53 protein-coding genes (2 of these 53 only partly in view) are annotated in these 57,671 nt (G+C 33.7%); 39 read left to right on the top strand and 14 right to left on the bottom strand.

Annotated elements, in window-relative coordinates:
* The 9 genes from spoVS to mutL all read left to right on the top strand — a co-directional run.
* On the top strand, positions 1–181 hold the 3' portion of the coding sequence (gene spoVS / locus ACW0JX_RS18290; RefSeq protein WP_000404341.1) for a stage V sporulation protein SpoVS. The gene continues 80 nt to the left of window position 1, outside the view; the window shows 181 of its 261 coding nt (coding positions 81–261); its start codon lies off the left edge, out of view; its stop codon occupies positions 179–181.
* 59 nt (positions 182–240) lie between these two features.
* Positions 241–1,164 carry a dipeptidase gene (locus tag ACW0JX_RS18285; RefSeq protein ID WP_000688047.1) on the top strand — a complete coding sequence of 308 codons (924 nt, stop codon included), beginning with the start codon at positions 241–243 and terminating at the stop codon, positions 1,162–1,164.
* Between the two features lie 225 nt (positions 1,165–1,389).
* Complete coding sequence (locus ACW0JX_RS18280) at positions 1,390–3,147, top strand: 2-oxoacid:acceptor oxidoreductase subunit alpha (RefSeq protein WP_000625417.1); 1,758 nt, start codon at positions 1,390–1,392, stop codon at positions 3,145–3,147.
* On the top strand, positions 3,134–4,000 hold the full coding sequence (locus ACW0JX_RS18275) for a 2-oxoacid:ferredoxin oxidoreductase subunit beta (protein ID WP_000190155.1): 867 nt from the start codon (positions 3,134–3,136) through the stop codon (positions 3,998–4,000). Before ACW0JX_RS18280 ends, ACW0JX_RS18275 begins: the two co-directional genes overlap by 14 nt.
* A gap of 429 nt (positions 4,001–4,429) precedes the next feature.
* On the top strand, positions 4,430–5,959 hold the full coding sequence (miaB, locus tag ACW0JX_RS18270; RefSeq protein WP_001005393.1) for a tRNA (N6-isopentenyl adenosine(37)-C2)-methylthiotransferase MiaB: 1,530 nt from the start codon (positions 4,430–4,432) through the stop codon (positions 5,957–5,959).
* 3 nt (positions 5,960–5,962) lie between these two features.
* Positions 5,963–6,394, top strand: a complete 432-nt coding sequence (locus tag ACW0JX_RS18265) for a YlbF/YmcA family competence regulator (protein WP_000870460.1) — start codon at positions 5,963–5,965, stop codon at positions 6,392–6,394.
* A 126-nt stretch (positions 6,395–6,520) separates the two neighbouring features.
* Positions 6,521–7,063 carry an outer spore coat protein CotE gene (cotE, locus tag ACW0JX_RS18260; RefSeq protein ID WP_001288799.1) on the top strand — a complete coding sequence of 181 codons (543 nt, stop codon included), beginning with the start codon at positions 6,521–6,523 and terminating at the stop codon, positions 7,061–7,063.
* A gap of 180 nt (positions 7,064–7,243) precedes the next feature.
* The gene (mutS, locus tag ACW0JX_RS18255) at positions 7,244–9,934 is read left to right on the top strand and encodes a DNA mismatch repair protein MutS (protein WP_446025821.1); all 2,691 of its coding nucleotides are present in this window, start codon (positions 7,244–7,246) and stop codon (positions 9,932–9,934) included.
* An 8-nt stretch (positions 9,935–9,942) separates the two neighbouring features.
* The gene (mutL, locus tag ACW0JX_RS18250; protein ID WP_459244992.1) at positions 9,943–11,886 is read left to right on the top strand and encodes a DNA mismatch repair endonuclease MutL; all 1,944 of its coding nucleotides are present in this window, start codon (positions 9,943–9,945) and stop codon (positions 11,884–11,886) included.
* Between the two features lie 278 nt (positions 11,887–12,164).
* Here the strand turns inward: mutL and ACW0JX_RS18245 are convergent, their stop codons facing one another.
* Entirely contained in the window at positions 12,165–12,350 is a 186-nt protein-coding gene (locus tag ACW0JX_RS18245) for a hypothetical protein (RefSeq protein ID WP_000461138.1), read from the bottom strand.
* A gap of 502 nt (positions 12,351–12,852) precedes the next feature.
* Here ACW0JX_RS18245 and ACW0JX_RS18240 point away from each other — a divergent pair.
* On the top strand, positions 12,853–15,636 hold the full coding sequence (locus ACW0JX_RS18240; protein WP_095690300.1) for a dynamin family protein: 2,784 nt from the start codon (positions 12,853–12,855) through the stop codon (positions 15,634–15,636).
* A 48-nt stretch (positions 15,637–15,684) separates the two neighbouring features.
* On the opposite strand, the gene ACW0JX_RS18235 is transcribed toward ACW0JX_RS18240, so the two are convergent.
* From ACW0JX_RS18235 to ACW0JX_RS18225, 3 genes are all read right to left on the bottom strand, one after another.
* The gene (locus tag ACW0JX_RS18235) at positions 15,685–17,604 is read right to left on the bottom strand and encodes an LTA synthase family protein (RefSeq protein ID WP_459244991.1); all 1,920 of its coding nucleotides are present in this window, start codon (positions 17,602–17,604) and stop codon (positions 15,685–15,687) included.
* Positions 17,605–18,106: 502 nt separating this feature from the next.
* Positions 18,107–19,444: an NAD(P)/FAD-dependent oxidoreductase gene (locus tag ACW0JX_RS18230; protein WP_023522822.1), complete on the bottom strand. Its 1,338-nt coding sequence runs from the start codon at positions 19,442–19,444 to the stop codon at positions 18,107–18,109.
* 265 nt (positions 19,445–19,709) lie between these two features.
* Positions 19,710–20,507, bottom strand: coding sequence for a cell wall hydrolase (locus ACW0JX_RS18225; RefSeq protein WP_459244990.1), 798 nt, complete (start codon positions 20,505–20,507; stop codon positions 19,710–19,712).
* 292 nt (positions 20,508–20,799) lie between these two features.
* On the opposite strand from ACW0JX_RS18225, the gene ACW0JX_RS18220 reads away from it, so the two are divergent.
* The 9 genes from ACW0JX_RS18220 (at position 20,800) to ACW0JX_RS18180 (ending at position 29,713) form a co-directional block, all read left to right on the top strand.
* The gene (locus tag ACW0JX_RS18220) at positions 20,800–22,641 is read left to right on the top strand and encodes a S8 family peptidase (protein WP_069356110.1); all 1,842 of its coding nucleotides are present in this window, start codon (positions 20,800–20,802) and stop codon (positions 22,639–22,641) included.
* Between the two features lie 179 nt (positions 22,642–22,820).
* Entirely contained in the window at positions 22,821–23,810 is a 990-nt protein-coding gene (gene plcA / locus ACW0JX_RS18215; protein WP_000066297.1) for a phosphatidylinositol diacylglycerol-lyase, read from the top strand.
* A 192-nt stretch (positions 23,811–24,002) separates the two neighbouring features.
* Positions 24,003–25,412, top strand: coding sequence for a glycoside hydrolase family 1 protein (locus ACW0JX_RS18210; protein WP_089171649.1), 1,410 nt, complete (start codon positions 24,003–24,005; stop codon positions 25,410–25,412).
* Between the two features lie 30 nt (positions 25,413–25,442).
* A complete protein-coding gene (locus ACW0JX_RS18205; RefSeq protein ID WP_095690302.1) occupies positions 25,443–26,150 on the top strand; it encodes a GntR family transcriptional regulator in 708 nt (235 codons plus the stop codon).
* A 219-nt stretch (positions 26,151–26,369) separates the two neighbouring features.
* A complete protein-coding gene (locus ACW0JX_RS18200) occupies positions 26,370–26,561 on the top strand; it encodes a hypothetical protein (RefSeq protein ID WP_000006458.1) in 192 nt (63 codons plus the stop codon).
* Positions 26,562–26,748: 187 nt separating this feature from the next.
* Complete coding sequence (gene pdxR / locus ACW0JX_RS18195; protein ID WP_000454956.1) at positions 26,749–28,182, top strand: MocR-like pyridoxine biosynthesis transcription factor PdxR; 1,434 nt, start codon at positions 26,749–26,751, stop codon at positions 28,180–28,182.
* Between the two features lie 33 nt (positions 28,183–28,215).
* The gene (locus ACW0JX_RS18190; RefSeq protein WP_000878380.1) at positions 28,216–28,572 is read left to right on the top strand and encodes a CidA/LrgA family holin-like protein; all 357 of its coding nucleotides are present in this window, start codon (positions 28,216–28,218) and stop codon (positions 28,570–28,572) included.
* Positions 28,573–28,595: 23 nt separating this feature from the next.
* Positions 28,596–29,267 (top strand): LrgB family protein, encoded by a 672-nt coding sequence (locus ACW0JX_RS18185; protein WP_053563775.1) that lies wholly within the window; start codon positions 28,596–28,598, stop codon positions 29,265–29,267.
* 20 nt (positions 29,268–29,287) lie between these two features.
* Positions 29,288–29,713, top strand: a complete 426-nt coding sequence (locus ACW0JX_RS18180) for a YfmQ family protein (protein ID WP_000214633.1) — start codon at positions 29,288–29,290, stop codon at positions 29,711–29,713.
* A 22-nt stretch (positions 29,714–29,735) separates the two neighbouring features.
* Here the strand turns inward: ACW0JX_RS18180 and ACW0JX_RS18175 are convergent, their stop codons facing one another.
* Both ACW0JX_RS18175 and ACW0JX_RS18170 read right to left on the bottom strand, forming a co-directional pair.
* Complete coding sequence (locus ACW0JX_RS18175) at positions 29,736–30,137, bottom strand: CBO0543 family protein (RefSeq protein WP_053563776.1); 402 nt, start codon at positions 30,135–30,137, stop codon at positions 29,736–29,738.
* Positions 30,112–31,290, bottom strand: a complete 1,179-nt coding sequence (locus ACW0JX_RS18170; protein ID WP_088025026.1) for a DUF2515 domain-containing protein — start codon at positions 31,288–31,290, stop codon at positions 30,112–30,114. Before ACW0JX_RS18170 ends, ACW0JX_RS18175 begins: the two co-directional genes overlap by 26 nt.
* 302 nt (positions 31,291–31,592) lie before the next feature.
* Here ACW0JX_RS18170 and ACW0JX_RS18165 point away from each other — a divergent pair, with 302 nt between their 5' ends.
* The 4 genes from ACW0JX_RS18165 to ACW0JX_RS18150 are packed head-to-tail and all read left to right on the top strand — an operon-like array spanning position 31,593 to position 34,947.
* Complete coding sequence (locus tag ACW0JX_RS18165) at positions 31,593–32,579, top strand: UDP-N-acetylglucosamine 4,6-dehydratase family protein (RefSeq protein WP_000932612.1); 987 nt, start codon at positions 31,593–31,595, stop codon at positions 32,577–32,579.
* A complete protein-coding gene (locus ACW0JX_RS18160; protein WP_000739091.1) occupies positions 32,576–33,487 on the top strand; it encodes an NAD-dependent epimerase/dehydratase family protein in 912 nt (303 codons plus the stop codon). The genes ACW0JX_RS18165 and ACW0JX_RS18160 overlap by 4 nt, the downstream gene beginning before the upstream one ends.
* On the top strand, positions 33,484–33,834 hold the full coding sequence (locus tag ACW0JX_RS18155) for a DUF6572 domain-containing protein (RefSeq protein WP_002094117.1): 351 nt from the start codon (positions 33,484–33,486) through the stop codon (positions 33,832–33,834). Before ACW0JX_RS18160 ends, ACW0JX_RS18155 begins: the two co-directional genes overlap by 4 nt.
* 48 nt (positions 33,835–33,882) lie before the next feature.
* Positions 33,883–34,947: an undecaprenyldiphospho-muramoylpentapeptide beta-N-acetylglucosaminyltransferase gene (locus ACW0JX_RS18150; RefSeq protein ID WP_053563777.1), complete on the top strand. Its 1,065-nt coding sequence runs from the start codon at positions 33,883–33,885 to the stop codon at positions 34,945–34,947.
* A gap of 79 nt (positions 34,948–35,026) precedes the next feature.
* Here ACW0JX_RS18150 and ACW0JX_RS18145 read toward each other — a convergent pair whose 3' ends face one another.
* The gene (locus ACW0JX_RS18145) at positions 35,027–37,747 is read right to left on the bottom strand and encodes a sensor domain-containing protein (protein WP_459244989.1); all 2,721 of its coding nucleotides are present in this window, start codon (positions 37,745–37,747) and stop codon (positions 35,027–35,029) included.
* 391 nt (positions 37,748–38,138) lie between these two features.
* On the opposite strand from ACW0JX_RS18145, the gene ACW0JX_RS18140 reads away from it, so the two are divergent.
* The 3 genes from ACW0JX_RS18140 (at position 38,139) to ACW0JX_RS18130 (ending at position 40,307) form a co-directional block, all read left to right on the top strand.
* The gene (locus ACW0JX_RS18140; RefSeq protein ID WP_069356107.1) at positions 38,139–38,954 is read left to right on the top strand and encodes an alpha/beta fold hydrolase; all 816 of its coding nucleotides are present in this window, start codon (positions 38,139–38,141) and stop codon (positions 38,952–38,954) included.
* Between the two features lie 138 nt (positions 38,955–39,092).
* Positions 39,093–39,668, top strand: coding sequence for a histidine phosphatase family protein (locus ACW0JX_RS18135; RefSeq protein ID WP_053563780.1), 576 nt, complete (start codon positions 39,093–39,095; stop codon positions 39,666–39,668).
* Between the two features lie 321 nt (positions 39,669–39,989).
* Positions 39,990–40,307, top strand: coding sequence for a hypothetical protein (locus ACW0JX_RS18130; RefSeq protein WP_000809495.1), 318 nt, complete (start codon positions 39,990–39,992; stop codon positions 40,305–40,307).
* A gap of 92 nt (positions 40,308–40,399) precedes the next feature.
* On the opposite strand, the gene ACW0JX_RS18125 is transcribed toward ACW0JX_RS18130, so the two are convergent.
* A complete protein-coding gene (locus tag ACW0JX_RS18125) occupies positions 40,400–41,038 on the bottom strand; it encodes a YczE/YyaS/YitT family protein (RefSeq protein ID WP_001241256.1) in 639 nt (212 codons plus the stop codon).
* A gap of 196 nt (positions 41,039–41,234) precedes the next feature.
* Here ACW0JX_RS18125 and pepT point away from each other — a divergent pair, with 196 nt between their 5' ends.
* Positions 41,235–42,467 (top strand): peptidase T, encoded by a 1,233-nt coding sequence (gene pepT, locus ACW0JX_RS18120; RefSeq protein WP_459244988.1) that lies wholly within the window; start codon positions 41,235–41,237, stop codon positions 42,465–42,467.
* A gap of 38 nt (positions 42,468–42,505) precedes the next feature.
* On the opposite strand, the gene ACW0JX_RS18115 is transcribed toward pepT, so the two are convergent.
* From ACW0JX_RS18115 to ACW0JX_RS18105, 3 genes are read right to left on the bottom strand one after another with little or no spacing between them, the layout of a single operon-like run.
* Positions 42,506–43,417 (bottom strand): DNA glycosylase, encoded by a 912-nt coding sequence (locus ACW0JX_RS18115; protein ID WP_089171642.1) that lies wholly within the window; start codon positions 43,415–43,417, stop codon positions 42,506–42,508.
* On the bottom strand, positions 43,414–43,944 hold the full coding sequence (locus tag ACW0JX_RS18110) for a methylated-DNA--[protein]-cysteine S-methyltransferase (protein ID WP_001089840.1): 531 nt from the start codon (positions 43,942–43,944) through the stop codon (positions 43,414–43,416). Before ACW0JX_RS18110 ends, ACW0JX_RS18115 begins: the two co-directional genes overlap by 4 nt.
* Positions 43,925–44,521 (bottom strand): bifunctional transcriptional activator/DNA repair enzyme AdaA, encoded by a 597-nt coding sequence (locus ACW0JX_RS18105; protein ID WP_423117213.1) that lies wholly within the window; start codon positions 44,519–44,521, stop codon positions 43,925–43,927. Before ACW0JX_RS18105 ends, ACW0JX_RS18110 begins: the two co-directional genes overlap by 20 nt.
* 154 nt (positions 44,522–44,675) lie before the next feature.
* Between ACW0JX_RS18105 and ACW0JX_RS18100 the strand changes: the two genes are divergently transcribed.
* The 6 genes from ACW0JX_RS18100 to ACW0JX_RS18075 all read left to right on the top strand — a co-directional run bounded on the left by ACW0JX_RS18100 (position 44,676) and on the right by ACW0JX_RS18075 (position 50,420).
* Positions 44,676–45,434, top strand: coding sequence for an exodeoxyribonuclease III (locus ACW0JX_RS18100; protein WP_000767622.1), 759 nt, complete (start codon positions 44,676–44,678; stop codon positions 45,432–45,434).
* A 300-nt stretch (positions 45,435–45,734) separates the two neighbouring features.
* The gene (locus ACW0JX_RS18095) at positions 45,735–46,700 is read left to right on the top strand and encodes an iron-hydroxamate ABC transporter substrate-binding protein (protein WP_001035498.1); all 966 of its coding nucleotides are present in this window, start codon (positions 45,735–45,737) and stop codon (positions 46,698–46,700) included.
* Positions 46,701–46,727: 27 nt separating this feature from the next.
* Entirely contained in the window at positions 46,728–47,735 is a 1,008-nt protein-coding gene (locus ACW0JX_RS18090; RefSeq protein WP_001173064.1) for a FecCD family ABC transporter permease, read from the top strand.
* Positions 47,728–48,750, top strand: a complete 1,023-nt coding sequence (locus ACW0JX_RS18085) for a FecCD family ABC transporter permease (protein WP_459244987.1) — start codon at positions 47,728–47,730, stop codon at positions 48,748–48,750. Before ACW0JX_RS18090 ends, ACW0JX_RS18085 begins: the two co-directional genes overlap by 8 nt.
* Positions 48,751–48,764: 14 nt before the next feature.
* The gene (locus ACW0JX_RS18080; RefSeq protein WP_098127416.1) at positions 48,765–49,586 is read left to right on the top strand and encodes an ABC transporter ATP-binding protein; all 822 of its coding nucleotides are present in this window, start codon (positions 48,765–48,767) and stop codon (positions 49,584–49,586) included.
* A 15-nt stretch (positions 49,587–49,601) separates the two neighbouring features.
* Positions 49,602–50,420, top strand: a complete 819-nt coding sequence (locus ACW0JX_RS18075) for an alpha/beta hydrolase (protein ID WP_053563785.1) — start codon at positions 49,602–49,604, stop codon at positions 50,418–50,420.
* A 33-nt stretch (positions 50,421–50,453) separates the two neighbouring features.
* Here ACW0JX_RS18075 and ACW0JX_RS18070 read toward each other — a convergent pair whose 3' ends face one another.
* On the bottom strand, positions 50,454–51,143 hold the full coding sequence (locus ACW0JX_RS18070; RefSeq protein ID WP_459244986.1) for a class I SAM-dependent methyltransferase: 690 nt from the start codon (positions 51,141–51,143) through the stop codon (positions 50,454–50,456).
* Positions 51,144–51,231: 88 nt separating this feature from the next.
* On the opposite strand from ACW0JX_RS18070, the gene ACW0JX_RS18065 reads away from it, so the two are divergent.
* The 6 genes from ACW0JX_RS18065 (at position 51,232) to ACW0JX_RS18040 (ending at position 57,047) form a co-directional block, all read left to right on the top strand.
* The gene (locus ACW0JX_RS18065) at positions 51,232–52,302 is read left to right on the top strand and encodes a helix-turn-helix transcriptional regulator (RefSeq protein WP_098138529.1); all 1,071 of its coding nucleotides are present in this window, start codon (positions 51,232–51,234) and stop codon (positions 52,300–52,302) included.
* 307 nt (positions 52,303–52,609) lie between these two features.
* Positions 52,610–52,837, top strand: coding sequence for a hypothetical protein (locus ACW0JX_RS18060; protein WP_000849103.1), 228 nt, complete (start codon positions 52,610–52,612; stop codon positions 52,835–52,837).
* Between the two features lie 333 nt (positions 52,838–53,170).
* Positions 53,171–53,473, top strand: a complete 303-nt coding sequence (locus ACW0JX_RS18055) for a metal-sensing transcriptional repressor (protein WP_000349637.1) — start codon at positions 53,171–53,173, stop codon at positions 53,471–53,473.
* A 203-nt stretch (positions 53,474–53,676) separates the two neighbouring features.
* Positions 53,677–53,883, top strand: coding sequence for a copper chaperone CopZ (gene copZ / locus ACW0JX_RS18050; RefSeq protein WP_000436973.1), 207 nt, complete (start codon positions 53,677–53,679; stop codon positions 53,881–53,883).
* A gap of 95 nt (positions 53,884–53,978) precedes the next feature.
* The gene (locus tag ACW0JX_RS18045; protein WP_459244985.1) at positions 53,979–56,399 is read left to right on the top strand and encodes a heavy metal translocating P-type ATPase; all 2,421 of its coding nucleotides are present in this window, start codon (positions 53,979–53,981) and stop codon (positions 56,397–56,399) included.
* A 168-nt stretch (positions 56,400–56,567) separates the two neighbouring features.
* Positions 56,568–57,047, top strand: a complete 480-nt coding sequence (locus ACW0JX_RS18040; protein ID WP_069356102.1) for a GNAT family N-acetyltransferase — start codon at positions 56,568–56,570, stop codon at positions 57,045–57,047.
* A gap of 19 nt (positions 57,048–57,066) precedes the next feature.
* On the opposite strand, the gene ACW0JX_RS18035 is transcribed toward ACW0JX_RS18040, so the two are convergent.
* On the bottom strand, positions 57,067–57,339 hold the full coding sequence (locus ACW0JX_RS18035) for an HU family DNA-binding protein (RefSeq protein ID WP_001043904.1): 273 nt from the start codon (positions 57,337–57,339) through the stop codon (positions 57,067–57,069).
* A gap of 140 nt (positions 57,340–57,479) precedes the next feature.
* Positions 57,480–57,671: the end of a formate/nitrite transporter family protein gene (locus tag ACW0JX_RS18030; protein ID WP_089171637.1), read on the bottom strand. 624 nt of this gene lie beyond the right edge of the window; the window shows 192 of its 816 coding nt (coding positions 625–816); its start codon lies beyond the right edge, outside the window — the gene reads right to left on this strand; its stop codon occupies positions 57,480–57,482.

Raw genomic sequence — 57,671 nt, 5'->3', positions numbered from 1 at the left:
AACAGCAGAAATTCAAGCTATTGGTGCAGGTGCATTGAACCAAGCGGTAAAGGCAGTAGCAATCGCAAGAGGATTTGTAGCGCCTAGTGGTTTGGACCTGATTTGTATCCCAGCGTTTACAGATATTATGATTGATGGCGAAGAGCGTACAGCAATAAAATTAATTGTAGAACCTCGTTAAGTTTTAAACAACCTGTTTGCAGTATGCAAACAGGTTGTTTTTATAATGGAGGAATGAAAATGAAAATTTTTGATGCTCATTGTGACGTGCTTCTTCAGTTATGGAGTGCACAAGGGAAAAGGAATTTTAACGATGATTCACAATTACATATTACATTTGAACAGTTAAAGAGAAGAAAAGGAAGTATACAATGTTTTGCTATATATGTACCAGAAACAGTGGCATATGAAAACCGATTTGAAGCAGCATTACAAATGGTAGATATTTTTTATAATGAAATTTTATCCCTACCAGGTGTAAAGTTTATTCAGACAAAAGATGATATTAACATGTTAAAACAGGACGAGGTTGGAGCGATATTAACACTAGAAGGATGCGAAGCAATTGGAAAAGAAGCAATGAAATTACGGTTGTTGTATCGCCTAGGAGTACGTTCTTTTGGACTAACATGGAATTATGCCAATCTCTTAGCTGATGGTGCGCTAGAGACACGTGGGGCGGGTTTAACGAATTTTGGTAAACAGGTTGTACAAGAACTGAATGCGCTACATGTATGGACTGATGTGTCTCATCTAAATGAAAGAAGTTTTTGGGATGTTATAGAGATTGCAAAAAATCCTATTGCTTCCCACTCAAATTGTATGAAACTTTGCGAGCACCCACGTAATTTAAACGATGAACAACTTAAAGCTCTTATAAAGAAAAATGGCATGATCGGTGTCACTTTTGTACCGCAGTTTCTAACAAGTGAAAGGCAAGCAAATATAACTGATATCATAAAACATATCGAATATATTTGCTCGCTAGGTGGAGAAAACAATATAGGGTTTGGTTCAGATTTTGATGGGATTGTAGATACGGTTGTCAATGTATCTGCCTATGGAGATTATGAAAATGTCATGAATGAGCTTTATAAATACTATGCTGCATCTACTGTAGAAAGATTTTTATATGATAATTTTGTTGAACATATGAGTTTTTAAGTTTGTGGTTTAAAATTCAGAAAAATTAAAATTAATTCATTTGATTTTATTGCTTTTTTTAAGACCTAATACTAGAATGAAAAACAAAATAGCTTTATACTAAAGATTCAGGGAAATCAGAAGAGGCATAATTTGCGTCCGTTGTAGTTTATTTGCATAAAAAATGCTAAACTATTACTGTAAAAAAATACACTACAATGAATGCAGCCAAAAGGGGTGTAGGAGATGATTAGTCAACTTTCATGGAAAGTTGGAGGCCAACAAGGTGAAGGAATTGAAAGTACAGGAGAAATCTTCTGTATTGCATTAAACCGATTAGGATATTACCTATACGGTTACCGCCACTTCTCATCACGTATAAAAGGCGGCCATACAAATAATAAAATTCGTGTAAGTACAACAGAAGTACGCGCGATCTCAGATGATTTAGATATTTTAATTGCTTTTGACCAAGAAACAATTGATTTTAACTTCCACGAACTACGTCCAGGTGGAATTGTAGTTGCGGATGCGAAATTTAATCCAACAATACCCGACAATACAGATGTAAATCTATATGTGATACCGTTTACAGATATTGCTTCAGAATTAGGCACATCATTAATGAAAAACATGGTTGCTGTAGGAGCATCAAGTGCAGTATTAGGATTAGACGAAACAGCTTATTTGGATGTTGTTGAAGAAATCTTTGGTCGTAAAGGAGAGCAAGTCGTTCAAAAGAATATGGACGCAATTAAACGCGGCTCTCAATATATGAAAGAATTACTAGGCGAGAAAGTAAACATGATGCAGCTTGAAAAAGCTGATGGTAAAAAACGCATGTTTATGATTGGAAACGATGCAATCGCATTTGGTGCGGTAGCTGGTGGTGCTCGTTTTATGTCAGCATACCCAATCACACCTGCATCAGAAATTATGGAATACTTAATTAAAAAATTACCGAAAGTCGGCGGAACAGTAATCCAAACTGAGGATGAAATTGCAGCTTGTACAATGGCAATCGGCGCAAACTATGCTGGTGTTCGTACATTAACTGCATCTGCTGGTCCTGGTCTGTCATTAATGATGGAAGCAATCGGTTTAGCAGGTATTACAGAAACCCCATTAGTAATTGTTGATACACAACGTGGTGGTCCAAGTACGGGATTACCAACGAAACAAGAACAGTCTGACTTAATGGCGATGATTTACGGTACGCATGGTGAAATTCCAAAAATCGTAATGGCGCCAAGTACAGTTGAAGAAGCTTTCTATGACATTGTAGAAGCATTTAACTTATCTGAAGAATATCAAGTTCCTGTTATTTTCTTAACAGATTTACAGCTTTCGTTAGGAAAACAAACAGTAGAACCACTTAAATTAGATAAAGTGGAAATCCGTCGTGGTAAGCTTGATTTAGAAGCAGAATTACCAGAACGTGAAAATAAAGCATACTTCAAGCGTTATGAAGTAACTGAAGACGGCGTTTCGCCGCGTGTTTTACCTGGTATGAAAAATGGTGTTCACCATGTTACAGGTGTAGAACATGATGAAACTGGAAAGCCATCGGAATCAGCAATAAACCGTAAAGATCAAATGGACAAACGTTTCCGTAAAATGGAGAACTTGAAGTTTAATACCCCTGTTTATAAAAATGTTAAGCATGAAGAAGCAGACGTATTGCTTGTTGGATTTAACTCAACTCGTGGTGCGATCGAAGAGGCAATGACGCGTTTAGAACAAGAGGGTATGAAAGTAAACCATGCTCATGTGCGTTTAATTCACCCGTTCCCAACAGCTGAAATCGATCCACTTGTGAAAAAGGCGAAGCGTGTTGTAGTAGTAGAAAACAATGCAACAGGTCAACTTGCTAACATTATGAAAATGAATCTTGGTAATGGTGAGAAAATTTCTAGTCTTTTAAAATATGATGGAAACCCATTCTTGCCGAAAGAGATTTACAACGAATGCAAAAAAGGGGTTGTATTAAATGGCAACATTTAAGGACTTTCGTAACAGTGTAAAGCCAAACTGGTGCCCAGGTTGCGGAGACTTCTCAGTGCAAGCTGCAATTCAACGTGCAGCAGCTAACGTTGGCTTAAATCCAGATGAACTTGCTGTTATTTCTGGTATCGGCTGTTCAGGCCGTATTTCAGGTTATATTAATTCATATGGTGTGCATAGTATTCATGGTCGTGCCCTTCCAATTGCACAAGGTGTGAAAATGGCAAATCGTGATTTAACAGTTATCGCTTCAGGTGGTGACGGTGATGGATTTGCGATTGGTATGGGACATACAATCCATTCTATTCGTCGTAATATCGACATTACGTACATCGTAATGGATAACCAAATTTACGGGTTAACAAAAGGGCAAACTTCACCACGTAGTGAAGCGGGATTTAAAACGAAAAGCACACCACAAGGTTCAATTGAACCATCACTAAATGTAATGGAAATGGCTTTAACAGCTGGTGCGACATTTGTGGCGCAAAGCTTTTCGAGTGATTTAAAAGAATTAACACAAATTATTGAAGCTGGTATTAACCATAAAGGATTTTCATTAATTAACGTATTCAGTCCATGTGTTACTTATAATAAAGTAAATACTTACGATTGGTTTAAAGAGAACTTAACGAAACTAAGCACAGTAGAGGGATATGATCCATCTAATCGCATGATGGCTATGCAAACGTTAATGGAAAATAACGGTTTAGTAACAGGTTTGATTTATCAAAATACTAAGCAACCATCATATCAAGAACTTGTTAAAGGCTATAGTGAAGAGCCTTTAGTGAAATCTGATTTAAATATGGATCAGAAAATGTTTGATGAGCTTGTTGCTGAATTTATGTAATGTAAGAAGAGGAGGTTGCCGATTTGGCAACCTTTTTTATGTGCAAAAAATATAGGGTAGTTTTATTTACTTAGAAAATTCAGAATGGTAAAATTATATGTAAATCGTTGTATGAAAATGGCAAGTTCATTGCTTATGAAATGTAAGATAATAAAGGGACTCTGGATTGTTAAAATTGGCGAAACACGTCATACTATGGTAATGTTTATAGGGATAAAGCAATATGCTTTTGGGTAGGACAACAAGAAATAATAAAAAGGGAATGTCTATTTGCGTGGGGAAGACTTCATTCTTATGAATGATTAGATTGATTACTCAAGTTTCAAAGGACAAGTTATCTCCAAGCTATCTAACCATTTTTGAGGTGAGTCTAAGCGCATTAAAATGGACTATAGAGTGTGTATAGTTAAGGGTGAAAGGAGATTACCGATGAACGAGCAACAACGATTAGCAAGTCAACAAGCAAATTCCTCTACGAAAAAAGAAGAGAAAGATTATAGTAAATACTTTGAAAGTGTATATCAACCACCTTCCTTAAAGGATGCGAAAAAGCGAGGGAAAGAAGAAGTTAAAATTGAACGGGATTTTGGCTTACCTGAAGAGTTTCGTAATTTTGGTACAGGAAGAAAGTTCTATATTCGTACATATGGTTGTCAAATGAATGAGCATGATACGGAAGTAATGGCAGGTATTTTCACAACGCTTGGATATGAACCAACTTTTTCAACTGAGGATGCAGATGTAGTTTTATTAAATACTTGTGCGATTCGTGAAAATGCTGAAAATAAAGTGTTTGGTGAACTAGGCCATTTAAAGTCACTCAAACGAAGAAATCCGGACCTTTTAATTGGTGTATGTGGTTGTATGTCTCAAGAAGAATCTGTTGTAAATAAAATTATGCAAAAAAATCAGCATGTAGATATGGTGTTTGGAACGCATAATATTCATAGATTACCGTACATTCTAAAAGATGCAATGTTCTCGAAGGAAACGGTAGTTGAAGTTTGGTCAAAAGAAGGGGACGTAATTGAAAACCTTCCGAAAGTACGTCGTGGTGATATTAAAGCTTGGGTAAATATTATGTATGGCTGTGATAAGTTCTGTACGTATTGTATTGTACCGTATACACGAGGAAAAGAGCGAAGTAGACGTCCAGAAGATATTATCCAAGAGATTCGTCACTTAGCTGCGAATGGTTATAAAGAAATTACATTACTTGGACAGAACGTAAATGCATATGGTAAAGATTTTGAAGATGTAAAATACGGTCTTGGTGATTTAATGGACGAACTTCGTAAAGTTGATATAGCCCGTATTCGTTTTACAACGAGCCATCCACGTGATTTCGATGATCACTTAATTGAAGTACTTGGCAAAGGTGGCAACCTAGTAGAACATATCCATTTACCAGTTCAATCTGGAAGTACAGATATGTTGAAAATTATGGCGCGTAAATATTCGCGTGAGCATTATTTAGAACTTGTAAGAAAAATTAAAGAAGCAATTCCAGATGCAGTATTAACAACAGATATTATCGTTGGTTTCCCAAATGAAACAGATGAGCAATTTGAAGAAACGATGTCGTTATATCGTGAAGTAGGATTTGATACTGCCTTTACATTTATTTATTCTCCTCGCGAAGGTACACCAGCTGCAAAAATGAAAGATAATGTACCGATGGAAGTAAAGAAAGAACGTCTTCAACGCTTAAATACACTAGTAAATACGTTGGCAATTGAAAAGAATAGTCGTTATAAAGGTCAAATTGTAGAAGTGTTAGTTGATGGGGAAAGTAAAAATAATCCGGAAGTACTTGCAGGTTATACTCGTACGAATAAACTTGTAAACTTCGTTGCTTCAAAATCTTTAATTGGTCAGCTTGTGAAAGTAAAAGTAACGGAAGCAAAAACTTGGTCTCTTAACGGGGAATTAGTTGAAGAGCCGATTGAGGTGAAATAATAGATGAAAGTATATTCGAAAGATGACATTGTTGAACAAGCGAAAGAATTAGCAAAAATGATTTCTGAAACAGAAGAGGTTGATTTTTTTAAGAAAGCAGAGGCGCAAATTCATAAAAATGAAAATGTAAAGCGCGCAATCGATGAAATTAAAGCACTGCAAAAACAAGCAGTAAACTTGCAACATTACGGGAAATGGGAAGCTTTAAAAAAGGTAGAAGCTGAAATTGATGCATTGCAAGATAAGTTAGACAGTATTCCAGTTGTACAAGAATTTAAATCTTCACAAACATATGTAAATGACTTATTACAGTTAGTTGCTAGTACAATTTCTAACAACGTAACAGATGAAATATTAATTTCAACTGGTGGCGATGTACTTAAGGGTGAAACTGGCGCAGCGGTAGAAAGTAAAAAAGGAAATTGTGGTTGTTAAAGAGATGTCATATTGACATCTCTTTTTTTTAGTTGATTAAACGTAAGTTCTTCTCAAAAAAAGAATGACACATTCCGCTATTGTCACGCATATGATTAAGTGAATAGTGATTGAGGAGGGTTACGAATGTCCGAATTTAGAGAGATTATTACAAAAGCAGTGGTTGGAAAAGGACGTAAGTATACAAAGTCAACGCATACATGTGAATCGAATAATGAACCAACAAGTATTTTAGGGTGCTGGGTAATTAACCACTCGTACGAAGCAAGAAAGAATGGGAAGCATGTGGAAATTGAAGGTTTCTATGATGTGAACACTTGGTATTCATTTGATGGAAATACAAAGACTGAAGTTGTAACAGAACGCGTGAACTACACGGACGAAGTCAGCATTGGTTATCGTGATAAAAACTTTTCTGGTGACGATTTAGAAATTATTGCTCGTGTTATTCAGCCACCAAATTGTTTAGAAGCGCTGGTATCACCAAACGGTAATAAAATTGTTGTAACTGTAGAACGTGAATTTGTAACAGAAGTAGTTGGAGAAACGAAAATTTGTGTAAGTGTAAATCCTGAAGGCTGCGTAGAATCAGATGATGATTTCCAAATTGCTGATGATGAATTTGAAGAATTAGATCCGAACTTTATCGTTGATGCAGAAGAAGAGTAATAGAAAGCTAGGGAGAAGTTCTTCCTAGCTTTTTACTTTACATAAGTGGCGCTGAATGAACATGATTCTTTATGAAATATGTTATAATGAAGATAGACTCCTGAAATAGGAGATATGGATGTCCGTGAAATGTGACATATATGAAAATTGATTACTATGTAAGAATTATGGAGGAAAAGTATGACGCAATATACCCCTATGATACAGCAATATTTAAAGGTTAAGGCAGACTATCAAGATGCCTTTTTATTTTTCCGATTAGGCGATTTTTATGAAATGTTCTTTGAAGATGCCGTTAAAGCAGCTCATGAGCTTGAGATTACATTAACGAGCCGAGATGGTGGCAGTAGTGATCGTATACCGATGTGCGGTGTACCCCATCATGCAGCTAAAAACTATATTGAACAACTTGTTGAAAAAGGATATAAAGTTGCTGTTTGTGAGCAAGTGGAAGATCCAAAAACAGCTAAAGGTGTAGTGCGCCGTGAAGTAGTACAACTAATTACGCCAGGAACGATGATGGAAGGGCGTACAATTGATGAGAAAGAAAACAACTTCTTAGCCGCATTAACACATTTTGAAGATGGATCATATGCTTTAGCTTGTAATGATTTAACGACTGGACAAAATACAGTAACGTTATTGACTGGTTCAGTGGAAGATATTTTATTGGAAGTGTATGCAACTGGTTCGAAAGAAATTGTTGTAGATTCTTCATTTTCTAAAGATGAATTAAATAAATTAACTGAAACGTTAAAAATGACAATTTCATATGAAGATGCAACGGCAATTCCTGAAGGATTAGAACATCTTGTGAAAAATGTTTCGCAAGCAAAGTTAATTAAAGCAATTGGACGCTTATTTAACTATGTGATAAGAACGCAAAAACGTTCATTAGATCATTTACAACCTGTAGAAATTTATTATACGAATCAATTTATGAAAATTGATGTGCATTCAAAGCGAAATTTAGAGCTGACGGAAACACTTCGAACGAAAGAAAAAACAGGATCATTATTATGGCTATTGGATAAAACAAAAACAGCTATGGGTGGTCGTATGTTAAAACAGTGGATGGAACGTCCACTTATTCAGAAAGAAAAAGTTGAAGAGCGTTTAGAAATGGTTGAAACATTTGTAAATGATTACTTTTTACGTGAAGATTTAAAAGAAAAATTAAAAGAAGTATATGATTTAGAACGTTTAGCAGGAAAAGTTGCATTTGGTAATGTCAATGCAAGGGACTTATTACAGTTAAGACGATCTTTACTTCAAGTGCCAGCTATTTTAGAAGCGATTAGTTTGTTAGATAATGCTTATGCAGCAAGGTTAATTCAAGGAGCGGATCCATGTGAGAGCTTAACTGAATTACTAGGAAGAAGTATTCAAGAAAACCCACCGCTTTCTATTAAAGATGGAGATATTATTAAAGACGGTTATAATGACAAGCTTGATCAATATCGTTACGTTAGTAAAAACGGAAAAACGTGGATCGCTGAGCTTGAAAAACGAGAGCGTGATATTACAGGAGTTAAATCGTTAAAAATCGGGTACAACCGTATTTTCGGCTACTACATTGAAGTGACGAAGGCGAATCTTGCAGCACTTCCAGAAGGCCGCTACGAACGAAAACAAACGCTTGCTAATGCTGAACGTTTCATTACAGATGAACTGAAAGAAAAAGAAACGTTAATTTTAGAAGCAGAAGAAAAAATTGTACAACTAGAATACGATTTATTTACAGCGCTTCGTGAAGAAGTAAAAGTATTTATTCCGAAATTACAACATTTAGCAAAAGTAATTAGTGAATTAGACGTACTGCAAAGTTTTGCGACAGTTAGTGAAGAAGAACAGTTTGTAAAACCTGTACTAACAACGAAGCGTGAAATCTTTATTAAAGATGGTCGTCATCCTGTCGTTGAAAAAGTATTGAACGGGAAATTGTATGTACCGAATGATTGTATTATGCCAGAGAAGATGGATGTCTTTTTAATTACAGGACCGAACATGTCTGGTAAAAGTACGTATATGAGACAATTAGCACTTGTAACTGTTATGTCGCAAATCGGTTGTTTCGTACCAGCAACAGAAGCAGTATTACCTGTATTTGATCAAATCTTTACGAGAATTGGTGCAGCGGATGATTTAATATCAGGTCAAAGTACATTTATGGTCGAAATGTTAGAAGCGAAAAATGCAATTGCAAACGCATCAGAAAGAAGTTTAATTTTATTCGATGAAATTGGACGAGGTACATCTACGTATGATGGTATGGCACTTGCACAAGCAATTATTGAACATATTCATGACCAAATTGGTGCAAAAACGTTATTCTCTACGCATTATCACGAATTGACTGTGTTAGAAGAGAGTTTAGATCAACTGAAAAATGTACACGTTTCAGCAATTGAAGAGAATGGAAAAGTAGTATTCCTTCATAAAATTCAAGATGGAGCAGCTGATAAAAGTTACGGAATTCACGTTGCGCAACTTGCAGAGCTTCCAGATAGCTTAATCGCCCGCGCGAAAGAAGTGTTAGCACAACTAGAAGGACAGGAAGAAATTATTATTCCAAAGCGTGTAGAAGTAAAGGTACAAGAAGTTGTTCCAGAACCTGTAGTTGTTCCAGAACCTGTAGTTGTAAAAGAAGAAACGGCAGAAATACAAGAAAAGAAAGAAGAGACTGAAGAAGAGTCACAACTATCTTTCTTTGGAGGAGACCAATCTTCAAAAAAACAAGACAAGCCTGTGCTTGATCAAAAAGAAAGCGCAGTACTTGCGCAAATTAAAAAAATTGATTTACTTGATATGACACCTTTAGAAGCGATGAACGAATTGTATCGCTTACAGAAGAAGTTAAAGAAAGGATGAGTAAGTAGATGGGGAAAATTCGCAAACTCGATGACCAACTCTCTAACTTAATTGCGGCAGGGGAAGTAGTAGAGCGCCCTGCTTCAGTCGTAAAAGAACTTGTGGAAAATTCTATCGATGCGAATAGTACATCTATTGAAATCCACTTAGAAGAAGCTGGGTTATCGAAAATTCGTATCATTGATAACGGTGATGGTATTGCAGAAGAAGACTGTATCGTCGCTTTTGAACGCCATGCGACGAGTAAAATTAAAGATGAAAACGATCTGTTTCGCATAAGAACACTCGGTTTCCGCGGTGAGGCATTGCCGAGTATTGCCTCTGTTAGTGAATTAGAATTAATTACTAGCACAGGTGATGCGCCTGGTACACACCTCATAATTAAAGGTGGAGACATTATAAAACAAGAGAAAACTGCGAGCCGAAAAGGAACAGATATTACAGTACAAAACTTATTCTTTAATACACCAGCGCGTCTTAAATATATGAAAACCATTCATACGGAGCTCGGGAATATTACAGATATCGTGTATCGTATTGCAATGTCACATCCAGAAGTATCGTTAAAACTGTTTCATAATGAAAAGAAATTGCTTCATACATCAGGTAACGGTGATGTAAGACAAGTACTTGCATCGATTTACAGTATTCAAGTTGCGAAGAAGCTTGTTCCAATTGAAGCTGAATCTTTAGACTTTACAATTAAAGGCTATGTAACATTACCAGAAGTAACGAGAGCATCTCGTAATTATATGTCAACGATCGTAAATGGTCGTTACGTTCGAAACTTTGTACTAATGAAAGCGATTCAGCAAGGATACCATACATTACTGCCAGTCGGCCGGTATCCAATTGGCTTCTTATCGATTGAAATGGATCCAATGCTAGTTGACGTTAACGTACATCCAGCGAAGTTAGAGGTTCGTTTTAGTAAAGAACAAGAATTGCTAAAGCTGATCGAAGAAACATTGCAAGCTGCATTTAAAAAAATACAGCTTATTCCAGATGCAGGCGTAACAACGAAGAAAAAAGAAAAAGACGAAAGTGTGCAAGAACAGTTCCAGTTTGAGCATGCGAAGCCGAAAGAACCATCTATGCCGGACATTGTTTTACCAACTGGCATGGATGCAAAACAAGAAGAACCGCAGGCTGTGAAACAGCCAGCGCAGCTTTGGCAACCGCCGAAACAAGAATGGCAACCACCACAGTCGCTCATAAGAGAAGAGCAAAGTTGGCAACCATCCACTAAACCGATAATCGAAGAACCAATTCAAGAAGAGAAATCGTGGGACAGTAATGAAGAGGACTTTGAACTAGAGGAATTAGAAGAAGAAGTTCGGGAAATAAAAGAGATTGAAATGAACGGGAATGACTTACCACCACTTTATCCAATTGGACAAATGCATGGAACATATATTTTCGCTCAAAATGATAAAGGCTTATATATGATTGACCAGCATGCCGCGCAGGAACGTATTAATTATGAATACTTCCGTGATAAAGTAGGAAGGGTAGCGCAAGAAGTACAAGAGTTACTTGTACCGTACCGTATTGATCTATCTCTTCCTGAATTTTTACGTGTCGAAGAACAGTTAGAAGAACTAAAAAAAGTCGGGCTATTTTTAGAACAATTCGGCCATCAATCCTTTATCGTCCGCTCGCATCCAACATGGTTCCCGAAAGGACAAGAAACAGAAATTATCGATGAAATGATGGAGCAAGTTGTTAAACTAAAAAAAGTTGATATTAAAAAGTTACGTGAAGAAGCAGCCATCATGATGAGCTGTAAAGCGTCCATTAAAGCGAATCAATATTTAACGAACGATCAAATATTTGCCTTACTGGAAGAATTACGTACAACAACAAACCCATACACATGCCCACACGGAAGACCGATTCTTGTGCATCATTCTACTTATGAGTTGGAAAAGATGTTTAAGAGGGTTATGTAGAGTGAATAAAATTACTTTTCAAAAGGGAGCAACATTTACTGTTGCTCCCTTTTAATATGTAGATTTAATTGTTAAACGAAAATAAGGTGGAGTAATTTTGCAGTTTATTTCTTGGTTGCGTTAGCTTAAATTTATCTATGTATAAAAAAGCGCTGTATACAGCACTTTTTAAAAGGTGCATGAATTGTATAATAAAGATTTCTACATTACTAACCAAATAACTATGCATGGCCAAATGTTGCTTCTTATTTGGCTAATTGTTATAAGGATCTATACAATTATTTATTTTTATTATTATTGATTTTTTCAGTGTATAGAACTTGCTCTTTATAGTGCTTCTTAATTGGAAAGTTATGTGTACCTGTCCCGTTCTTGAATTTTTTGTCAATGGGGTTCTTTAGAGGAACTGTTGTAGTTTCAGTAAATTCATATGGGTAATTTATTTTAGATTTATCTTCAAACATGAAAATGCCTCCTTTTAGGATCTCCTAAATTCTTTACTATAACATGATATGCATATAGATATTTTTTGGACTAGTTATTTATATAGGTTAATGGAATTTAATTACATAACTACTGAAACATTTTAAAGGAAAACAATTTGAGAAAGAAATGGTATGAATAGCTGTTGGCTCTTATTGTTTTTTTTGTTTGACAGCACAGTGAATTATGTATATAAATTCAATATAGATTGTTTTTATAATATGGTTTATATGGGATTTTCCTGATAATATAATGTGGAATATTATAGTGTTATTAGGTTATTAGGAACATTTAATGCTGTTTCATAACTGAAAGGGAATTGAAAAAAAACTGAAACTTTTCTCATAAAAATTCAATCTAACTTGAAAAATGAAAGGAAAATGAAATTTTCCAAAAGATATTCTTTGTTAAGATAAAAAGCATACATACAAAAAGTATTGATATATCTTAAAAATGTATTTTCAAGATATAGTGGGGGAAAAGATGAGATTAGAAAAACAATTAATAAAAAAGATGTATTATGAAACATTCCTAATGGAGAATGAAACAAAACCAACTCTTGACGTACTTGGACAAGCTTATGTAAACGAAGAAAAAAATGAGATTTCTGATGGGTCTTATATTCGTTTTGCACAAGGTGAATTTTATTATCGTCATCAAGATTTTGAAGCAGCTATTTTTAAATGGGAGAAGGTTAGTAATGAATTAGCACCATGGGCACAAAAAAATATTGCGGATGCTTATTTCGAACTTAATCAGTTATCATTTGCTGAAAATATTTATACTTCTATTACCACTGATAATAAAATATTGATGACCGAAATTAGACTACAATTACTTTCTCTTTACATTGAGCAAAATAATTTTGACTCAGCTTTCGGTGTTATTAAAGAAGCAGTTTCTTTAAATCCTGATTATCCGAATGTCACAAAAATTGCCCGTTCCTTTTATGAGGAACAGCAAGATTTTGATAGTGCAGTAGAGCTTGCTGTGAATGAGTTAATTCGCATAGAATCGTATCCTTGGTTTGAGGTGTTAAAAGGATATATCGATAAAGGGTTTACTAAACATATTTCACCAGACTATTTTTATGATGCATTAGCTACATTAAATAATGTAGATCAAGTACAATTTACGCAAATGGTTTCATCACTCTGGAACAGTTATAAAAATGAAAAAAATTACTTATTGTGGCTTAACACAATAAATGAATTTTTCTTACATATTGAAATACATTCGTCCGATATATGGAACAAAGTTTCTGCTCTTTACGAAGAAACGTACTTTGCATTAATTCAAGGTCAATATACGCTTAGACAATTAAACGATATCATACCAAATCTGTTAGCAAATTGGTTAAAGGTAGTCAATCCATCTTATGCTGTATTTCCATCTGCAGCTGTATTGGCATGGGATGAGATTTTCCCTTCCAAAATAGATTCAGCAAATATAGAACATGCGGAAAACTTACTGTCACATTCTATTAATCATGTAAATGGCTTAGAGTACAGCTTACACCTTTTTGAATCTATTACACAATGGGCACAAAAGCACAATATAGAAATAGGTCACCGGTTTAAATGGCTAGTTGACGAGCTCGCAGATTTAAGAACAAATCGTATTTTAGTAACGGGAACTTCAGGAAACGGAAAAACTACATTTATTAACTCTATATTAGGAGAAAATATATTAGAAAAATCAATTTCAAATGTAGTAGTTTTAAAAAATGATGCTCATATAGAAATAAACGCCATAACAGACTCAGCAATTACAACAACGGAAGATGTCTCTGATTACCATAATATGATGTCCCAGCACCATCAAACATATAGAGATAGAGCATGTGTTGAATTTAAATTACCATGCAGATTTTTAAATGAAAATAAACTTACATTTGTAGTGACACCTGGCTTTAATAGGAATAACGACACTAGAGATGAGATATTCGAATATTTAAATTCTGTAGACGAATTACTGTTCGTATTGAATGCGGATTCACCTTTTACTGATAAAGAACGTGACATTCTATTAAGTATTCAAGAACATACGCCAAATTTACAAATTCATTTCTTATTAAATAAAATCGATAACATTTACAGTGAAGCAGAAGTAAAAAGGGTATTACATGATACGGCAGCGAGAATAAACACATATTTCCCACATGCAAGAATTTTCCCTTATTCTTCGTTATATACAAGTAGTCAACAATTAAATGATTTAACTGAGTTTATTCATTTTAACTTTAATCATAAACATATCGATGCAGAACGTACTGAAAAGTTATTATATTTCATTCGAAAAACAATTACATATCTTTTGGATAAACGTGTTGAGAAAGAAAACAATCTAGTGGATGCTATTAATTGGAATGAAGATATGCTAGTGAAACTAAACGGTAGCATTAATAACCTTACTGCATTTGAGAGGGAAAAAATTCATTTCATTACACAATCATATCGTTCAATGAAGACTGAAATTACGAATGATCTTACTGAAAATATCCCGAAGATATTAAAGAGTTGTTCTAATATAATTAGTGAAGAAAGTGATTTCGGGCACATGGATACGGAACTAAATAAAGCAATGAATGAAAGAGTGCATAAATATTTAGAACAAACTGTACTACCTAATCTTGCTCTTTCTATGCAAAATTGGATTGCAACTTCTAATAATGAGCTTCTTCAAAGCCAAACGTATTTAGAAGAACTTAGTGAAGGGCTTAATTCACTATTTGGAGAAAATAGAATACAGTTAGAATGTGACTTTAAAGTGCTTGATGACTGGCGCAGAGATACTGACAGGATGACGACTAGAATACAAATGGATGAAGTAAATATTTTACGTCGATTTACGCCAGCACAATTTTTACTGAAAAGTGCCGGTAAATTATTTGGAGTTCTTCCTAAAAATAAATCTATGCTATATAACAAATACAAACAGTATGTAGAAAATGAAGATTATACTGAGGTAACGGCTTCTATTATGAAGAAATTTTTCTTGCAATTTGAGCTGTTTGAAAACACACAAGAGCGAGATATTAATATATTCTTTAGGAATCCATTTAACTCCTTAAAGCAAGCTGTAGAAAACACGCATTTAGAAATACAAGAAAAACAAGAGATATTACATAAGATGAAATCAAATCCTGAAATCTATCATGATTCTATCATGCTCTTTGAATTGAGATTGCGTCAATGTGAAGTAATTTTAAATATAGGTAATGATAATACCTATACGGATGTAGCTTTAGAAACAAGCGTAGAATAAAAGTAAAAGGGAGCAACTGTAATAAGTTGCTCCTTTTTCATATATAGATTATTTTTCTGTTTCTTTAATTTTAGTTTGTACTTCGCCAGTTTTAATTTTATTGCTTTCTGAGAAGCGTAATAAATCGCCTTCAATAATTTTGTCAGACATTCGTAATTCATTTTGGGCACGTTTAATGAGGGCTTGAGCTTCTTTTTTTGGTAAATCTACAATTTCACCTGTTATACGGTCGTAGAAAGTGTTGTTTTTGTATGCATACTTATCTGTAATGAAGCTACCATCACGTAAAACAACAAAGCCAGTATATTCATCTGAAAACATATCATGGCCAAAACGAATATCATTCGTAGAATCAACACCTAATAAATTTAGAATAGTAGGTTTCATATCGATTTGTCCAGTAGGCTTTGAAATAGTTTGACCTTCTGTTTGTCCAGGAATATGAATATATAAAGGTGTACGTTGTAAATTTAAAGTATCAAATTCTGTTATTTGATCTTTTTCTAAAAACTGTGCCATTGCACGATTATGTTTTTCGGAAATACCATAATGATCACCGTATAACACAATAATAGAATCATCGTAAAGCCCCTCGGCCTTTAGACGTTCAATAAATTTCTTAATTGATTCGTCTAAGTAACGTGCTGTTACGATGTAACGATCAAATACGCCATTACCAGAGTTGTATGGTTCAATGAATTTTGTATCTTCATCATACGTAAATGGATAATGGTTTGTTAAAGTAAGGAAACGAGCATAGAATGGTTGATTAACAGTTTTTAATATATCTACTGATTGATCAAAGTATTCGATATCTTTTAATCCCCAATTTAAATTTGTTTCTGGTGTAATTTTGTAATCAAGCTCATTATAGTAACGATCATAACCAAGAGCAGAGTACATGATATTACGATTCCAAAATGTTGCGTTATTCGCATGGAATACAGAAGTGAAATAACCTTGCTGACGTAAGATTTCTGGAGTCGCAGTATAATCATTGTTACCGTGTGTGAAGAATACAGCCCCTCGATTTAATGGATACAACGACGTATCGATTAGAAATTCAGAATCGGATGTTTTCCCTTGACCAGTTTGATGGAAAAAGTTATCAAAGTAATAACTTTCATTTATGAATTCATTTAGGAATGGTGTAACTTCTTGCCTATTGACTGATGCGCCTATTAAGAAGGTTTGCAAGGATTCAAGAGTGACGACAATTACATTTTTTCCTTTCGCTGTACCAAACATATTAGGGTTTGGCTCGCTTTGGTTTGCTTTTACGTAGTTTTCAGTTTCTTGTAATTTACTACTATCAGCAAGCGCTTTTTGTGAACCGGCTTTTACTTGCAGTGTTAAGTCATATACTTGGTGAGTATATAGGCCTAAATTTTTGACAAGCATTACTCGGTCGAATGATCTCGTTAATAATTCAGGGCGCTCTTTTTCTGCAAGATGTAGATTCGCAAAGAATACACCAATTGTTAAAAGAAAGTATAACAAGCGTGTAGAATGAGTTACACGTTCTGTTTTAAAGACCAATGATTTCTTTTTTAATAAAATAAAGAAGAAAACAATGTCTACGAATGCGAGTATAATTTTGTAGTTTAATATTTCTATAATACTGCCGCCTAATTGTCCAAAGTTTGAGGTTTGTCCAAGTACTGGTAATGTAACGAAATCACTATAAAAATCATAGAACATTACATTTCCAACGAGTACGATTGTTAATAAGAAATTAATACATAGCGCTATATAATTTCGCTTTTCACCAGTTGCAAATAATGCTAATCCAACAAATGCTAATGATGCGGCTAGAGGACTAATAAACAAAATAAGCTCTTGCGTTGAAGACTCGATTTTTAAATCAAAACTGAATCGCGTAATAAGATATGTTTTTAACCATACTGCTAAAGCCATTATTATAACAAAGCTTATATTTTGCATTTGTAAATTTATTTTATTCTTCATTTTTACACCTTCTTTATACAATTTATTTAACTGAAGTTATATATTATGTTTTTATAACTATTAGAGTATAATGAACCATTTAGACTCTATTTTCTAAAGGGAATAATTTGAAGTATTCATATACATACAATGGGGATTTTTAAAGCGTAGTAGCATAAATATAACTCTTTTTGAGAAACGGGCAGAACAAGTCATAGTTGTAGTGAAATTGACTTATAGACATCCTACCATATTAAACACTATGATGATGTTACAAAATATCGAACAAATGAAAGTGAAAATGGATAGAGACTTTTAAAACTGTTGACATTCAATTTATTAGAATTGAATGTCAATCGTTTTAAATATACAGTTATATTACATATGTATCTTGTAAAATCTCGACTTTTTGTCGGTTAATTATTAGCCGGGAAGAATAGGGGATTTATTAATATACTTTTACTCTATATAAGTAAAGTATTTTGAAATTGAATATATTTGACTGACATCTTAATAATAGAAATTAAATGTCAGATAAGTACTTTCCAACATACAGACCACTTGCAGCTGCTTGAGATAATGAGTGCGTAACGCCTGAACAATCTCCAATTAAAAATAGCCCATGTATACTAGTTTCAAAATGATTATTAATTTTTATCGTAGGAGCATAGAACTTTCCATCAATTCCATATAGTAAAGTATGTTGATCAATAGGTTCTTGTATAAATTGTTCTAAACGTAATAAAAATTCTTTGAGCCCTTCAATATATAATTGAGGAATTTCTTGATTCAAATCTCCATAATCCCCCTGTAGTGTAGGCTGTATACGGCTATGTTCCATGCTGTTTTCCGCCGTAGGTTGTTTCTTTAGTAAGTCCTCTAAGCGCTGTATAACAATCCGATCTCGTCCTTGGTTAATGCCTTTAATAATTGAACTTGCGTATACATTTGCTTCTTTGAGAGTTGGAAAATAGCGAGGAATAAATAAAGTGAAATTTAAATTAGAAGTGCCAGTTCCTTGCTCTCGAAAATTTTGACCGTCAGGCATAACTAAACCTTCTTCGTACTTTCGAATGATGCGTCCTTTTGGATTCATACAGTAAGTAGTTGCTGTGAAATGCTCACCTTGATAAGAAAGTTTTGTTTCAAAAGTATCTTTTAATATAGAACGTAATTGATGTTCTTTCATTTCTACTCTAATTCCTAAATCTACACGTGTTTGCTCCTGAGAAATATTTAGGGAACTGCACATTTCTTTTAACCAATCGGCCCCAGAGCGCCCAGTTGCAAATACTAGTTGCTTAGTTTGAACTGTTCCTTGATTTGTATCTATTGTAAAATGATCTTCCTGTTTCAGAATATGTTGTACATCTATATGAAATTGGATCTTTATTTTCGTCAGTAAAAATTCATAGAGCTGCTGAAAAATGTTACTGGAAAGTGTAGTACCAAGATGTCTTACTTCTGTTGTTAGCATTTGTAAACCACACGCTTCAGCTCTCTTAGTGAGACTTGAATTTTCAGTAGAATATTTTGAAACCGAACTTCCACCAAACTGACATAGAATTTCATCTACTTCAGCCATGAGTTGTATAAAACCCTCTTTACCGACTTTTTTCTCAAGTTCTCCGCCAAATCCGTTTGTATAATTAAATTTCCCTTCAGATTTGCCTAAACCACCAAACCCGAAATATTTATCACATGTAGTACAATTACACACTTTTCCTTCGTCTAAAGGACAATGGCGATCTTCTAGCGCTTTACCTTTATCAAGAATTAAAACTTTTTTGTTACTTTTAGCTAGTGAATAAGCCATAAAAATGCTACTTACTCCAGCGCCGATAATCGTAACATCATACATATTCTTCCACCTGCTAACGAATAGTTTGTTTTTTATTTTTCTAGTGTATAACAATTTTATGAAGGTAAGAAATAGCTTTTATTAATAAAGTGGGAGTTTTTGAACTTGATGCTTTATTAATTTCTACGAGTGGTGGAGTAAATACAAAAATTTTTATTTGAAAGAAGAAACAGTTTAAAAAATAACTATGTCATATGATTAATAACATCTTACATAGAAAAAAACAGACCTTTTAAGTGAAGAGGTCTGTTAATGATTTTAAATCTTATTTAGCAAACACATGATTACCAATTACTGCTACTGTTTGACGTGTCGTAATCCACTTGTCCGTTGATGTTTTTGGATTGTAGAAATAAATCCAGTCTGAATCTACTCCATTTGTGGAGATAGCCTCTTCTACAGCCATTTTTGCTTCTGCACTTGCAGGTTGATTAATTCTTCCATCTGTAACAGGAGTAAATGCATATCCGTATTTAATAGGTTCATAAATAACGCCTGTTATTGTATTTGGAAAACCTTTTGCATTTACACGATTTAGTATAACTTTGGCTACTGCTACTTTTCCTTTATAGGATTCGCCACCTGCTTCAGCGGTAACTAAGCGTGCCATTAAGTCTTTTTCTTTTTGTGAAATACTTGAGTTGATTTTTAAATGTTGTCCTGTATAAAGCTTGTTTCCGACTGTATTGTTAATTTGTTTTATAGATTGGACAGTGACATTGTAACGCTTTGCTATCGTTTCTAATGAATCTCCCGGTTGTACTTGATAAATAATTTGTTCAGAAATGTTCGCAGGCTTGGCGTTTTGAGGAACAGTGATTTCATTTGATTTCACGGACCCTGGAATATGTAACTGTTCGCCAATAAAGGTTTTATTGTTTCCTTTATTATTAGCCTGTTTAATGGATTGTATTGAAACTCCGTAGTGTTTACTAATGCCCCAAAGTGTATCGTTCTTTTTTACTGTATGAATGGTAGAAGCTTCAGCTGTACTTTGACTACATACGAATGTAATTGCGGCCGCAGATAAAGGAATTATATGTTTTATTTTTAGTAATTTCATTGTAAATCCTCCTAAGAAAAAATTAAGGTGAAACGATTAAGTAATGTAGTTTGAAATGTGTATATGCGTAATATATTAATGTAAGTATATTAGCACATATAAAATAAATAATCACTATAAGTTTCATATTCGTTTAGTGTAGAGTCAGAATATGAAATATTGCATATGAAAATACATTGAAGTTCATATTTCTGATTACTATAATCTATTTAGTAGAAAGGGAATACGTTATAGAATTAATCATTATAGATTAATATAATGATTAATAATTATTAATAGGAGGATTGATGTAATGAAAATATTTCAAAAAATGTGTGCGTCAACTGTAATCATTACAACACTTTTAGGAACAGGAGGCACTATCAATAGTGTATATGCTGATTCTATAGAACAGCAGAGTAAATTAGGGATAGAACAAGAAACAGATAAGCAAATCATTGTAAAATTTAAAGCGGATTTGGATTTGCCATATGAAGATGGTATTGAAAAACAAATACAATCTCAAACGAATGATAAAGTAATAAAAGATCTTTTGACAGAATATCCAGATGTAACATTTACTCGTTTATTCACATCTGTAAGCCCGGAACAAATACAAAACCTTGAAGTGAAAGCACCTAATCATGTATCTACAAGTCTATTAAACTACTATATTCTTCAAAATCAAAATAGTGGGTATGAAGAAGAAATAGTAGATAAGTTAAAGGCATCTTCTTTAATAGAAGATGCGTATATGAAGAAACAAGAGAAAATAATGCCACCTGAAGTGCAATCATCAAGTGTAGCTCTTAATCCTAATAACAATCCTAGATTTAAAAAACAAGGTTATCTTGAAGCAGCCCCATACGGTATTAATGCGCCTTTCGCCTGGGGAATTCAAGGCGGTAATGGAAATGGTATTACTTTTGTTGATATGGAATACGGATGGCTATTAAATCATGAGGATTTATTACATCAAAATATTGAATTAATGTCTGGAAGAAATATAAATCAGCATGTCGGTCATGGGACGTCTGTACTAGGAATTGTATCCTCTGAGGACAATGAAGTCGGGAATATTGGGATTGCGCCAAAAGCGAAAGCAAAGGTTATCTCTCAAATAAGAGATAATGGACAGTATAATACGGCTGATGCAATATTAAGCGCTGTAAATCAGTTAGAAGCTGGGGATGTTTTATTATTAGAGGCGCAAGCATCCTTTGATGGATATGGTGATAAATATTTACCTGTTGAAGTACAACCAGATATTTTTGATGCAATTCGTGCTGGTACAGATAAGGGAATTGTAATTATAGAGGCTGGAGCAAATGGGTGGAATGATTTAGATCAGTTCAAAGATAGAAAAGGTAAGCAAGTCTTAAATCGTAATAGTAAAGATTTTAAAGATTCGGGTGCAATTATGGTAGGAGCTGGCTCTTCATCTTTCCCTCATGAACGTATGTGGTTTTCGAATTATGGAAGCCGTATTGATGTGTACGGATGGGGAGAAAATGTAGATACAACTACAGCCGAGCAAAGTAGAAGTGCTGTAAATCTTTATACTTCAAGCTTTAGCGGAACATCTAGTGCCTCGCCAATTATTGCTGGGGCAGCGACTTTAGTACAAAGCATTGCTAAAGAAAATTTAGGACAACCATATAGACCAAGTGAACTAAGAGCAATATTAAGCAACCAGAGCACAGGAACAAAATCTAAAGATCCATATGCAGATAAAATTGGTGTTTTACCAGATTTGAAGTCTATACTAGTAAACTTAGGTTATGAACAAAGAAAACCAAACGGTGGGAATGAGTTACAAGTAACAGAAAATGAACCAAACAATGAGCCTAGACAGGCAAATAAAGTTAACTTTCATACACCGGTGAAAGGAACGCTACATAATAGTGATAGAGTAGATGTATTTACTTTCCAAATTGACTCACCGGAAAATATTAATATTTCTCTACTAAATGAACAAAATATCGGAATGACATGGGTACTTCATCATGAATCAGATTTAAATAACTATGTAGCATATGGTGAAAATGAAGGAAATGTAGTTAAAGGAACTTATAATGCAAAGCCAGGGAAATATTATTTATACGTCTATAAATATGAGAATAAAGATGGTTCATATGTATTGAACATAAAATAAGCAAAAGGAACTTCAGATGAAGTTCCTTTAAATTTTTCTAATTTAGTATATGTGAATGATTTTTTAACTTTACTTCTATGCAATATTTCATATTGATGAAATGTTATTTATTTTTTATGAACTAGCTTATATTATATTCAATAAGTTTGATGTAAAAACAGAAAAAGTGAGGGATAATAATGAGCAATAAGAAGTTAATTTTGAAATTATTCATATGTAGTACAATATTTATCACATTTGTATTTGCTTTACATGATAAGAGAGTAGTTGCAGCTAGCTCTGTTAATGAGCTTGAAAATTGGTCAAAATGGATGCAACCTATACCTGATAATATCCCGTTAGCACGAATTTCAATTCCAGGAACACACGATAGTGGGACGTTCAAGTTGCAAAATCCGATTAAGCAAGTGTGGGGAATGACGCAAGAATATGATTTTCGCTATCAAATGGACCATGGAGCTCGCATTTTTGATATAAGAGGACGTTTAACAGATGATAATACGATAGTTCTTCATCATGGGCCATTATATCTTTACGTAACACTGCATGAATTCATAAATGAAGCGAAACAATTTTTAAAAGATAACCCGAGTGAAACAATTATTATGTCTTTAAAAAAAGAGTATGAGGATATGAAAGGGGCAGAAGGTTCATTTAGTAGTACGTTTGAAAAAAATTATTTTGTTGATCCTATCTTTTTAAAAACAGAAGGAAATATAAAACTTGGAGATGCTCGTGGGAAAATTGTACTACTAAAAAGATATAGTGGTAGTAATGAATCTGGAGGATATAATAATTTTTATTGGCCAGATAATGAGACGTTTACCACAACTGTAAACCAAAATGTAAATGTAACAGTACAAGATAAATATAAAGTGAATTATGATGAGAAAGTAAAATCTATTAAAGATACGATGGATGAAACGATGAACAATAGCGAGGATTTAAATCATCTATATATTAATTTTACAAGCTTGTCTTCTGGTGGTACAGCATGGAATAGTCCGTATTACTATGCCTCTTATATAAATCCTGAAATTGCAAACTATATAAAACAAAAGAATCCTTTGAGAGTGGGCTGGGTAATTCAAGACTACATAAATGAAAAGTGGTCACCATTATTGTATCAAGAAGTTATAAGAGCGAATAAGTCATTAATAAAAGAATAAAGATGATGAGAGTAAGAAGCGATAAAATATATCGCTTCTTATTTCTTTTCCAATAACCAACAATAGAAATTGTACTTTTATAATAGAAAAAAATAAAAACATAAGATATAATCATACATATAAAATTTGTACCTATAAATTTTATATATGTGAATGAATTTGATTTGTCGTAATGAAATGGAGGTATATACTATGAAGTTTCCACATGATTTTTTATTCGGAGCTGCTTCAGCTTCTTATCAAGTAGAAGGTGCATGGAATGAAGATGGAAAAGGTGTTACGAATTGGGACGAGTTTTCAAAAATTCCTGGCAAAACATACAATGGAACAAATGGTGATGTAGCTGTTGATCATTATCATCGATATAAGGAAGATGTTCGCTTAATGGCTGAGATGGGATTAGAATCGTATCGTTTTTCTATTTCTTGGGCGAGAATATTGCCGACTGGAGATGGAAAGGTAAATGAAAAAGGGATTGAATTTTATAACAACTTAATTGATGAATGTTTAAAATACGGGATTGTGCCGTTTGTCACTTTATATCATTGGGATTTACCATTACCGTTAGAAAAAGATGGTGGATGGACGAATAAAAGAACAGCAGAGGCTTTCGTAAAATATGCAGAAACTTGTTTTAAGGCATTTGGTGACAGAGTTAAGCATTGGATTACTTTTAATGAGACAGTAATGTTTTGTGGATTAGGTTATTTAAAAGGTGCACATCCACCAGGAATCCAAAATGATGTTCCAAAGTATTTTCAAGCGACTCATTATGTATTTTATGCACATGCGAAAACAGTTGCGGTGTACAAGCAGCTGAAACAATATGGTGAGATTGGGATTACACATGTTTTCTTACCTGCTTATAGTGTGGATGATCAAAAAGAAAATATACTAGCAGCAAATCATGCGAATGAATATGAAACGTATTGGTATTATGATCCAATTTTAAAGGGCGAGTATCCGTCTTATGTTGTACAACAATTAAAGGAAAAAGGATGGACTCCTAATTGGACGGTTGAAGAATTAGAAATCATTAAACAAAATGCAGAAGAAAATGATTTTATTGGCTTGAATTATTATCAACCAATACGAGTAGAAAGATACGATATGGATATAAAGAGTGAGGAACATTCTCGAGAAAACTCAACGCTTGCTCCAGGTAACCCTTCTTTTGATGGTTTTTATCGAACAGTTAAAATGGATGATAAAACATATACAAAATGGGGATGGGAAATATCTCCCGAAGGTTTCTTAGAGGGATTGCATATGTTGAAAGCGCGTTACGGTGACATAAAGATGTATGTAACGGAAAATGGACTTGGTGATGAAGATCCAATCATTGACGGAGAAATTGTAGATGTTCCGAGAATTAAATTTATTGAAGCGCATTTAAAAGTAATGAAGCGTGCAATTGAAGAGGGAATTAACTTAAAAGGTTATTATGCATGGTCAGTGATTGATCTTTTAAGTTGGTTAAATGGATATAAAAAGCAATATGGCTTTATTTTTGTCGATCATAATGATAACTTAAAACGTAAGAAGAAACTTTCGTTTCATTGGTATAAACGTGTGATCGAAACGAGAGGGGAAGAGTTATAACAGATAAAAGAGTATTTTAGGAGAAAGTGTATGAGTGCAAAGTATAAACAAATTGCAGATGTGTTAGAGCAAAACATTCGAGATGGGCTTTTTAATGAAACGAAAAAACTACCTACAGAAGAAGCGTTGATGAATCGATTTGAAGTAAGCCGTAATACGATACGTAAAGTAATTAGTCAGCTTGTGAATAGAGGTTATATTTTTCAAGTGCAAGGTAGTGGCATGTTTTTACGCGAAACTTCTGTAACAGATTACATTAATTTAGGAAGTTTACGTGGATTAACGAAAAATCTTGTTTCACAAAATATTGAAACGAAAGTGTTAGAGCTGGAAGTAATAGATGCGGACGAAGAGATAGCAAAGCGGATGCAATGCGAAGCTGGAACTAGGTTGTATTTTTTGAAGCGCTTAAGAATTGTAGATGCTAAACCATTCTCTATTGAAGTAAGTTATTTCAAAAAGGGTATTATTCCATATTTGAACGAAGAAATAGCATTAAGCTCTGTATACAGTTATTTCATTGAAGATTTACGATTAAATATTGGTTTTGCTGATAAAGTTATTAGTTGTGAAAAAGTAAATAAAGAAAATGCACAGCTTTTAGAATTAAATGAAGGTCATCCGGCGCTTCTTATTGAAAATACAGTGTATCTTGTAAATGGAACAATTTTTGAGTTATCTCAGTCGATGTTTCATTATGAAAAGGCGAAACTTTTAAATCGAATTAATTTTAAATGAAAAATTATCGTGTGAAAAAAGCAACTGGTCCTAAGTGATCAGTTGCTTTTTATTTTTTAAGTGGATGAGCAAAAAAACACGAAAGTGGTTGGTCCGCTTTTTGCAAACATCTATTATGATAAGAGAAGAAAGGTAGTATGTTATCAACGTTTTAAAGAGGAAGGTTTTTATGTAAGTTCTTTAATTAAAATAGATGGGTCTTAGAGAGGTGAAAAGACAATGAGTTTTGCAATTTCACTAGTCGTTATTATTGTAATTGTATCGCTATTTGGGACTGTACTAGTTGCAAGAAACGTGGAGGAGAATTACGGTAAGTCTACAAAAAGAAATGTGAAAAACTTATCTGCAATCTATATTCTTCTTCTTTTTGTTCTACTGGCCGGGGTAACATGGTATGCGGTAATGATTTGATAGTTTGTAAAAGAACTGGAAATGAGAGTATGAAGTTGGAATTTCAGAAGCTATTGAGTAATCAGAAAGAGAACCATTTTGGATATAGCCATTTACGGATAAGAAAATGTGACTAATTAATACTATTTTTACGGTGAATACTGTTAGTAAAAAATGAGGATAGTTCGTTTTGAAAGGAGGGAACTAGATGGAATGGAAACCAAATCGTGCAGATAAGACACCTGTATATAAACAAATTGCTGATTATATTGAAAGAGGCATTTCTTCAGGTGAATTTCCTTCTGATAGTAAGTTACCTTCTGAGCGTATATTGGCAAAGGAATTACAGGTGAACCGGAGTACAATAGTAGCTGCGTATGAAGAATTAAAATCACTTGGAGTAGTAGAACGGCAAAAGGGAAGCGGAACACGGGTTAATACAGACATATGGGGTGTCTCACATAAACGAATACCGAACTGGGGTAGGTACGTGGAGGATGGATCGTTCTTACCTAACGTACCACTCGTTCAACAAATTCGAACGGAAACACAAAAAGATGATTTAATTAATTTAGCGAGTGGTGAACTGTCACCAGAATTAATTCCGAGTGATAGATTTCGAACAATTTTGGCGGAGAAAACATTTATGGAAAATCTCGGCTATGACCATCCACTTGGAAATGAGATGTTGAGAAAAACAATTGCAGCACATGTTCAGCAATATAAACAAATTGAAGCAGATTCAAGCTCTATTCTTATTACGTCTGGAGCACAACAGGCGCTTAATCTTATCGTTCAATGTTTATTAAAACCTGGCGATGCGATTGCGATTGAAGATCCGTCATATTGTTTTTCGCTTCCAATGTTTAAATCGGCCGGTTTAAACATATTTCATTTACCTGTTGATGAGCATGGAATGAATCCAGATGACTTAATCGATTTGCACAAAAAGCATCGCATTCGTATGGTATTTTTGAATCCAGATTATCAAAATCCAACAGGTACTGTGCTTTCATTAGCGAGACGTAAAAAGATTTTAGAACTGTCTTCTGAGTTCGGTATACCAATTGTAGAAGATGATCCGTATAGTTTAATTTCTTTTAATGGAGAAGTGAACCCGACATTAAAATCAATGGACCAAAATGGAAATGTTCTTTATATAAGTTCATTATCAAAAATTGTTGCATCAGGATTACGTATTGGATGGATAATTGGTCCTACACGCGTAATTGAGCGTTTAGCAGATGCAAAGCAACAAGTTGATTTTGGCCATAGTGTATTTACGCAGTGGGTAGCAAATCAATTTTTAGAATCAAAGGATTTTCATACACATATTACGATACTTCGTGGACAATTGAAGCAAAGAAGAGATGAATTAATTGCAGAGCTTGAAGGAACATTGGGAGACCGAGTTGAATGTTTCGTGCCAGAGGGTGGAATACATGTATGGTGTAAAGTGAAAGGAAAGTTTGATGAATATCACTTATTAGGTGAATCTATACGGAATGGTGTCGCATTTGTTCCGGGCAGTGTTTTAGGTTCGAAAAATGAATATATACGATTTACGTTTGGTAGAGCGAATATAGAACAAATTCAACTTGGAATTAAACGGTTTGCCGACACGCTAAATGAAATTTCATAATATGGATGTGTGATAGTGAAATGAGGGAAAGAAATGAAGTACGTGATGCTTTTACTTCAAGTAGGCGTGCTATATATATTTAGCTTAGTGGGTACGTGGATTCAGGAAATATTCCATCTATCAATACCGGGAAGTTTAATAGGGATGTTAATGCTGTTCCTGCTCCTTTCCACTCGCATTTTACCGTTAAAATGGTTTGAGTTAGGTGCGGAAAAGTTAATCGTATTTTTACCGTTATTTTTAATCCCTTCGACAACAGGGCTGATGGAATACGGGTCTTTTCTTTTAAGTAAGGGGAGTATTATATTCCTTTTAGTAGTTGCAAGTACTGTAGTAACTTTGATTGTTTCAGGGTATATAAGTCAATTATTAATAACAACAAAAAAATAAAATCGACAAGGTGCACGATTCAAATGGTCTTAATTATTATTACTGTAGCAATTTATTTCTTGGCGACAAAGCTATATAAAAAATTTACGTTTGCATTTACGTTACCGGTGTTAACAGTTACGGCAATTATGATTTGTTTATTTTTCATTTTTGATATTTCTCATCATGAGTATAGGGAAAATGGAGGAGACATTCTTTCAAGCTTATTGAGCCCTGCAATTGTAGCATTAGCCATACCTCTATTTAAAGAGCGAAAGATACTTATGAAAAATTTTTTATCGATACTTATTGGAGTAGTGATAGGTATAGTAGCTGTAACGAGTATGAATGTAGTGATTGGCGGAATTTTAAATATAGATAAGGAACTTATATTAACTACTTTACCACAGTTAGCAACGATGCCTATTGCCCTATCATTAGCGGATCAAATTGGTGGTATTCCATCTATGACTTCTAGTTTTGTAGTTGTTGCAGGAATAACAGGTGCTATTATCGGACCAACAGTACTTAAGCTTTTCAGTATAACAAGTACGATTGGAAAAGGAGTTGGAATGGGCTGTGCATCACATATTATCGGTGTGAGCCGTTTAGTGAAGGAAGGCGAGAAAGAAGCGACTATCGGTTCGGTAACGATGATTGTAACTGGAATACTCATTAGTATACTAATACCGTATGGAACGAAATTTATTTTTTAAATGTAATGGAGATGATAACAATGACAACATGGTTTATAGTTACATTATTTGTTTTTGGAGCTATTAAAGTATTAGTTTCTAGCATGCCCACTTCTGTTGTAGAATCAATTATTAGTAAATTTGAATTGCATCAAAAGCTTGAGGCGGAAAATACTTCTATATCGATAGATGGAAAAAATATAGAGGGAGAAATGAAACTACAAGTTATTCATGAATTTAATGAGGCTTTGTTTTTAGATAAACATTATTTCCCGCCGCACGGAGAAGGGACACCAATAGTCATTGATACGAAGAAAGGGAATAAAGAGATTAGGTTTTCTCTATATAGCTATGAGGAACATGTTGATGTCATTAAGCAATATAAGAAGAAAGTCGTTGCCTATCGTTTACGCTCTAAAAGCCTTCAAACACTGGCACCATTAGCAATAATGGAAGAGTATGCTTAAGAAGGGACCTATAATGGTCTCTTTATTTTTTTATCCAATTATATACGTTCCAAATAAAAGAATAAAAAATCATATAACCAAATAAAGAATATGTATGGTTCCAATTCGCACTATGTACAAATAAACCTAAACTTTCAGCAATCTGTTCAAAAAGGCTAGCGCAAATACCGATCGAAATAATAAATAGAATTCTAGAAACTTTAGATAATTTTTTTGAAATGTGTATAAAGATAACTGTTAAAATCGGCAGTACGAACAATGTAAAAGCTATATTAACTGAAAATGTGGATGAGAAGGGTCTAGCTGGAAAGGAATATATTTGTTTATGAACAAAAAAAGCATCTAAACAAGTTCCAATAATAGAAGAGAGAAAGATTGTAACTACTAATGCTAGAAACTCATTCTTCTTCTCGGAGGAGGACATTTTTCTTTGCGAGAATTGCGAGTTCAATTTTTTCGAGTGTTTTGCAGTAGTCTTCTGTAATTTGTCCATTTATATTTTCCTCCTTATCAACTAAGTAATTTACAACTTGCCAATCGGTAAACCAATCTTCACTGTCAACTTCTTCATGCTTCATATCTCGCCATGCATAGACGAGTGAAGGACTGTATATACGATAAGCGCCACTTCGCAACTGGCATTTTTTTATTCGGCGCTTATAAAACTCACGGGAAAAAGATTCATTTACACTTGAAAATAAATGGGGCCAGTAATCTTTCCTTGAGCCTGTATGCGGATGATGTTGGGCCCAGCTTATTATTTGAGATAAAACATGTGTATCTCGAAATAATAATGAATACAATCTTTTTCCAATTAATATGCGTTCATGTAAGGAAGTGAAATGTTTCATTGTATCACCAAATAGTAATACTTTTTGTTTTTTATCATTTTCGTAGAATGGGAAAAGGATATGATTAAACTGAAAGAAATCAAAGAGTTTAAATCCAATACTATTTAGTACAGTCTTTTTAAATTGTACATTTTGAATCACTCTTTTTTCTAAGTAGTTTTGTTCATTAACAATAGTTGCAATCGCTAATGTTTTTTTGTTGCCTGTTTTCCAAAAATCGTTCCACATCGTTTCCATAAATGTAGAAACATTTAGGTGAGGGAGAAGGTGAAATAACTTTTGTGATCTCTTTACACTTTGTTCGTAAAGTAAAAATTGAGGGTATACATCTTGGAAAATAAGCCAATTCCCTCTTTCTAAAAAAGAAAAAAATATGAATTGATCTTTCTCTGATAAAATTCTCGTATATAAATCGCCCTTTAAATCAGTCATATTCCAACCGCCGTTACGTGATACCATATGCCCAAGCAGTGCCCAATGTATTTCTGGATATTGAATGTAAAATTGGTAGTATGCGCGTGTTCTTGTAACATTATTTTTATTTAGCTGTTCTGTTTGTATTTTTATTTTGTTGATGATGAGTTGCTCTTCTTTCGTTAATTTATACATGGTATCAGAAGGAATAAGTTTGCTTTTTTGTTTCAATTCATTTTTTACATCGAATAGGGAGAGAGGCAGTGCTTTGGAAGGTCCGTTATATGTATGATATGAATTGTTTCGGTCCATTCCGTTACCTCCCTTTTTCATAAATTTAAACATGATTATTGGCTATGAATCATTCTATTTATTTTATTACGAGTATAAGAAATAAATGAGCGGTGTTTTTTTACAAGGAATTTATTTATCATGCAAACAGTATAAAAAATCTTACTGTTGTGAGGTGAAATGAAAAACAGAAACTAAGTTTAATAGTTTCTGTTTTTTTATTTTGTCAATTAAATGTAACAAACGACGATTATGATTTGAATCAATTGAAAATAATTCAATAAATATTATTTAAATTGAGATGTTTCGTAGGAGGAAAAGGAATGTTAAATAAAATAATTTTAATTACTGGTGGTACAGGTTCGTGGGGGCATGAACTTATAAAACAACTATTAGAAAAATCACCGAAAGAAATTAGAGTTTTTTCAAGAAATGAAACGGTCCAGTTTGAAATGCAGCAACAGTTTATAAATGATGATAGGTTAAAATTTATTATTGGAGATATTCGTGATAAAGATCAACTAGTCTATGCTTGCCAAGGTGTACATTATGTGTTCCATCTTGCAGCTTTAAAACATGTTCCAGTATGTGAGTATTATCCTTATGAAGCTATAAAAACCAATATACATGGTACGCAAAATGTAATTGAAGCCTCTACACAGACGCAAGTTGAAAAAGTTATATATGTTTCAACGGATAAAGCAGCTGATCCATCAAATACGTATGGGATGACAAAAGCAATTGGTGAAAAATTAATGGTTCATGCGAATATACAAACGAAGAAAACAAAATTCATTTGTGTTCGTGGTGGAAATGTTTTAGGAACGAGTGGAAGTGTAGTACCGCTTTTTAAACAACAAATTAAAAGATCTTCACAAGTAGGGATTACCGATGCGAATATGACTAGATTTTTCTTAACAGTTGAAGATGCTGTTGGATTGTTATTTAAAGCAGTATATCAAGGTAGAGGCGGGGAAATCTTTGTTATGAAAATGCCGGCATGTAAAATAACAGATTTAGCAGAAATATTAATTGAAGATTCAAAAAAAGAAAACATTAAGGTGAAAGAGGTAGGGATAAGACCGGGTGAAAAATTAAGTGAAATGCTTCTATCTGAGGTAGAGAGTAAAACAAGTATAAGCTTTGATCAAAATTATTTTGTGGTACTACCGACGATTCCTATCGAAGGACTTCAAGAATATTATTCTAGCTATCCGCTAGTGGATGTGAAGAGTTTTAGTTCTCAACAAGACTTGCTTGCAAAACATGAGGTGAAACAAATGCTATTAAAAGGAGGGTTTTTGCGATGAAAAAAAATGCGAGCCTTTTAATAACTGGTGCAAATGGTTTCACAGGACGCCATGCTTGCCAATATTTTTTAGAGCAGGGCTTTCATGTAATTCCTATGTTTCAAAATCGTGCACATAGAGAAAAAATTAGAAATGGTATTACTTGTAATTTAACTAATAAGAGCGAAGTAATGAAGGTAATGAAACAAATAAAGCCAGACTACGTATTGCATTTAGCAGGAAGGAATTCGGTTATAGAATCTTGGACAGCTGCTCTTGAGTATATAGAGATTAATGTAATAGGAACGTTATATTTATTAGAAGCAATTAAGCAAGAAGCCTCGCATTGTAGAACATTAGTTATAGGATCTGCTTTGCAAGCAGATAGTATGAACGAAATAAAAATTTCAAATCCATATAGTTTAAGTAAAACGATGCAAGTCATTATTGCAGAGGCTTGGGGAGGATTAATGGATTCAAATATTATCATTGCAAAGCCCTCAAACTTAATTGGTCCAGGGGAATCGAATGGCATTTGTTCGATTCTCGCAAAGAAAATGATAGATATAGAATCAGGTAGAAGTAAAGCCATTATTGAAGTAAACAGTTTGAAAGATAGTAGAGATTTTCTAGATGTACGTGATGCGATTAAAGCGTATCATGTGTTATTACGAGATGGAATAAATGGAAAACAATATAATATCGGATCAGGAGTAAAACGATCTTTATTAAATGTACTAGAACAATATAAAGAATTAACACAGCTAAATTTTTTTATAGAGGAAACAGAGAAAAATGGGAGCGACTCAAATGAGAGTTTAGCAATAGAGGAAATAAAAAGGTTAGGTTGGATCCCAGAAATTGAATTTCATCAATCATTAAAAGATGTACTTGAGTATGCGAAGTGTAGTGACATCTGCATGCAATGAAAAACAAAAAAGGGTGTAAGAAATATATGAATGATTATGAAATAATAGATAATCAAAATACGCTATTTCTTTCAATTGTTGATACGTTGGATTGGAGAGATGAAGAAGCGCATGTATTGCGTCTTTATGAGGCAATACATAAATATCAAGCGTATGTAGAAGAAAAAAGGGTTAATCAAATAAAGTCAGCATTAGAGACGGAAACTAGATATGTGATTCAAATCTTTGCTCAATACGAGTGTAGTGAGTATGGAAATGATTTTTATGAACTCATTAAAGATCTTTTACAAGATATAGAGGTGGAGTTAAAGATTTATATAAAAAATAATAAGTTTATTTACATTTAAAAGGTAAAGAGATAGCTAGATTTTTAATAATAAAGGTGGGTATAAGTTATGAGCAAAACGATTCTTTTTACTGGGGGCGGTACAGCCGGACACGTTATGATTAATATTGTATTAATTCCTAAATTTATAGAGAAAGGCTGGAGAGTCGAGTATATTGGATCAAAAAATGGAATTGAAAAATCATTAGTGCAAAATGTTAAATACAATAGTGTTTCAACGGGCAAGCTTAGGAGATATTGGGATTGGGAAAATTTTAAAGATCCTTTTAAAATTATACGAGGGTGTTTACAAAGTTATAAATTAATTAAGAAAACAAAGCCTGACGTTATCTTTTCAGCAGGAGGATTTGTTTCAGTTCCTGTAGCTATAGGAGCATGGTTAAATCGTGTGCCTATAATTATACGTGAACCAGATAGCACATTAGGACTTGCTAATAAAATAGCATTACCTTTTGCTACAAAGCTATGCACAACATTTCCTCAGACAGGAGAAAATGTAAGTAATGAGAAGAAGGTTTATGTAGGACCAATTGTAAGGGAAGAAATTGAGAAGGGTAACGTATTACGAGGAAGAAGATATTGTGAATTTCAGCAAGATAAACCAGTATTATTAATTATGGGTGGGAGTCAAGGTGCTAAGTGGATAAATGATATGGTAAGGGAATGTTTAGATACAATACTATTAAATTTTAATATTATTCATATATGTGGTAAAGGAAAGGTAGACCCATCTATTGGTATGGAGGGGTATATGCAATTTGAATATATAGGCGACGAGTTGCCGCATATACTAAATATGGCAAGTGTTGTAGTTTCTAGAGCGGGTTCTACTGCTATTTCTGAATTGTTATTTTTGAAGAAACCGATGTTGCTTATCCCGTTAACTAACAGTTCCAGTAGGGGAGATCAAGTTTTAAATGCTGAATATTTTTCACGGCAAGGATATGCTGAAGTTATACTCCAAGACAGAGTAAGTACGAATACATTTATACATGCAGTAAATAAGTTGTATACAAATAAGGAGAAATATATTCAAAACATGAATGGGTATAAGAAAACAAATGATGAGGGGATTCATCAAATAATAGATATAATAAATGAAGTGGTGAAGTAATAGAAATGTAAATAGAAAAACAAAAGGAAAGAAGGTATCTTCTTTCCTTTTTGCTATATTTGTTCTAATTAGTTATGTACTATGGGTGAATGCCGTTTTCTAATAGCTCAGTAAATGCATGAATATGAATAGGTTTACTGTAATAATAACCTTGAATAAACTGACATTTATTTTTTTGAAGGAAATTTACGTGCTCTTTTGTTTCTACACCTTCAGCAATGACAGACATTCCTAATGTATTTGCTAATGTGATGATCGTTTTAATAATTTCCATTCCATCATCACATGTTTCAGACATTGTAATAAATTCTCTCGGGATTTTTAACGTATCAATTGGATATAAAGGTAAGTAGGCTAGCGAAGAATAACCTGTACCAAAGTCGTCGATTGAGATGTGAATCCCTAAACTTTTTAGTGTACGCAGTTTTATCAATGTTTCTCGCTCATCCATCATTGCAATTCGCTCTGTTAATTCAAGATCAAGAGAGCTTGCTGGTAAACCTGTATTTGTTAAAGTAGAAGAAATAGATTTTACAAAATCCTCTTGTTCAAATTCTTTAGCAGATAAATTTACACCTATTTTTAAATGTGAATATCCGAGTGCGTGCCAACGTTGCATTTGCTTACAAGCCTGCTCTAATGTCCATTTTCCTATTGAAATAATTTGTAGTGTTTCTTCTGCAATCGGAATAAACTCGTATGGAGAAATAATACCTAATTCAGGATGATTCCACCTAATTAAAGCTTCTGCACCGATAATTTTATTAGATTCACTATCAACTTGAGGTTGATACAAAAGGAACAATTCTTCATTTTGTAGTGCGTTTGGTAAATCTTTTTCTAATCGTAATCGTCTTTCAATTTTTTTAGCGATTACATCGTCATAAATAGAGACAGAATTAAGCTCTTTTGCTTTTGCATCATACATTGCAACATTAGCGTTTTTCAGAAGTGTAGCGGTATCGATTCCGGAATGTGGATAAATAGCGATACCGATACTCAGTGATAAAGTTAATTTATGCTCATGTATGATAAATGATTTTTTCATGCATTCAAATAATTGGTTACATAATTGGAATAAGTAATCTTCGTCAGTATAGTTTTCAATTATGATTGTAAATTCATCGCCACCGATTCTTGAAAGATGAGTATGTGATGGAAGACATGATTGGAATCGCTTTGCTACTTCTTCTAATATGTAATCTCCTGACGAATGTCCAAGTGTATCGTTAATTGCTTTAAAGCGATCTAAATCTAAATATAATAATGCAAACTCGCTTTCTGTTATTTTAGCATTTTTTATAACTCTCTTTAATTTCTTATGGAAAAAGGCACGGTTCCCAATTTTCGTTACAGTGTCATGGAATGCTAAATATTTTATTTCTTCTTGCTGTTTTTTTAGTGCAGTAATATCTTTCACCATAATATAGCTTCCTGAAATTTGTCCGTCTATTATAATAGGAATGATTGTAACGTATAAAAAATAAGTAAAGCCATCTTTATATTGAGAACTAAGTTGTAAGAATGCCGATTCTTGTTGTTTCACTTTTTCTAATGCCAATGCTAGCTTATGCTTATCTTCATCTAAAATGATCGAAAAACAAGTTTCGCCTAGTAACTCATCCGTTGGTGCCCCAAGTAGTACACTCCCAGCCTTATTTACATTTAAGAATGTTCCATTTAAATCAATGGTGAAAATAGGGTCAGGATGATATTCATATAATGATTTAAACTTTTGTTGTTTTTGAGAAAGAGCCTCTGATTTATGAACTAAATCAGACGTCCGTACAGTAACTTTTTCTTCTAGTTGGGCATTAAATGCCTGTAAACGTTTTGTTAAGGAATTGTTTTGCATACGTACGATAGAATGACGAATGAGTACGAAAATAAAAGTAATACAATTCCCTGTAATGAGAGTTGAAGATGATGTTTGTTCTTTTAATGTAAACCCGATTAGTATTGCAACAGCAAGATAGGGAAATACAACTAAAGCTTTTTTTCCTATTATAGGGTTTACAATGAAATAATTTTTATGGCTATTATGACCTTCTGAAATAGAGCCAGCTATTGCAATAAGTAATATAGGTATTCTATATAAAAGACGTAATAATGTTATTGTTTCTGTTGATAAGTGGTTATTTAAGTAAAAATAAATATAGTTAAAAGTTGCAGAACTTATTAATACAAAAATAAATATATAAATTTTCCGTTTGGAATTAAAAATTGTTGGACGGAAAAAGAGACTAACACCTAGCAGTAGAAATAATAAATCTGCAATTGGATATAAAAATGAAAGGAAAACATCTCCTAGTGAAAGAGCGAATATATTTAAATTTGGTTGATTAAATAAATACCATTCTAATGTAAATATGGAAGTAAGCACTATGCATATATCACAAATAAAGAACGCTTTTTCCCATTTATTGCATTCCTTTAAGATTTTATAGGAGAAAGCGATAAGACAGAAAAGTAGAAAAACCATGTAAAATACATCAGAAATAGTAAAACGATGTATTGGAATTTCGAAGAAGCTATCTTGATATGTATATACTATTTTCCCTAATAAAAAACTACCAATTGCTATTGTAATACATATCCAAAATGGATTTGAACTGACTTTTTTAGAATATATAGAGTAAATCAGTGATACAAATGTAATGGCTTCGACGATAAGTGAAGCGAAGCGTACATCTGAATTTGAAAAATGAGTAGGGAACAGATAGAAAAACATAAAATAGATTGAATAGCATATTAATGTTCCGATTAATATACATAATTGTAAATTTTTATTTAATTTCAATGAAATCACCTTCTTTAATTATGCACTATGTTCGTTATATCTATACATAATAATATTATTTAAGAATTGTATCAGATTTCCTTATAAAAATCATGTTTATAAGGAAAGTGTTAAAGAGTATAAGTATTCTCAAAGTTGAAAAAATATTGCGGTGGATAGTATAGACGGTATCAAGACTTTAAATAGAAATTGTATATTTAGTCATCCTTTGAATTGTAAAGTTTTTTTAGTGATTTGTAAGTGGAGATGCAAAATTGCATATAAAATGATGGGGATTTTTATTTTTAGTCTGAAAATTAATATTTGTAGAAATGTTAGGAAAAGATATAAAATAAGAACGTGTATTCTTACAGAGTGGAATAGTATTGCCACTAAATAGGGAGGTTTTTTTATGATATATCGAATTAAAGATGCAGAAATATACTATGAAATTGTGGGGGAGGGTAAACCGGTCATTATCATACATGGCTGCGCTCCTGACCATAGGTTAATGATGAAATGTATGGAATCAGTATTTCAGAAATATGAAGGTTATAAGCGAATATATATTGATTTACCTGGAATGGGAAAATCGAATGCTCCAAATTGGATAAATAGTTCAGATCGTATAGTAGATGTGCTTATCACATTTATTGAGGAAATCATTTGTACTGAAAAATTTTTATTGGTAGGAGAATCATATGGAGGCTATTTAGCCAAAGGTATACTTGCAAAGATGTTTGAGAGAGTTAGCGGATTACTATTAGTATGTCCTGTTGTTGTAGCGGAGCCAGAAAAAAGGATTCTTCCAGATAAACAGATAATTGTACAAGATGAGGAATTTTTAAATACGCTCACTTCCACAGAAAGAGAGGAGTTTTGTGAGTTAGCTGTAATAGCAAATGAATATACATATACGCGATTTAAAGAAGAAATTAAGCCTGGGTTAGATGTTGCTAATTATGAATTTATTGAAAGGTTGCAAAAGAATTACTCTCTTACTATGGATTTTCAGCATGAAAAATATGGGAATCCCGTTCTTTTACTGACTGGAAGACAAGATATATCAGTAGGTTATCAAAATATTATAGAAATTATTGAAGAATATCCAAGGGCAACATTAGCAGTGTTAGATATGGCAGGGCATAATTTACAAATTGAGCAGCCTGAATTATTTGAGAGTTTAGTAGGAGAATGGATTAGACGAACAAATCAGCACAGTTTATAAAGTATTTTAGTATTACCCCTAAGTGTTGAAATGGGATAAATGAACGTGATTTATTAACTTATCTCGCTATTTGCCGGGCAGCCCGATTAGTGAGGGCTGATTAAAGTTTCACTTTATAAAAAATTTTAAGGAGAAATTATGAGCACATATATTTATATGGTTAGACATGGTGAATCACCAAAACTAGAAGGAAATGAAAGAATGCGTGGATTAACTGAGAGGGGACATATGGATGCCCGTGGAGTAACTGACATATTAAAAGCGGAGAGGATTGATACTTTTATTTCCAGTCCTTATAATCGGGCTATGCTAACGATAGAGGAGTCAGCTAATTTCCATGAAAAAGAAATAGTAGTATATGAAAATCTTAAAGAGTGTATGTTTTCAAGTGAGGATCAGGTTATATCAGACAAAGAGGTGTATCCACTTGTACAGAAGATGTTCTCTAATCCGGACTTTGCACGAACGGAAGGAGAGTCATATGCAGATTGCCAGAGAAGAGTAGTGAAAGTATTAAAAGAAATCTTAATGGATTTTCGAGGATGCAAAATTGTAATTGGTACACATGGGCTTGTCATGACATTAATGATGAACTATTTTGATAAACAATATGGTTTTGAATTTTTAATGAATACGTCAAAACCGGATATATATAAGATGGAGTTTAAAGAAGAACAATTAATGAATGTAAAGAGATTATGGAAAGCGGAATAAAATTAGTTGCATGGATTTTGTTGTAAAAGTTACTTTTATAGCAAAGTCTTTTTTTGAATAGAAAGCATCTTTATCAACTATTTTTAGAATGTTAAATCAATAAGTAATTATTCAGTATTTGAATAAATTATTAGGGAATTGGTTTAGGGAAACAATTTTAAATGTGTCAAAACTCCAAACGTTGGATTTATATTCAATAGGAGAAAAAGATGTAGAATTTTGTCTTACAGTCCCCGTTTACTTTTCATTTCATTACATATAGGCTTTGTGGTGTAAGGGAGGACATTACCTTTACGCAAAATCTATAAGGAGGTCATTGTAATGAAACAGATTAAAAAGTTTGCGGGAGTTGCTTTAGCGGGGACGATTGGATTAAGTGGACTACTGTTTTTAGAACCAAGTGTAAGCGTTGCGGAAGCACAGCAAGTGAAAGTAGAAAATTTCAATACAATTGATGTAACGATGAATCTAAATGAATTGTATGTATTAAGTGGCAGAAGCATTGATATTCTTTCTGGAGATAAAGAAGCAATTCAGTTAAATAAATACACAATTAGTTTTAATAAACCTGGGAAGTATGTGATTAAAGTAAATGGCTGTATTTATGATGATGTATATACTTTTATTGTAAATGAGTAGTATATATTCTTAAATTGCGAGATAAAAACAGAAACACCCTATTTGCGATGAGAGTCGTAAATAGGGTGGATTTATTTGTATTAAGCTGTACTTTAAATATGTTCGCTAATTTTCTTTTTGCCATGTAAAGTATGTAAAAGTGTTTGAAACATCTTAAATGATTGCTGAAAGATTGGACTTTGAATAAAGGTGTACAGAAAAGTTACGATGAAAACAGGACCTCCTAGCATAAATCCAATAACTAGTACAATACATTCTACTATGATTCTAGCACGGCTAATAGAAAGTCCTGTTTTGTCTGAAATAGTAAGCATGAATCCATCACGGGGTCCAGCGCCAATCCCAGCCGCAACGTACATACCTCCCCCGATACCTGTAATGGCAATACCAGAAAATAAAATGAGTAAGTTTATCCATAAATAATTACTAGCGTCTGGAAGCATGTTTGATTGTAAGAAAAAGTCCATAATGGGACCGATAAGTAGTGCATTCAAAAATGTCCCCACATTTATATATTTTCGATCTACTAGTAAAGATATTAGAACGAGACATAACCCACATATGACACTCCACGTACCGATGGTCCATCCAAACTTTTGGTAGAGAGCCATATTTAAAACTTCCCAAGGGTGCAAGCCGAGAAATTTAACTTTGACTGCAAGAGCGTTTCCAAGGCCAAAGAAAATTAATCCTAAGAAAAAAAGAAAATAGCGAAAGAGAGTTAGCCTCATCTTTACAACCTCCCATATTTTATAATTATGTATGTTACCTGTTACAGTTTTAATGTACAAATATTATGTCTTTTTATCATTCGTTTAAAAGTGTTAACAATGTAAATGAAATATACATCTTCACAGTCAAAAAAGTTAAAATATTTCGTTTTAAGGATTATAATGGAGGGAGAAACATAAAAGGGAGTGAATGAACTTGAAACAAGAACTTATTGAAAGATTTACGAGATATGTAAAAATTGATACGCAATCAAATGAAGAAAGTCATACAGTACCAACAACACCAGGACAAATTGAGTTTGGTAAGTTATTAGTGGAAGAGCTAAAAGAGATTGGGTTAACAGAAGTAACGATGGATGATAATGGCTATGTAATGGCAACACTTCCAGCTAATACGGACAAGGATGTTCCTGTAATCGGATTTTTAGCCCATTTAGATACGGCAACAGACTTTACAGGGAAAAACGTCAAACCAAAAATTCATGAAAATTTTGATGGTAATGCAATTACGTTAAATGAAGAGCTAAATGTTGTGTTAACACCAGAGCAGTTCCCGGAATTACCATCATATAAAGGACATACCATTATTACAACTGATGGTACAACACTTCTAGGAGCAGATGATAAAGCTGGTCTTACAGAAATTATGGTTGCAATGAACCATTTAATACATAATCCGCAAATTAAGCACGGGAAAATAAGAGTAGCATTTACACCGGATGAAGAAATTGGTCGTGGGCCAGCGCATTTTGATGTAGAAGCGTTTGGTGCATCATTCGCTTATACGATGGATGGAGGTCCATTAGGTGGTTTAGAGTATGAAAGTTTTAATGCTGCAGGTGCTAAGTTAACGTTTAACGGAACGAATACACATCCTGGAACAGCGAAAAATAAAATGCGCAATGCAACTAAACTGGCTATGGAGTTTAACGGGCATTTACCAGTAGAAGAGGCACCAGAGTATACTGAAGGATACGAAGGGTTCTATCATTTACTCTCTTTAAATGGTGATGTTGAGCAAAGTAAAGCGTATTATATTGTTCGAGACTTTGATCGTGAAAATTTTGAAACACGTAAAAATACCATTGAAAATATTGTGAAACAAATGCAAGAGAAGTATGAGAAAGATGCAGTCGTTTTAGAAATGAATGATCAATACTATAACATGCTTGAAAAAATTGAACCGGTAAGAGAAATTGTTGATATTGCATATGAAGCAATGAAAAGTTTAGACATTGAACCAAATATTCATCCGATTCGCGGAGGCACAGATGGATCACAATTATCATATATGGGATTACCGACGCCGAATATTTTCACTGGTGGTGAAAACTATCACGGTAAATTTGAGTATGTTTCGGTAGATACTATGGAAAAAGCCGTTCAAGTTATTGTGGAAATTGCAAGACGTTTTGAGGAGCAAGCGTAAAAAAGAACCAAGTAGTACAAATGTGCTACTTGGTTCTTTTAATATAGTACTCGCCATAAATAAAAAGTCGCATAAGACTCCCAATTAGCCCAGTTTGCCGCGAAATCTTTTATTTCATTTTTATTCGGTTTATTTTCGGAACCTGTTATAAATTTAATTGCATTATGGAGACCGACATCATCAATTGGAAAAGCTGAAGGAAATCTTAAACAACGCATTAAAACATAGTTGGCAGTCCAGGGGCCTATACCATGGATGGCGGTTAATTGTTTCTCAGCAACCTTTACATCTTGTGTTTGCAGTAAATCCTCTTTTGATAGTTTTCTCTCTGTAATAAGCTTCGCAATACCGATTAAATATTCACATTTTCTAGTCGTCATTTTTAATTGTTGGAGATCTTCTACATGTAGATTTGCAATTGTTTCAGGTGATGGGAATATCCAATGTTTTCTACCGTCCCATTCTACATAACTTCCAAATTGCTCAACTAATCTCCTTTTTAGCGTATAAGCATATGTTAGGTTAATTTGTTGACCGATAATTCCCCAGGAAAGTGCCTCAAATAAGTCTGGAATGCCTAAAGTACGAAGGCCATAATATTGTTCAATTGGTCCTTGAAGGAGTAAATCATGTTTAGCTAATGTATAAAATGGGGCTAAATCAGTAGTTAAATCAAACCATTCTTTTACATAGTTAACCACAGCTTCACGTATCGATTTTTCAGATGTATATGGTTCTTCTAAACAACGTATTTGAATATTTCCATCTGTATTCACACTAATTTCAACTAAAGGATTTACATCTTGAACAGGGATAACTTTATAAATTTTGTTATCTTCAATATGGAACATACATTCATTGTTAGAACGTGATAGATAACGTAAATTTTCTTGGAAACAAAATTCTTTTGGAACTGCTATAGATAATGCGCTATTATATTCTGTTGTCATATGAATTCCACCTGCAACTTTTCTAATGTAAGCAATTTTTTCTTCATTTCTAATCCGCCCCTAAATCCGGTTAGTTTCCCATTCTTCCCAATAACGCGGTGACAAGGAATGGTAATAAGAAGAGGGTTAGCAGCAATAGCAGAAGCAACGGCGCGCACAGCTTTAGGTTTTTGAATTCTTTCAGCAATTTCTGTATAAGAATATGTCTTTCCATAAGGAATTTCACGTACCGTATTCCAAACAGATAATTGGAAATTAGTTCCATAAGCATCGATAGGAAATGTGAAAGTTTCTCGCTTGTTTTCTAAATACTCGATAACTTCTTGCGTATATATTTGCAAGTAATCTGGACTATGGGTCAATATATGTTGGGGCAGTTTTTTTCTAGCCCATATATTTAATTCTTCAAAGTTTTCGTCTTGTGATCCAATGAAACATAGTCCATTTTCAGTTGCAGCAATATGAAATCGCCAATTTTTATGTGTAAGTAGCGTCCAATATATATAATTATTTTTGTAGGAATTCATTATCGTATCCCTCTTTCATTTCGTTCTTTTTTCGATATTCAGTAGGAGTAAATCCGGTTTTCTTTTTAAATAAAGTTGCGAAATACTCTGGGTTTTCTATCCCGACAGCAGTACTAATTTCTTTAATAGATTGATTTGTGTGTAAAAGGTATTCGGTTGCTTTAAGAACCCTGAATTGTTGTATATATTCTATAGGAGTTATCCCTATTATTCTTTTGAAAGTACGCTGTAAATGAAAAGGGCTACCGTGACACATTTCCGCAAGCATGTCGAGAGTTAAGGGTTCGTCATAATGCTTTTCGATATAGTCTTTAATTTGTTCTATCCACTCTTCATTAGGTAAAGTGATCCCGTTTGGCTTACAACGTTTGCACGGGCGAAAGTTTTCACTTAATGCTTGTTCTGCATGATGAAAAATTCGTACATTGTTTCTATTCGGTATTCTTGATTTGCATGATGGCCTGCAAAAGATTCCAGTTGATTTCACAGCATAAAAGAATTTGCTATCATAGGAAGAATCATTATGAATAATTGCTTGCCAATACTCATTTGTTAATATAACTCCTTCATTGTGCAAAGAACATCACCTCAGAAATTAGTATAACCTGAATAAAGTCCGTATGTATGTATTCATAAATGTAAGAGCAAGATTACAAAGGTGAAAATATGATTGTTTTTCTATTTTGTGATAGCATGAAATTTGGAAATAAACATCAAGAGGAGGGCTAAAAGTGAAGTTAATTTCATGGAATGTAAATGGTTTGCGAGCAGTTATCGCGAAAGGTGGATTTTTGGAATATCTTGAGGAATCAAGTGCTGATATATTTTGTCTACAAGAGATTAAATTACAAGAAGGGCAAATTGATTTAAATCTAGAGGGATATTATACATACTGGAACTATGCTGTGAAAAAAGGATATTCAGGAACAGCTATTTTTTCGAAAAAAGAACCGCTTTCAGTTACATATGGTTTAGGCATTGAAGAGCATGACCAAGAAGGGCGACTTATTACTTTAGAATTCGAAGATTTTTACATGATAACGTTATATACACCAAATTCAAAACGTGGATTAGAACGATTAGATTACAGAATGAAATGGGAAGATGATTTCAGGTCCTATATCAAACGATTAGATGAGAAAAAACCAGTAATTTTTTGTGGAGACTTAAATGTTGCTCATAAAGAAATCGATTTAAAAAATCCAAAAAGTAATCGTAAAAACCCTGGATTCTCTGATGAGGAACGAGAGAAATTCACATGTATTTTAGAAGAAGGATTTGTTGATACGTATCGTTATCTTTATCCTAATCAAGAAGGTGCATATTCGTGGTGGTCGTATCGTATGGGCGCGAGAGCGAAAAATATCGGATGGCGTTTAGATTATTTTGTTGTTTCGGAAAGAATGAAAGACCAAATAACAGAAGCGAAAATTAATAGTGAAGTAATGGGATCTGACCATTGTCCAGTTGAATTACATATAAATTTCTAAAAAAAGAAGTATCCATCTAACATTAGGCGGATACTTCTTTTTTAATTCAGTTTGTTAAAATTTTTCAAATCTTTCTTGAAATAATTGCATATTAAATATATACTTAGTAACGATAATCATTATCAATGAAAAATATTATCAATGGATGAGGTATAAAAGAATTATAGCTTAGGGGAAGTGAACGAGAATGAGTTCTGGATAGAATTATTAATCTAATGAAATATATATGTAAGACAAGTTTCATATAGTTAAATTTTATTGAGAATATAGTTTGGAAAATTCGAGAGGAGATATATAAAGATGAATAAGAAGTTATTTACATTAGGGATGGTTACAGTTTTAAGTGTAGGTTTAGCGGCATGTAATAGTGCGGATAAAACTTCAGGCGAGCAAAAACAACAGACAAAAGCTACGGAAACGAAAAAAGATGAAAAACGTAAAATTACATATTTAGGTAAAGAATATACAGTGCCAGCAAAAGTAGATAAAATTGCGACAGCTAGTTTAGAGTCAATGGAAGATGCGGCAGTACTTGGAATTAAACCAGTTGGTGCCATTACTGTTGGTGGTAAATTACCGAAGTATCTTGAGAAAGATTTAGAAGGTGCGAAATCTGTTGGTGAGAAAATGGAACCAAATTTCGAAACATTACTTCAATTAAAACCAGACGTTATTACATCAAGTACGAAATTCCCAGCAGAAACAGCTGAAAAGTTTACGAAAGTAGCTCCTACATTCCCGGTATCACACGTTTCAACAAATTGGGAAGATAACTTAAAGTTAATGGGAGAATTAACTGGTAAAAAAGATAAAGCAGAAAAAATTATTAAAGACTACAATTCGGACGCTGAAAAAGCAAAAGCAAAACTAGGAGATAAGTTAAAAGATAAAAAAGTACTTGTCATTAGACTAAGAGCAAATGACTTATTCCTATACCCAGAAGGAGTATACTTTAACCCTGTAATTTATAAAGATCTTGGACTAACTGCTCCAGAACAACTTAAAACGGTAAAAGCACAAGAAAAAATTTCTTTAGAAAAATTAGCTGAAGTTAATCCTGATTATATCTTCTTGCAATACGAAGCAAGTGAAAATAATAAACCGAAAGTGCTAGAAGATATTGAAAATAATCCAATTTGGCAAAGTATGAACGCTGCGAAAGAAAAGAAAGTATTTGTAAATGTTGTAGACCCAATGGCACAAGGTGGTACAGCTTGGAGTAAAACAGCATTCTTAAAAGAAGCAGTGAAAAATTTATCTAAATAATACAATAAGTAAGGTGCGTTGAATGATATGCAGAAAACAAATGCAGTACCAGTAACTATATTATGTATAGCACCCATACTCATCTTATTTACAGTTATACTTTCGATTTTGTATGGGGCAAAAAGTATTGACGCTGAAACAGTGTGGAACGCATTATTTCATTTTGATTCAAGCGATGTAAATCATAATATTATTATTACTTCACGTTTACCAAGGGTAGTTGCAGCTCTTTTAGTCGGAGCATTTCTAGCCATATCAGGAGCACTTATGCAGGGGATGACAAGAAACTATCTTGCATCCCCTTCTATTATGGGTGTGACGGATGGCGCTGCCTTTGTTATTACACTTAGCATGATTTTTCTTCCGGGAATGTCATCAATTGGTATGGTTTTATGTTCAATGATTGGTTCTGCACTAGGAGCCGGTATCGTGTTTGGTTTTGGCTCGCTCCTTCAAAATGGCTTATCACCAGTTAGGTTAGCGATTATAGGAACAGTTATTGGAACATTTTTAAGTAGTGTATCGGCTGCAATGGCTTCGTATTTCCAAATTTCTCAAAATGTTAGTTTTTGGTTTAATGCAAAGTTAGATCAAGTAGATCCTAATATCATTAAAATCACGATACCGTTTGGGATAATTGGAATAATTTTAGCACTGTTAATATCAAAATCTATTACCATTCTTTCATTAGGCGAAGAGGTTTCTATTAATTTAGGGCAACGTACAAAACTAGTTAAAGCGATGGCAATTTTATCGGTAATTTTCTTAACAGGAACAGCAGTTGCTTTAGTGGGGAAAGTTGGTTTTGTAGGTTTAATTATTCCGCACATTACCCGCTTTATAATTGGGGTAGATTATAAGTGGATTTTGCCATGTGCAGGTGTTATTGGTGGCGTTTTCTTAGCGTTATGTGACGTTTTGAGTAGATTTGTAAACTATCCATTTGAAACACCTATTGGAGTCGTTACCTCTTTAATTGGAATTCCTTTCTTCCTTTATTTAATCCGTACTAGAGGAGGAGAGCGACATGCCTAAAGGTTCAAGTCAACGTTTCGGAATGACGATGGGGATTATTATATTTTTAATACTATGTGCTATTTATATTAGTTTAACAAATGGTACGTTCGATATTACGATTACAGATGTATTTAAAACACTGTTTAGAATTGATCCAGTACCAGAACATGATTTAGTTATTTTTGAGTTTCGCCTTCCGCGCATCGTAATTGCTGGATTAGTAGGATTAGGCCTTGGTGTTGCGGGTGCCGTTATTCAAGGGATTACGAGAAATGGGTTGGCGGACCCAGGTATTTTAGCCGTAAATGCCGGAGCAGGAACAGCGATTGTCATTTTTATGTTTTTCTTTCAAGGGCAATTAAAAAGCACAGACTGGGTTTCTATTATGATGATGCCAATGTTTGGTTTAGTAGGCGGATTAGGTGCAGCTATCATCATTTATCTGTTTTCTTGGAAAAACGGTAAATTAGATTCGCAGCGACTTTTATTAACAGGGATTGCAATTGGATCAGGATTTGGAGCCTTTTCTATGTACTTATCACTCAAAATGAAGTCAACTGATTTTGAAATGGCCGCAGTGTGGGTGTCTGGAAGCATATATAGTGCGAACTGGAAGTATATTGTGGCTATGTTACCATGGCTTATTATCTTAATTCCGCTTATACAAAAGAAAGCTTATTTATTAGATTTATTTCAATTGGAAGAAACGAGTATTACAAGTTTAGGTGTTTCAGTAGAAAGAGAGAAATCGATTTTACTATTAAGTAGTATCGGGCTTGTGAGCGCATGTGTTGCTGTTTCAGGGAGTATCGGTTTTATTGGCTTAATGGCACCGCATATAGCGAAAAGGCTTGTCGGTATTCAACATAAGTATATAATTCCTACGTGCGGCGTAATCGGAATGTTTCTTGTAATTGCTTCAGACTTTATTGCGAAAACAGTTTTTACACCTGTAGAGCTACCAGTTGGAATCGTTATTTCTATTGTCGGTGTACCGTATTTCTTATATTTACTTTATAAGGCGAAAGCGTAAGAGGAGGAATAAAAGTGAGTATTTTAAGTGCAAAAAATTTAGAAACAAGTTATGAAAAGCTTACAGTGTTTCGCGATTTAAATGTGGAAATACAAGAAGGAAAAGTAACGACAATTATAGGTCCAAACGGTTGCGGTAAATCGACATTGTTAAAAACAATGGGAAGAATTTTAAAACAAAAAAGCGGTAAAGTATATTTGCAAGGACAGGATTTACATACAATTCCAACGAAAGAAATTGCGAAGCAGTTAGCTTTACTCCCGCAAACTCCAATTGCACCAGGTGAGCTTAAAGTGGAAGAATTAATTTCTTATGGACGCTATCCACATCGAAATAACGTAAATAAGTTAACAACAAAAGATAAAGAAATGATTGATTGGGCATTAGATATAACGAAAACTTCTGAATTTCGAACGAGACAAATTGCAAATTTATCAGGTGGTCAAAGACAAAAGGTATGGCTAGCGATGGCATTAGCACAAGAGACAGAAGTGTTGCTATTAGATGAGCCAACTACATACCTTGATATGTCTCATCAATTAGATGTATTACAAATTGTGGAGAAGTTAAATAAAGAACATAATTGTACGGTTGTTATGGTATTACATGATATTAACCATGCAGCAAGGTTTTCAGATGAAATTATTGCAATGAAGGAAGGAGAAATTGTTACAACTGGTAGCCCAGAAGAAATCATTACAAATGAAGTGTTAAAAGAAGTATTTCATATTGATGCACGTGTCATGATTGATCCGTATAGCGGGGCTCCTGTTTGTTTCGGTTATGATAGCGTTGTATCTCAAGAAGAAAAAATCGAAATATATGTAACAAGTTAAAAAGGGGGGGATAGGGTGAATACTACAGTTGAAAAACAGCAGATTATAACATCTAATACAGAGCAGTGGAAAATGTATTCAAAATTAGAAGGTAAGGAATATCAAATTCATATTTCAAAGCCGAGGCAACCAGCACCGGATTCAGGATATCCTGTCATTTACGTATTAGATGGCAATGCCTTTTTTCAAACATTTCATGAAGCAGTTAAAATACAATCAGTAAGAGCGGAAAAAACCGGTGTTTCACCAGCTATTATAGTAGGAGTGGGTTATCCAATTGAAGGCGCATTTTCAGGGGAAGAAAGGTGCTATGATTTTACGCCTAGCGTAATTTCAAAAGATGCCCCTTTAAAACCAGACGGTAAACCGTGGCCTAAAACAGGAGGAGCACATAATTTCTTTACTTTTATTGAAGAAGAACTGAAACCACAAATTGAAAAGAATTTTGAGATTGATAAAAGTAAGCAAACGTTATTTGGGCATTCTTTAGGTGGCCTATTCGCTTTGCATATACTATTTACAAACTTGAATGCTTTTCAAAATTATTTTATTAGTAGTCCATCTATATGGTGGAATAATAAATCCGTTCTTGAAAAAGAAGAGAACCTTATAATTGAATTAAACAATGCTAAGTTTGAAACAGGAGTGTTCCTTACAGTTGGATCACTTGAACGAGAGCATATGGTTGTAGGTGCAAATGAATTATCAGAGCGCCTTCTCCAAGTAAACCACGATAAACTTAAATTTAAGTTTTATGAAGCTGAAGGGGAGAATCATGCATCTGTTGTGCCGACGTCTTTAAGTAAAGGATTGAGGTTTATTAGTTACGTATAGGAAAAAAGGTAAGCAATTGCTTACCTTTTTTCCTTATTGTTTAAAGGCAATGTATCCATCAATTAAAAAACTAGTGAAAAAGCGAGTCATTTGAGTAAAGTCACATTCCTTCATGATATTTAATAAATTAGCTTCGGAAATAGGGAATATTTCTGTTTCAAAAGAATTTTCAAATCGGTCCCAATCTTCTAATGGAATTTGATTTTGCATCATATGGTTGCGCCAAGCATGTAATTGTGTAGAAAACATACTCGTATGGGGCACACCATTTATTGAAGAGAGAAAGAATGGCGCACCAGGCTTTAGGCGACTACTGATGTCATTAATAAGTTCTTTTTTCTCCTTATTAGTTGGAATGAAGTGCAGGACAAGCATACAGGTGGCAGCGTCAAATAACTGATTTGGTAATAATGTGTGGATAGTTCCATGTACAAGATGAACATGATTTTGTATGCCTTCGTTGTTAATTCTTTTTTTAGCTAACTGTAGCATGCTTTCAGATGGATCGACACCTGTAAAATATAAATTACTATTTTGTTTGCCTATTGAGAGAATTTCTTGTCCGCCACCAGCACCTATAACTAGCAAATTGGGATTGATATTTTCTTTAGGGAGTGTAGTAAACAAGAAATGATTCATCATTTCATATAAGTGGTAGTAGCCTGGGATTTTACATGGAATTCTTTGTTCATATGAATTTACGGTAGTATCATTCCAATTCATTTTAAACCTCCTAAGTATGTGTTTTATAGGTTTATTATGAAATGAAATTATGAAGGGGAACAATCCCGTAAATCTGGGGGGGAAGAGGATGCATGAAAAAACAATGAAAGAAATTACAATGGTGGCGAATCATATAAGTTCTATAAGGTCATTTCAAGATTCATTTCTCCACTTGATACGTAAAGTCATTGAATTTGACGCCGCTTGTTTTACAACTATAGACCCGATTTCTTTTTTATCTACTGGGGCATTTACCGATGAGAGTGTTGAAAAGATTCATCCACAATTGTTTATGAATGAATTTTTAGAAGATGATTTTAATAAATTTAAATGTTTAACAGAACACTCTCCTCATGTTGCTTCTCTAAGTATGGCGACAAATGGTGAACAAAAGAAAAGTTCGAGATACCGAAATATTTTAAAACCAGCAAATTTTGGAGATGAATTAAGGGGCGTTTGTATGAGTAAGGGAAAATGTTATGGCCATCTTAGTTTATTTCGAGGAAGTACAAGTCCCGCGTTTCATATCGATGATTGTAAGTACTTAGCAACGATAGTCCCAATTGCTGGAGAGGCTTTAAAGAAGGCAGTTCCTATACCTTTTTCAGAAGAGAAGGTGATAGGCACAGGCACGATTATAGTAAGTGAGGAATTTAATGTATTATATTGGAATCAAGATGGCAGCGAGTGGCTTTCAAATCTTAGAAAGTATGAACAGTTAAATATAAAAGAAATACCAAGACCAATACGTGCAGTTTGTTCAAAAGTAAAGGCTAACGAGTATAATGTAGGGTGTATGAATAGAGAAGAAAAAGTTTGTCTACCTTTAGCCTATGGCCATTTTTTAATCATTCGGGCTAGTAAGTTAGAACATACAAGTAGTTTTCAAGATGGTTATATTGTTCTATTCGAAAGAGCAAGACCGGAAGAGATTTTTCCACTTATTATGGAAACTTATAGTTTTACAATGCGTGAGAAGCAAGTAATACGTAAAATTCTTACAGGTATGTCGACAAAGGAATTAGCCCAAGAATTTTGTATATCTATATACACGGTACAAGATCATTTAAAATCCATTTTTGAAAAGACTGGGGTAAGTAGCAGAAATGAACTTGTGTGGGAAGTATTTTCGAAGTTTTGCTTTGATGCCACTGAATGAAAATAAAACAAGTCTACAAAGATCACATGAAGTATGGTGGATGAGTTGTAGAATTGAGCTTAAAAAGGTTATGGATGAGACATTCCATAACCTTTTTTAATATGTAGAATTGTCCTTTTCGAAAGTTTTGTTTCAACTTTTCGTCTAAAGAGACAAAAAGTTGTCACAAAACGGTCACAATTAGCATAAACATAAAATAGACGAAATGAACTTATTTCCAAAAAGGCTTGGTTTATTTCAATCATGATTTGTAGAGCTGAAAAAGTATGGATTAAAAGTTCACTATATTCCCAAGGAGGTAGATCGTATGAAAACTATTCTTGCTATCGCTGGACTTATTTGGGTTCTATCGCATGGCATCCCAATTTATGAAGGAGAACAAATTCGCAGTGCTCTGAATAAAAATTTTAATGAATATCATATCATTGATCGGCAAGATAATGTTGTGACAGTTCGAGTGAATGATTGTTTTCATACGGTAACCGTTGAAGGAACTTCAGTAGTGAATGATACAAAAGTATGTGATCAGCAATAATTATATATAGAAAGAAAAATTCTAGGGTTAAATATCTGAAAATTAAAATTAAAATTAAAACATTATAGACGAAGAATAAGCGGGGGCGGGTAATCCCCGCTTATTCTTGTTTCACTTTATTGAATTTTGATGAGAGATATAATGATTTTTTGACAAAAAGGAAAGGGTATACTGAAAATTGAGATTAAGAAGCTAATGAGTTGTTAAGAATAATCATAAAGTGAAAATATACTCTTATGGGGTATCATGCGTAGATATTTAATGCTATAATTGGTATACTCATAAAAAACAATTATTTTATTGGATGAAGAGAAACTTTAAGAAGGTGATAATATGGATCATAAAGAGCATGAAGCAGTAACACATAGATCAGAAAAAGAAAAAGAACAGATTATAAATAGATTAAAGAGAATTGAAGGACAGGTCCGCGGTATTCAAAACATGATTGAAAATGATCGTTATTGCGTAGATATTTTAGTGCAAATTTCAGCGATTAATGCAGCGATGAAAAAAGTAGGAATGGGCGTTCTCAAAAATCATACGAGTCATTGTGTTTCAGGAGCTATTAAAAATGGAAATGGTGACGAAGCAATTGAAGAATTAATGACAGTATTTGAACGTTTTTCAAAAGCGTAAAAACAAGCTAGTATTTAACTGGCTTGTTTTTTTGTTTACCCTCATATTGGATTTGGGTGTATTGTAGTGAAAAAGTGTGTGTAAAATAAACTTTTAGAAAATAATTGAAAAATCATGATACAAAACCATTGATTACCTTAGGGGGGTATGGTAAGATGTAATTGTGATTAACAAACAATGAATAAACAAGAGGAGGATTTTAAATGGAACAGTTAACATTACAAGTTGAAGGTATGTCTTGTGGACATTGTGTAAATGCTATCGAAAGCAGCGTGAAAGAGCTAAACGGTGTTGAACAAGTGAAGGTTCAATTAGCAGAAGGAACTGTTGAAGTTACTATCGACTCGTCTGCTGTAACATTAAAAGATATCGTTGCTGTAATCGAAGATCAAGGATACGATGTTCAATAATTATTTTTAGATATGGAAATAAATCGTACTTTAAATGAAGTACGATTTATTTTGCTAATAATTATACCTCATAAGGGTATATAGAGGTGAGAGACATGAATGAAAAAAAAGAGGCCAATCTTCAAATATCAGGAATGACATGTGCGGCATGTGCAAATAGAATTGAAAAAGGTCTAAAAAAAGTAGAAGGTGTTCATGAGGCAAATGTAAATTTTGCGCTTGAAAAAACAAAAATAATGTACGATCCAACTAAAATAAATCCGCAACAATTTAAAGAAAAAGTTGAATCATTAGGATATGGAATTGTAAGTGATAAAGCTGAATTTACTGTTTCAGGAATGACATGTGCAGCATGTGCAAATAGAGTTGAAAAGCGTTTAAATAAGTTAGATGGTGTGAACAAGGCGACAGTAAATTTTGCTTTAGAATCAGCCACAGTAGACTTTAACCCTGATGAAGTTAATGTAAATGAAATGAAGAGCGCGATTACGAAGCTAGGATATAAATTAGAAGTGAAACCAGATGATCAAGATGCATCAACTGATCATCGATTACAAGAAATTGAAAGACAAAAGAAGAAGTTTATTATTTCGTTTATTTTATCTTTCCCATTATTATGGGCAATGGTTAGTCATTTCTCATTTACGTCATTTATTTATTTACCAGATATGTTAATGAACCCTTGGGTGCAACTAGCACTTGCAACTCCTGTTCAATTTATCATTGGTGGACAGTTTTATGTTGGGGCTTATAAAGCGTTACGCAATAAAAGTGCTAATATGGATGTTCTCGTGGCACTTGGAACGTCGGCCGCGTATTTCTATAGTGTATATTTAAGTATTCAATCTATTGGTTCTTCGGAACATATGACAGATTTATATTTTGAAACGAGTGCGGTACTTATTACATTAATTATTTTAGGTAAATTATTTGAAGCGAAAGCAAAAGGGCGCTCATCAGAAGCAATTAAAAAATTGATGGGTTTACAAGCGAAGACAGCTACAGTTGTGCGAGATGGAACAGAAATAAAAATTTTGATTGAAGAAGTAGTAGCTGGTGATATCGTCTATGTAAAGCCTGGTGAAAAAATACCAGTAGATGGTGAGATTGTAGAAGGAAAATCAGCGATTGATGAATCGATGTTAACGGGTGAAAGTATTCCTGTTGATAAGTCAATTGGGGATGTAGTAATAGGTTCGACAATAAATAAAAATGGTTTTTTAAAAGTGAAAGCAACTAAAGTAGGCAGAGATACTGCATTAGCTCAAATCATTAAAGTAGTAGAAGAGGCACAAGGCTCAAAAGCTCCTATTCAAAGGGTAGCGGATCAAATTTCAGGTATTTTTGTACCGGTTGTAGTTGTGATTGCGATTATCACATTTGCAGTATGGATGATATTTATTACACCTGGTGATTTTGGCGGAGCACTTGAGAAAATGATAGCAGTACTTGTTATCGCTTGTCCATGTGCATTAGGTCTTGCAACGCCTACATCTATTATGGCAGGATCAGGAAGATCGGCTGAGTATGGTATTTTATTTAAAGGTGGAGAGCATTTAGAAGCAACGCACCGATTAGATACAGTTATTCTAGATAAAACAGGTACTGTGACAAACGGAAAGCCTGTGTTAACAGATATAATTGTAGCAGATGGATTCCATGAAGAAGAAATACTACGTTTAGTAGGTGCGGCAGAAAAAAATTCTGAACACCCACTTGCAGAAGCGATTGTGGAAGGAATTAGAGAAAAGAAAATTGATATTCCAAGTTCAGAAACGTTTGAAGCGATTCCTGGATTTGGTATCGAATCAGTCGTAGAAGGAAAACAATTATTAATTGGCACACGTCGATTAATGAAGAAATTCAATATTGATATTGAAGAAGTTTCAAAATCAATGGAAGAGCTAGAACGAGAAGGAAAAACAGCAATGCTTATTGCAATCGATAAAGAATATGCTGGTATAGTTGCCGTTGCAGATACTGTGAAAGATACTTCAAAAGCAGCTATCGCAAGACTGAAAAAAATGGGTCTAGACGTTGTGATGATTACAGGGGATAATACACAAACTGCTCAGGCAATTGCAAAGCAAGTTGGTATTGATCACGTAATTGCAGAAGTATTGCCAGAAGGAAAAGCAGAAGAAGTGAAAAAACTGCAAGCAAATGGTAAGAAAGTAGCGATGGTTGGAGACGGGATAAATGATGCTCCTGCTCTTGCTACAGCGAACATTGGTATGGCAATTGGAACGGGAACGGATGTAGCGATGGAAGCAGCGGATATAACGTTAATCCGCGGTGATTTAAATAGTATTGCTGATGCGATCTTTATGAGTAAAATGACGATAAGAAATATTAAACAAAATTTATTTTGGGCATTAGCTTATAACGCGTTAGGAATTCCAATTGCGGCATTAGGTTTCTTAGCCCCTTGGGTTGCTGGAGCAGCGATGGCATTTAGTTCTGTATCCGTTGTATTAAATGCATTACGATTACAAAGAGTTAAATTAAAATCTTAAAAAGCTACATTAAGTAATTGAATAGAATTAAAAAACAATTAAAAAACAATACTTTGAATAAGTATTGTTTTTTTGTTCGTATAGAAATTAAAACGATATAATAAAGAAGAATTATTGAATCGTATGTAGTAGAAAAGTTAAGAGGTAGTTTGGTAAGGAGACTTATATATGTTAAAAGATATTATAATTAGAACATTTCAGAAAGAAGATTTAAAGCAAGTATTACAATTGTTCTATGAAACAGTTCATACGGTTAATGCAAAAGATTATAATGAGTTACAGCTACAGGCATGGGCACCAGATCGACTAGATAGAGAAAGCTGGTTAAAGTCTTTAGAAAAGAATATTAGTTATGTAGCGGATCATAACGGTGTGATAGTCGGATTTGGAGATTATAATGAGGATCATTACGTAGATCGTTTATTTACACATAAATATTATCAAGGGAAAAGGATAGCCTCATCGATATTACAGAAGTTAGAAAAAGAAGCAGTGAACCTAGGGCATAGGGAAATCTATACAGAAGCGAGTATTACAGCAAAACCTTTCTTTGAAAGTAAAGGTTTTATTTGCATAAAGGAACAAAAGAAACAGCATAATGGTCAGATTTTTATTAATTATGTTATGAAAAAAATATCCTTCTCATAAATGAGAAGGATATTTTTCATTATTTTACAGCTTCTTTTAGTTCTTTACCAGCTTTGAAAGCAGGTACTTTAGAAGCTGCGATTTGCATTTCTTCACCAGTTTGTGGGTTACGGCCTGTACGAGCAGCTCTTTCACGAACTTCGAATGTACCGAATCCGATAAGTTGTACTTTTTCACCAGCAGCTAAAGTGTTAGTGATTGATTCTACTACAGTTTGTACAACTACAGTAGCTTCTTTTTGAGAAATCTCAGCATTTTGTGCTACGTTTTTAATTAATTCTGTTTTGTTCATGTTTTTCACCTCATATGTAAATAATGCTATTTAAGTTGTTATTATAACGTATAAAACATTCGAGAACAAGTGTACGTACATATATTCGCAAAAAAAATGAAATTTGTAATATTTTTTAGGGCACTTTATAGACATTCCATTTAAGCGGACAGAGATTTGTTCTTCATTTCAGTCTTCTCTTGATAAGAAGGTAGTTTCTTATTATAAGATATGAAGTAAGGTAGTGCTACAAATAACATACCTCCTACTAAATTTCCAAAGAAAACAAAAATAAAGTTTGGAAAATATTCAGCCCAAGTGAAATGACCGGCAAAAATCGCGGCTGGGATGAC

It is taken from the genome of Bacillus sp. C-3-6 (assembly GCF_054509685.1).
This window is presented reverse-complemented; position numbering and strand designations above follow the sequence as displayed.

Coding starts and splice junctions, on each gene's coding strand:
- ACW0JX_RS18285 (WP_000688047.1), top strand. CDS start 241: ATGAAAATTTTTGATGCTCATTGTGACGTGCTTCTTCAGTTATGGAGT.
- ACW0JX_RS18280 (WP_000625417.1), top strand. CDS start 1,390: ATGATTAGTCAACTTTCATGGAAAGTTGGAGGCCAACAAGGTGAAGGA.
- ACW0JX_RS18275 (WP_000190155.1), top strand. CDS start 3,134: ATGGCAACATTTAAGGACTTTCGTAACAGTGTAAAGCCAAACTGGTGC.
- miaB (WP_001005393.1), top strand. CDS start 4,430: ATGAACGAGCAACAACGATTAGCAAGTCAACAAGCAAATTCCTCTACG.
- ACW0JX_RS18265 (WP_000870460.1), top strand. CDS start 5,963: ATGAAAGTATATTCGAAAGATGACATTGTTGAACAAGCGAAAGAATTA.
- cotE (WP_001288799.1), top strand. CDS start 6,521: ATGTCCGAATTTAGAGAGATTATTACAAAAGCAGTGGTTGGAAAAGGA.
- mutS (WP_446025821.1), top strand. CDS start 7,244: ATGACGCAATATACCCCTATGATACAGCAATATTTAAAGGTTAAGGCA.
- mutL (WP_459244992.1), top strand. CDS start 9,943: ATGGGGAAAATTCGCAAACTCGATGACCAACTCTCTAACTTAATTGCG.
- ACW0JX_RS18245 (WP_000461138.1), bottom strand. CDS start 12,350: ATGTTTGAAGATAAATCTAAAATAAATTACCCATATGAATTTACTGAA.
- ACW0JX_RS18240 (WP_095690300.1), top strand. CDS start 12,853: ATGAGATTAGAAAAACAATTAATAAAAAAGATGTATTATGAAACATTC.
- ACW0JX_RS18235 (WP_459244991.1), bottom strand. CDS start 17,604: ATGAAGAATAAAATAAATTTACAAATGCAAAATATAAGCTTTGTTATA.
- ACW0JX_RS18230 (WP_023522822.1), bottom strand. CDS start 19,444: ATGTATGATGTTACGATTATCGGCGCTGGAGTAAGTAGCATTTTTATG.
- ACW0JX_RS18225 (WP_459244990.1), bottom strand. CDS start 20,507: ATGAAATTACTAAAAATAAAACATATAATTCCTTTATCTGCGGCCGCA.
- ACW0JX_RS18220 (WP_069356110.1), top strand. CDS start 20,800: ATGAAAATATTTCAAAAAATGTGTGCGTCAACTGTAATCATTACAACA.
- plcA (WP_000066297.1), top strand. CDS start 22,821: ATGAGCAATAAGAAGTTAATTTTGAAATTATTCATATGTAGTACAATA.
- ACW0JX_RS18210 (WP_089171649.1), top strand. CDS start 24,003: ATGAAGTTTCCACATGATTTTTTATTCGGAGCTGCTTCAGCTTCTTAT.
- ACW0JX_RS18205 (WP_095690302.1), top strand. CDS start 25,443: ATGAGTGCAAAGTATAAACAAATTGCAGATGTGTTAGAGCAAAACATT.
- ACW0JX_RS18200 (WP_000006458.1), top strand. CDS start 26,370: ATGAGTTTTGCAATTTCACTAGTCGTTATTATTGTAATTGTATCGCTA.
- pdxR (WP_000454956.1), top strand. CDS start 26,749: ATGGAATGGAAACCAAATCGTGCAGATAAGACACCTGTATATAAACAA.
- ACW0JX_RS18190 (WP_000878380.1), top strand. CDS start 28,216: ATGAAGTACGTGATGCTTTTACTTCAAGTAGGCGTGCTATATATATTT.
- ACW0JX_RS18185 (WP_053563775.1), top strand. CDS start 28,596: ATGGTCTTAATTATTATTACTGTAGCAATTTATTTCTTGGCGACAAAG.
- ACW0JX_RS18180 (WP_000214633.1), top strand. CDS start 29,288: ATGACAACATGGTTTATAGTTACATTATTTGTTTTTGGAGCTATTAAA.
- ACW0JX_RS18175 (WP_053563776.1), bottom strand. CDS start 30,137: ATGTCCTCCTCCGAGAAGAAGAATGAGTTTCTAGCATTAGTAGTTACA.
- ACW0JX_RS18170 (WP_088025026.1), bottom strand. CDS start 31,290: ATGGACCGAAACAATTCATATCATACATATAACGGACCTTCCAAAGCA.
- ACW0JX_RS18165 (WP_000932612.1), top strand. CDS start 31,593: ATGTTAAATAAAATAATTTTAATTACTGGTGGTACAGGTTCGTGGGGG.
- ACW0JX_RS18160 (WP_000739091.1), top strand. CDS start 32,576: ATGAAAAAAAATGCGAGCCTTTTAATAACTGGTGCAAATGGTTTCACA.
- ACW0JX_RS18155 (WP_002094117.1), top strand. CDS start 33,484: ATGAAAAACAAAAAAGGGTGTAAGAAATATATGAATGATTATGAAATA.
- ACW0JX_RS18150 (WP_053563777.1), top strand. CDS start 33,883: ATGAGCAAAACGATTCTTTTTACTGGGGGCGGTACAGCCGGACACGTT.
- ACW0JX_RS18140 (WP_069356107.1), top strand. CDS start 38,139: ATGATATATCGAATTAAAGATGCAGAAATATACTATGAAATTGTGGGG.
- ACW0JX_RS18135 (WP_053563780.1), top strand. CDS start 39,093: ATGAGCACATATATTTATATGGTTAGACATGGTGAATCACCAAAACTA.
- ACW0JX_RS18130 (WP_000809495.1), top strand. CDS start 39,990: ATGAAACAGATTAAAAAGTTTGCGGGAGTTGCTTTAGCGGGGACGATT.
- ACW0JX_RS18125 (WP_001241256.1), bottom strand. CDS start 41,038: ATGAGGCTAACTCTCTTTCGCTATTTTCTTTTTTTCTTAGGATTAATT.
- ACW0JX_RS18115 (WP_089171642.1), bottom strand. CDS start 43,417: ATGACAACAGAATATAATAGCGCATTATCTATAGCAGTTCCAAAAGAA.
- ACW0JX_RS18110 (WP_001089840.1), bottom strand. CDS start 43,944: ATGAATTCCTACAAAAATAATTATATATATTGGACGCTACTTACACAT.
- ACW0JX_RS18095 (WP_001035498.1), top strand. CDS start 45,735: ATGAATAAGAAGTTATTTACATTAGGGATGGTTACAGTTTTAAGTGTA.
- ACW0JX_RS18090 (WP_001173064.1), top strand. CDS start 46,728: ATGCAGAAAACAAATGCAGTACCAGTAACTATATTATGTATAGCACCC.
- ACW0JX_RS18085 (WP_459244987.1), top strand. CDS start 47,728: ATGCCTAAAGGTTCAAGTCAACGTTTCGGAATGACGATGGGGATTATT.
- ACW0JX_RS18070 (WP_459244986.1), bottom strand. CDS start 51,143: ATGAATTGGAATGATACTACCGTAAATTCATATGAACAAAGAATTCCA.
- ACW0JX_RS18065 (WP_098138529.1), top strand. CDS start 51,232: ATGCATGAAAAAACAATGAAAGAAATTACAATGGTGGCGAATCATATA.
- ACW0JX_RS18060 (WP_000849103.1), top strand. CDS start 52,610: ATGAAAACTATTCTTGCTATCGCTGGACTTATTTGGGTTCTATCGCAT.
- ACW0JX_RS18055 (WP_000349637.1), top strand. CDS start 53,171: ATGGATCATAAAGAGCATGAAGCAGTAACACATAGATCAGAAAAAGAA.
- copZ (WP_000436973.1), top strand. CDS start 53,677: ATGGAACAGTTAACATTACAAGTTGAAGGTATGTCTTGTGGACATTGT.
- ACW0JX_RS18045 (WP_459244985.1), top strand. CDS start 53,979: ATGAATGAAAAAAAAGAGGCCAATCTTCAAATATCAGGAATGACATGT.
- ACW0JX_RS18040 (WP_069356102.1), top strand. CDS start 56,568: ATGTTAAAAGATATTATAATTAGAACATTTCAGAAAGAAGATTTAAAG.
- ACW0JX_RS18035 (WP_001043904.1), bottom strand. CDS start 57,339: ATGAACAAAACAGAATTAATTAAAAACGTAGCACAAAATGCTGAGATT.